The 53,346-nt window shown below is 37.2% G+C and carries 51 protein-coding genes and 1 tRNA gene (1 of these 52 running past the window's edge); 32 read left to right on the top strand and 20 right to left on the bottom strand.

The genetic code is table 11. The annotated features are described in order from the left end of the window. Together alsS and budA are read right to left on the bottom strand one after the other, a co-directional pair. Window positions 1–1,166 carry the 5' portion of an acetolactate synthase AlsS gene (gene alsS, locus HMPREF0693_RS00540; protein WP_004242636.1) on the bottom strand. Its footprint begins 514 nt before the window's first position, so the window shows 1,166 of its 1,680 coding nt (coding positions 1–1,166); its start codon is at window positions 1,164–1,166; the stop codon falls past the left edge of the window. A 64-nt stretch (window positions 1,167–1,230) separates the two neighbouring features. Further along, the gene (gene budA, locus HMPREF0693_RS00545) at window positions 1,231–2,067 is read right to left on the bottom strand and encodes an acetolactate decarboxylase (RefSeq protein ID WP_004247954.1); all 837 of its coding nucleotides are present in this window, start codon (window positions 2,065–2,067) and stop codon (window positions 1,231–1,233) included. A 769-nt stretch (window positions 2,068–2,836) separates the two neighbouring features. On the opposite strand from budA, the gene HMPREF0693_RS00550 reads away from it, so the two are divergent. The 9 genes from HMPREF0693_RS00550 (at window position 2,837) to HMPREF0693_RS00585 (ending at window position 9,589) form a co-directional block, all read left to right on the top strand. Further along, window positions 2,837–3,100, top strand: a complete 264-nt coding sequence (locus tag HMPREF0693_RS00550) for a helix-turn-helix domain-containing protein (RefSeq protein ID WP_004247955.1) — start codon at window positions 2,837–2,839, stop codon at window positions 3,098–3,100. A gap of 49 nt (window positions 3,101–3,149) precedes the next feature. After that, window positions 3,150–3,449, top strand: coding sequence for a fimbrial protein (locus tag HMPREF0693_RS19345; RefSeq protein ID WP_004242640.1), 300 nt, complete (start codon window positions 3,150–3,152; stop codon window positions 3,447–3,449). Next, entirely contained in the window at window positions 3,446–3,667 is a 222-nt protein-coding gene (locus HMPREF0693_RS19350) for a hypothetical protein (RefSeq protein WP_004242642.1), read from the top strand. The genes HMPREF0693_RS19345 and HMPREF0693_RS19350 overlap by 4 nt, the downstream gene beginning before the upstream one ends. Window positions 3,668–3,876: 209 nt before the next feature. Continuing rightward, window positions 3,877–6,252, top strand: a complete 2,376-nt coding sequence (gene pefC, locus HMPREF0693_RS00560) for a PefC/AfrB family outer membrane usher protein (protein WP_017827234.1) — start codon at window positions 3,877–3,879, stop codon at window positions 6,250–6,252. After that, window positions 6,245–6,913, top strand: a complete 669-nt coding sequence (locus tag HMPREF0693_RS00565) for a fimbrial chaperone (protein WP_004247958.1) — start codon at window positions 6,245–6,247, stop codon at window positions 6,911–6,913. The genes pefC and HMPREF0693_RS00565 overlap by 8 nt, the downstream gene beginning before the upstream one ends. Window positions 6,914–6,923: 10 nt before the next feature. Beyond that, window positions 6,924–7,934, top strand: a complete 1,011-nt coding sequence (locus HMPREF0693_RS00570) for a fimbrial protein (protein ID WP_004251413.1) — start codon at window positions 6,924–6,926, stop codon at window positions 7,932–7,934. 12 nt (window positions 7,935–7,946) lie between these two features. Next, a complete protein-coding gene (locus HMPREF0693_RS00575) occupies window positions 7,947–8,480 on the top strand; it encodes a spore coat protein U domain-containing protein (protein WP_004251411.1) in 534 nt (177 codons plus the stop codon). A gap of 10 nt (window positions 8,481–8,490) precedes the next feature. Beyond that, the gene (locus HMPREF0693_RS00580) at window positions 8,491–9,039 is read left to right on the top strand and encodes a hypothetical protein (RefSeq protein ID WP_004242653.1); all 549 of its coding nucleotides are present in this window, start codon (window positions 8,491–8,493) and stop codon (window positions 9,037–9,039) included. Between the two features lie 13 nt (window positions 9,040–9,052). After that, complete coding sequence (locus HMPREF0693_RS00585) at window positions 9,053–9,589, top strand: fimbrial protein (RefSeq protein ID WP_004242654.1); 537 nt, start codon at window positions 9,053–9,055, stop codon at window positions 9,587–9,589. Window positions 9,590–9,683: 94 nt separating this feature from the next. Here the strand turns inward: HMPREF0693_RS00585 and HMPREF0693_RS00590 are convergent, their stop codons facing one another. The 5 genes from HMPREF0693_RS00590 to pth all read right to left on the bottom strand — a co-directional run bounded on the left by HMPREF0693_RS00590 (window position 9,684) and on the right by pth (window position 13,201). Next, a complete protein-coding gene (locus tag HMPREF0693_RS00590) occupies window positions 9,684–9,887 on the bottom strand; it encodes a hypothetical protein (protein WP_004242655.1) in 204 nt (67 codons plus the stop codon). Next, the gene (locus tag HMPREF0693_RS18850) at window positions 9,860–10,300 is read right to left on the bottom strand and encodes a hypothetical protein (protein WP_004242656.1); all 441 of its coding nucleotides are present in this window, start codon (window positions 10,298–10,300) and stop codon (window positions 9,860–9,862) included. Before HMPREF0693_RS18850 ends, HMPREF0693_RS00590 begins: the two co-directional genes overlap by 28 nt. After that, window positions 10,233–10,937 (bottom strand): RHS repeat protein, encoded by a 705-nt coding sequence (locus tag HMPREF0693_RS00595; protein ID WP_004242657.1) that lies wholly within the window; start codon window positions 10,935–10,937, stop codon window positions 10,233–10,235. Before HMPREF0693_RS00595 ends, HMPREF0693_RS18850 begins: the two co-directional genes overlap by 68 nt. Window positions 10,938–11,333: 396 nt before the next feature. Further along, window positions 11,334–12,425 carry a redox-regulated ATPase YchF gene (gene ychF, locus HMPREF0693_RS00600; protein ID WP_004242658.1) on the bottom strand — a complete coding sequence of 364 codons (1,092 nt, stop codon included), beginning with the start codon at window positions 12,423–12,425 and terminating at the stop codon, window positions 11,334–11,336. A 191-nt stretch (window positions 12,426–12,616) separates the two neighbouring features. Then, complete coding sequence (pth, locus tag HMPREF0693_RS00605; RefSeq protein ID WP_004242660.1) at window positions 12,617–13,201, bottom strand: aminoacyl-tRNA hydrolase; 585 nt, start codon at window positions 13,199–13,201, stop codon at window positions 12,617–12,619. 344 nt (window positions 13,202–13,545) lie between these two features. Between pth and ychH the strand changes: the two genes are divergently transcribed. Continuing rightward, on the top strand, window positions 13,546–13,824 hold the full coding sequence (ychH, locus tag HMPREF0693_RS00610) for a stress-induced protein YchH (protein WP_004242663.1): 279 nt from the start codon (window positions 13,546–13,548) through the stop codon (window positions 13,822–13,824). 237 nt (window positions 13,825–14,061) lie between these two features. Here the strand turns inward: ychH and prs are convergent, their stop codons facing one another. The 3 genes from prs to lolB all read right to left on the bottom strand — a co-directional run bounded on the left by prs (window position 14,062) and on the right by lolB (window position 16,608). Next, window positions 14,062–15,009 (bottom strand): ribose-phosphate diphosphokinase, encoded by a 948-nt coding sequence (prs, locus tag HMPREF0693_RS00615; protein ID WP_004242665.1) that lies wholly within the window; start codon window positions 15,007–15,009, stop codon window positions 14,062–14,064. An 88-nt stretch (window positions 15,010–15,097) separates the two neighbouring features. Continuing rightward, entirely contained in the window at window positions 15,098–15,973 is an 876-nt protein-coding gene (ispE, locus tag HMPREF0693_RS00620; protein ID WP_004242667.1) for a 4-(cytidine 5'-diphospho)-2-C-methyl-D-erythritol kinase, read from the bottom strand. Further along, window positions 15,970–16,608 (bottom strand): lipoprotein insertase outer membrane protein LolB, encoded by a 639-nt coding sequence (lolB, locus tag HMPREF0693_RS00625; RefSeq protein ID WP_004242669.1) that lies wholly within the window; start codon window positions 16,606–16,608, stop codon window positions 15,970–15,972. Before lolB ends, ispE begins: the two co-directional genes overlap by 4 nt. Window positions 16,609–16,847: 239 nt before the next feature. Here lolB and hemA point away from each other — a divergent pair, with 239 nt between their 5' ends. The 7 genes from hemA (at window position 16,848) to HMPREF0693_RS00660 (ending at window position 23,068) form a co-directional block, all read left to right on the top strand. Then, complete coding sequence (gene hemA / locus HMPREF0693_RS00630) at window positions 16,848–18,110, top strand: glutamyl-tRNA reductase (protein ID WP_004242677.1); 1,263 nt, start codon at window positions 16,848–16,850, stop codon at window positions 18,108–18,110. A gap of 28 nt (window positions 18,111–18,138) precedes the next feature. Then, window positions 18,139–19,221 carry a peptide chain release factor 1 gene (gene prfA, locus HMPREF0693_RS00635; RefSeq protein ID WP_004242680.1) on the top strand — a complete coding sequence of 361 codons (1,083 nt, stop codon included), beginning with the start codon at window positions 18,139–18,141 and terminating at the stop codon, window positions 19,219–19,221. After that, the gene (gene prmC, locus HMPREF0693_RS00640) at window positions 19,221–20,069 is read left to right on the top strand and encodes a peptide chain release factor N(5)-glutamine methyltransferase (protein ID WP_004242684.1); all 849 of its coding nucleotides are present in this window, start codon (window positions 19,221–19,223) and stop codon (window positions 20,067–20,069) included. The genes prfA and prmC overlap by 1 nt, the downstream gene beginning before the upstream one ends. Further along, complete coding sequence (gene sirB1, locus HMPREF0693_RS00645; RefSeq protein WP_004242688.1) at window positions 20,047–20,862, top strand: invasion regulator SirB1; 816 nt, start codon at window positions 20,047–20,049, stop codon at window positions 20,860–20,862. Before prmC ends, sirB1 begins: the two co-directional genes overlap by 23 nt. 57 nt (window positions 20,863–20,919) lie before the next feature. Continuing rightward, complete coding sequence (gene kdsA, locus HMPREF0693_RS00650) at window positions 20,920–21,774, top strand: 3-deoxy-8-phosphooctulonate synthase (protein WP_004242689.1); 855 nt, start codon at window positions 20,920–20,922, stop codon at window positions 21,772–21,774. Between the two features lie 7 nt (window positions 21,775–21,781). After that, entirely contained in the window at window positions 21,782–22,711 is a 930-nt protein-coding gene (mnmL, locus tag HMPREF0693_RS00655) for a tRNA modification radical SAM protein MnmL/YtqA (protein ID WP_004242691.1), read from the top strand. A 78-nt stretch (window positions 22,712–22,789) separates the two neighbouring features. Beyond that, window positions 22,790–23,068 (top strand): type II toxin-antitoxin system TacA family antitoxin, encoded by a 279-nt coding sequence (locus HMPREF0693_RS00660; RefSeq protein WP_004242693.1) that lies wholly within the window; start codon window positions 22,790–22,792, stop codon window positions 23,066–23,068. A gap of 168 nt (window positions 23,069–23,236) precedes the next feature. Here the strand turns inward: HMPREF0693_RS00660 and dauA are convergent, their stop codons facing one another. Together dauA and HMPREF0693_RS00670 are read right to left on the bottom strand one after the other, a co-directional pair. Beyond that, window positions 23,237–24,937, bottom strand: a complete 1,701-nt coding sequence (dauA, locus tag HMPREF0693_RS00665; protein ID WP_004242694.1) for a C4-dicarboxylic acid transporter DauA — start codon at window positions 24,935–24,937, stop codon at window positions 23,237–23,239. A gap of 572 nt (window positions 24,938–25,509) precedes the next feature. Continuing rightward, window positions 25,510–25,597, bottom strand: a tRNA-Ser gene (locus HMPREF0693_RS00670). A 303-nt stretch (window positions 25,598–25,900) separates the two neighbouring features. On the opposite strand from HMPREF0693_RS00670, the gene ghrA reads away from it, so the two are divergent. The 4 genes from ghrA to HMPREF0693_RS00690 all read left to right on the top strand — a co-directional run bounded on the left by ghrA (window position 25,901) and on the right by HMPREF0693_RS00690 (window position 31,528). Next, window positions 25,901–26,842 carry a glyoxylate/hydroxypyruvate reductase GhrA gene (gene ghrA / locus HMPREF0693_RS00675; RefSeq protein WP_004242695.1) on the top strand — a complete coding sequence of 314 codons (942 nt, stop codon included), beginning with the start codon at window positions 25,901–25,903 and terminating at the stop codon, window positions 26,840–26,842. Between the two features lie 190 nt (window positions 26,843–27,032). Next, window positions 27,033–29,894, top strand: coding sequence for a hypothetical protein (locus HMPREF0693_RS00680; RefSeq protein WP_004242696.1), 2,862 nt, complete (start codon window positions 27,033–27,035; stop codon window positions 29,892–29,894). A 244-nt stretch (window positions 29,895–30,138) separates the two neighbouring features. Next, window positions 30,139–30,747 carry a 2OG-Fe(II) oxygenase gene (locus HMPREF0693_RS00685; RefSeq protein WP_004242697.1) on the top strand — a complete coding sequence of 203 codons (609 nt, stop codon included), beginning with the start codon at window positions 30,139–30,141 and terminating at the stop codon, window positions 30,745–30,747. Window positions 30,748–30,970: 223 nt separating this feature from the next. Next, window positions 30,971–31,528, top strand: coding sequence for a TorD/DmsD family molecular chaperone (locus HMPREF0693_RS00690; protein ID WP_004242698.1), 558 nt, complete (start codon window positions 30,971–30,973; stop codon window positions 31,526–31,528). A 237-nt stretch (window positions 31,529–31,765) separates the two neighbouring features. Here the strand turns inward: HMPREF0693_RS00690 and HMPREF0693_RS00695 are convergent, their stop codons facing one another. Together HMPREF0693_RS00695 and mdtH are read right to left on the bottom strand one after the other, a co-directional pair. After that, the gene (locus tag HMPREF0693_RS00695; RefSeq protein WP_004242699.1) at window positions 31,766–32,320 is read right to left on the bottom strand and encodes a lipoprotein; all 555 of its coding nucleotides are present in this window, start codon (window positions 32,318–32,320) and stop codon (window positions 31,766–31,768) included. Between the two features lie 41 nt (window positions 32,321–32,361). Further along, the gene (mdtH, locus tag HMPREF0693_RS00700) at window positions 32,362–33,564 is read right to left on the bottom strand and encodes a multidrug efflux MFS transporter MdtH (protein ID WP_004242700.1); all 1,203 of its coding nucleotides are present in this window, start codon (window positions 33,562–33,564) and stop codon (window positions 32,362–32,364) included. Between the two features lie 194 nt (window positions 33,565–33,758). On the opposite strand from mdtH, the gene rimJ reads away from it, so the two are divergent. The 3 genes from rimJ (at window position 33,759) to HMPREF0693_RS00715 (ending at window position 37,358) form a co-directional block, all read left to right on the top strand. After that, window positions 33,759–34,340, top strand: a complete 582-nt coding sequence (gene rimJ / locus HMPREF0693_RS00705) for a ribosomal protein S5-alanine N-acetyltransferase (protein ID WP_004247975.1) — start codon at window positions 33,759–33,761, stop codon at window positions 34,338–34,340. A gap of 170 nt (window positions 34,341–34,510) precedes the next feature. Continuing rightward, the gene (gene murJ / locus HMPREF0693_RS00710) at window positions 34,511–36,046 is read left to right on the top strand and encodes a murein biosynthesis integral membrane protein MurJ (RefSeq protein ID WP_004242702.1); all 1,536 of its coding nucleotides are present in this window, start codon (window positions 34,511–34,513) and stop codon (window positions 36,044–36,046) included. 1,039 nt (window positions 36,047–37,085) lie between these two features. Next, window positions 37,086–37,358: a hypothetical protein gene (locus tag HMPREF0693_RS00715; protein WP_004242703.1), complete on the top strand. Its 273-nt coding sequence runs from the start codon at window positions 37,086–37,088 to the stop codon at window positions 37,356–37,358. Window positions 37,359–37,506: 148 nt separating this feature from the next. Here HMPREF0693_RS00715 and argS read toward each other — a convergent pair whose 3' ends face one another. After that, entirely contained in the window at window positions 37,507–39,237 is a 1,731-nt protein-coding gene (gene argS, locus HMPREF0693_RS00720) for an arginine--tRNA ligase (protein WP_004242704.1), read from the bottom strand. 172 nt (window positions 39,238–39,409) lie between these two features. Here argS and HMPREF0693_RS00725 point away from each other — a divergent pair, with 172 nt between their 5' ends. Together HMPREF0693_RS00725 and cutC are read left to right on the top strand one after the other, a co-directional pair. Further along, a complete protein-coding gene (locus tag HMPREF0693_RS00725; protein ID WP_004242708.1) occupies window positions 39,410–39,964 on the top strand; it encodes a VOC family protein in 555 nt (184 codons plus the stop codon). A gap of 166 nt (window positions 39,965–40,130) precedes the next feature. After that, complete coding sequence (gene cutC, locus HMPREF0693_RS00730) at window positions 40,131–40,883, top strand: copper homeostasis protein CutC (protein ID WP_004242710.1); 753 nt, start codon at window positions 40,131–40,133, stop codon at window positions 40,881–40,883. Window positions 40,884–40,938: 55 nt separating this feature from the next. Here cutC and HMPREF0693_RS00735 read toward each other — a convergent pair whose 3' ends face one another. The 5 genes from HMPREF0693_RS00735 to HMPREF0693_RS00755 all read right to left on the bottom strand — a co-directional run bounded on the left by HMPREF0693_RS00735 (window position 40,939) and on the right by HMPREF0693_RS00755 (window position 47,091). Next, a complete protein-coding gene (locus HMPREF0693_RS00735; RefSeq protein WP_004242712.1) occupies window positions 40,939–42,528 on the bottom strand; it encodes a phosphodiester glycosidase family protein in 1,590 nt (529 codons plus the stop codon). 353 nt (window positions 42,529–42,881) lie between these two features. Beyond that, the gene (locus HMPREF0693_RS00740) at window positions 42,882–44,444 is read right to left on the bottom strand and encodes an ATP-binding cassette domain-containing protein (RefSeq protein ID WP_004242715.1); all 1,563 of its coding nucleotides are present in this window, start codon (window positions 44,442–44,444) and stop codon (window positions 42,882–42,884) included. A 337-nt stretch (window positions 44,445–44,781) separates the two neighbouring features. Continuing rightward, complete coding sequence (gene cmoB, locus HMPREF0693_RS00745) at window positions 44,782–45,756, bottom strand: tRNA 5-methoxyuridine(34)/uridine 5-oxyacetic acid(34) synthase CmoB (protein WP_004242717.1); 975 nt, start codon at window positions 45,754–45,756, stop codon at window positions 44,782–44,784. Between the two features lie 2 nt (window positions 45,757–45,758). After that, window positions 45,759–46,508 carry a carboxy-S-adenosyl-L-methionine synthase CmoA gene (gene cmoA / locus HMPREF0693_RS00750; RefSeq protein ID WP_004242718.1) on the bottom strand — a complete coding sequence of 250 codons (750 nt, stop codon included), beginning with the start codon at window positions 46,506–46,508 and terminating at the stop codon, window positions 45,759–45,761. Between the two features lie 184 nt (window positions 46,509–46,692). Continuing rightward, complete coding sequence (locus HMPREF0693_RS00755) at window positions 46,693–47,091, bottom strand: MAPEG family protein (RefSeq protein WP_004242719.1); 399 nt, start codon at window positions 47,089–47,091, stop codon at window positions 46,693–46,695. Window positions 47,092–47,359: 268 nt separating this feature from the next. Here HMPREF0693_RS00755 and aspS point away from each other — a divergent pair, with 268 nt between their 5' ends. The 6 genes from aspS to ruvB all read left to right on the top strand — a co-directional run bounded on the left by aspS (window position 47,360) and on the right by ruvB (window position 52,761). Next, window positions 47,360–49,144 (top strand): aspartate--tRNA ligase, encoded by a 1,785-nt coding sequence (gene aspS, locus HMPREF0693_RS00760; RefSeq protein WP_004251370.1) that lies wholly within the window; start codon window positions 47,360–47,362, stop codon window positions 49,142–49,144. Between the two features lie 3 nt (window positions 49,145–49,147). Further along, window positions 49,148–49,582, top strand: coding sequence for a dihydroneopterin triphosphate diphosphatase (gene nudB / locus HMPREF0693_RS00765; RefSeq protein WP_004247981.1), 435 nt, complete (start codon window positions 49,148–49,150; stop codon window positions 49,580–49,582). A gap of 28 nt (window positions 49,583–49,610) precedes the next feature. Then, complete coding sequence (locus HMPREF0693_RS00770) at window positions 49,611–50,366, top strand: YebC/PmpR family DNA-binding transcriptional regulator (RefSeq protein WP_004242729.1); 756 nt, start codon at window positions 49,611–49,613, stop codon at window positions 50,364–50,366. Between the two features lie 124 nt (window positions 50,367–50,490). After that, complete coding sequence (gene ruvC, locus HMPREF0693_RS00775; RefSeq protein ID WP_004242730.1) at window positions 50,491–51,012, top strand: crossover junction endodeoxyribonuclease RuvC; 522 nt, start codon at window positions 50,491–50,493, stop codon at window positions 51,010–51,012. Between the two features lie 102 nt (window positions 51,013–51,114). Further along, window positions 51,115–51,738 carry a Holliday junction branch migration protein RuvA gene (gene ruvA / locus HMPREF0693_RS00780; protein WP_004242731.1) on the top strand — a complete coding sequence of 208 codons (624 nt, stop codon included), beginning with the start codon at window positions 51,115–51,117 and terminating at the stop codon, window positions 51,736–51,738. 12 nt (window positions 51,739–51,750) lie between these two features. Continuing rightward, a complete protein-coding gene (gene ruvB, locus HMPREF0693_RS00785; RefSeq protein ID WP_004242732.1) occupies window positions 51,751–52,761 on the top strand; it encodes a Holliday junction branch migration DNA helicase RuvB in 1,011 nt (336 codons plus the stop codon). Window positions 52,762–53,346 lie beyond the last annotated feature (585 nt).

Below are 53,346 nucleotides of genomic sequence, written 5' to 3' on the forward strand. Positions count from 1 at the left end.
GTGACATCGTTATCAATGATATCTTGCATTTCATGTATGATAGTTAAAGGATGAATAGGTGTGCCTTGTCTAAAATAACTATTTTGTTGCAAAATTTCCCTTTGCTGACGTATTTTCTCTAGTATTCCTTGGCTCTGATTAGATAATTGTAATTTTGAATTAGGCTGGTGAGTTAATTGTTGCGTTAACTTATCCAGTGTTAATTTAATATTGCCTGTTAATTCTAAGGCAGGGCAGTAAGCTAAATCGATTTCAGCTTGGATCTCATCAATATGGATAATATTGGCATTATGACTGTTCCATAAGGAAGGTTCATACTCAATCGGGCTATAACCTAAAGTGATAACTAAATCAGCGTGTGCCAGTAATTCATCCCCTGGCTGATTATTAAATAAGCCAATTCGTCCGGCAAAGAGTGGAAAATGGCGATGAGCAATAGCCCCGGCAGATTGATAAGTACCTACAATAGGAACAGGAAAAATATCAAGAAAATTCTGTAAGGCAAGAGCATTTTCTGGATCGTTGGCTTGAAGCCCTATTAATATCACAGGGTTTTTCGCTTGTAATAATAAGCTGATCGCTTCTTGAATTGCACTATCACTCGCGGCACCTAAATTAGGTTTGGATTTAGGTGTTAATAACGGGCTATCTACCTCATTATTGAGTATATCCATTGGAAAGGTTAAAAAAGCCGAGCCGGGACGACCTGACTCCGCATGACGAAAAGCATTGGCTAACGTCTCTGAAATTGATTGTGAAGAATCAACTTCAGCGCAAAACTTAGTGATTGGGTTAAACATTGTTACTGTGTCCATACTTTGATGAACCAGTTTAAGTCTATCCGTAGATTTAACTGAGCCTCCTAAGGCAACTAGAGGATCACCTTCTGATGTAGCTGTCGCAATGCCCGTTGCTAGATTAGAACAACCGGGACCAGAAGTGGCTATCGCCACACCCGCTTTACCGGTTAAACGTCCTACCGCACCCGCCATAAAAGCTGCATTGGCTTCGTGACGCACAACAATAGTTTTAATTGTTGAATCAACCAAAGAATCAAAAACACGGTCAATTTTGGCTCCGGGGATCCCAAAAACTTGTTTAACACCATGTTGTTCTAATTGCTTAACCACCAAGTCAGCACCGCAATTCCAATGATGAGAGTTCATAAAACCTTCTTTAAGTTTGCAAGTGAATGAATAAAAACAGAATGACCTTTAGGAATGATTACTTTCAGTTTTCGGCTTGTTCTATTGCCTGATGAAGGTCATCGGGCATTAAATTAGCTTCTAAGAATGTTGATTGATGAGGTAAGTCAATAGTAAAACGAGAGATAACACCGATTTGTAGGGTGCCTTTTTTTAATTGATAATCAAGTACATGGCCACCACCTTCACGTTGGTGATTAATATAATGCTCATGAAATCCAGCAACATTAAGGCCTTGAGTAAATTGCGGGGAACGAAAGCCGGCAATAATACCCATTTCATCGTGAAAGGTAAAAATAGGCTGATTTTCAATGGCTTCTAGCATGGGCACATAAGGAGGCTCTTGACGTGGCACTGTACGTGTTTTAACTAATTCAAATTCGCCTTCAATTTTGATGGCACAAAATAGATTATCGGAAGGGACATATTGGTTAATAATATTGTGAACCTGTTGTTGGGAGACAGGAGCCGAAAACTGATGTGTAATATCAGGTTTAAAGAATGTCATTACAGCAAAAGGCGAGCCTTGATCTGGACGGGCTTCTCGCGCACTGCCATCTGAACGTAATTGAAAAACGTTACTATCAAAGGCGACCAATTCGCCATCAAGATGATTAAAAGTACCTAAACCAAAATCACCATGCTTTAATAAATCAGCAATAGTAACATCACTATCATAAACACCAGCAATAAGACTACTCATTAAAGAATTTTGGTAGATAGTACATTCTGGATGTTTATTAATATAATGATTTAAAGAAGTTATTATTTCTTGGGTGCAGTTGCAGGAACTATGAGTATTTTTATGGTTATGGGTGATATCACTATTATCTCGCTCGATATGGTTAAAGCTAGTTTTCATAATGAAGCAGATCCTTATTTATTTAGATAGACATTCATCAACTATCAATTTCATTATTAGCCCTATAGGTAAGATTTTCAAATGTTTTAATTGATATCAAAAAAGATGTGATAATCATAGAGAGTGAGATTAAAGCTATTTTATTGTTTTTTATAAATTTAATTTTACGTGTAACTTTATTAAAAAAAAATTAAAAAAATATCAATGTTATTGATGAGGTTGCTTTGTTTGTTTCTATGGGAAACTATAAATTAATGTAATTATTTTGAGCGATTATGAGTAATCACAAGGAAATTAAAGAAGAATTTAAAGAAAATGGATATTAATAGTTTTTTATTTTCATTGTGATTTATTAGAAATATATTTTTAGTTATAAATAATAAAATTAATTTTCTTAAAATTTAAAAAAAGATTAATTTTAATAATTATTATTTAGGAGGAAGTTAGAGTTATCAAGAAGGATAAAAGTGTTACAAAATGTAACTTTTAATTCCAGGTAAACAGAAATGTATCTATATATGTAAGATTGCTGTTGTTATTATGTAAGTTGTTAATTTTCATTTGTCATTATATATCAACAGATTATGTTGATTTTTTTACATTTATGATCGGTATCTCCGATCGATGATTTGATTATGATAGGTTTTATCTATCACATTTCACTTAATTGATCGATTAAAACGTTTTTACTAAGTCTAATTATGACAATATAGTAATAAAAATTTTAGTTAAGTAGAGGGTAAAGTAAGAAAAAGGAATGCTTTCACAAATGAAAAAAGATGATAATAATAGCGTTAGTATGTCGGATTTTTTTAATAAAAAAACAGGGTTGTTTATAAAGTATAAAAGGAAAGAGTTAGGTTTAACAGGACAGGATTTAGCGATCATATTGAATGTTAGTCAGCAACAAATTTCTCGATATGAAAATGGAACTACAAATATTACTGTTACCTTACTTAATAAAATACTGATGATATTGGACTCATCATGGAGTGAGTTTTTAACATTTAATGAATTAACTGATAGGTATTAATTCTGATTTAATTGTTGTTAATTAATATTTAATATATGGGGAAGTTTAAATGAAAAAATTATTATTACCTCTAGTCATGAGCAGTGCATTATTTAGTGGATATACATTAGCTAATACCGGTGAAGTTCAATTTATTGGTGCGGTTACGTCGGAAACGTGTGATATTGATACAGAAATTGGTGGTTTAGTTAAATCAACAATCGATTTGGGTAAAATGACCACTGCAGATACCAATGGTAAATATGTTGAATTTGAATTAGTCCCTCGTACGGATGAATGCCTGAAAAAACCAGTGGCCAAGTTGGTTGGCAAAGTGCAGGTTTTACTAATTCAGGTCTTGCTAATATGAAAGGTACTACCGGTGGTGTATCTATTCAATTAACAGCGATTAATTCAACCACACCTAATCAGGATGTAACTTATAATAACCAAAGTGTTGATTTTGGTAATGGTAATGATCCAATTGGTAATATGAAATTTAAAGCAAGAATGACAGCAACGGCAGGTCAAACTGTTACAGAGGGTACTGTAATTTCAAGCGCAACTTATGCAGTAGCTTATAAATAATGTTTCATTATTTAATTTTATAATGTCTATTATCAATGTAGTTACTTTTATTTAATTATTCTAATAATAGTTATTATTATGCTCTATTTAGGGTGCTTTTAATCTATTCTATTTTTGTGAATATAAATAAAGTTTAATATAAGCATTATGACTGGAATAAAGGGTCATTGATCCTTTATTTCATTTGAAAATATTAATGGATAATATCAATGCGTTTAAAATCAATTAATGCTTTTGTGTTATCCTTGTTAGTAAGTCCATTTTATGTTTGCGCAGATTTAAATATGGACTTCTTACATGGAGGAGTTCAACTGCAAGCTGCTGGTGTATTTGATGAAAATACCAATTATCCTGCTGGGCATTATATTGTTGAGGTTATTTTCAATCGAAAATTAATTAGTAAAAAAGAATTAATTATCTCACCAGAAGATAATGAAAATTTATGTTTAAAAAAAGATTGGATTAATGAGTTATCGCTTCCAATAAAATTAAATTTATTTGAATTATATTATCATCCTGAGCGCGATTGTTATGATATTAGCCGTTATCCTGGGGCTCAGGTTATTTTTGATAATTCGAAGCAAACTTTAACATTTAGTATTCCTCAAATTGCATTAGATGAATCTCTGCGCCGGCAGGAATGGGATTATGGGATAACAGGTATTAAATTAAACTATTCGGGCTATATTTCTAAAACCAGTTCTTCACAAGCACAAATTTATGGTGATTTTGATTTATATGCTAATTTAGGTCGTTGGGTCGCTTATGTTCGTAGTAGTTACCAAAGGAACTCGGGTACAGAAACATCGGAGGCAACAGTTTCCACAGCAATTAAATCAATACAAGGAAGTTTTACCGTAGGTAAAACAATAACCTCTTTATCAATATTACCTAACTTTGCTTTTTATGGAATGTCACTGCGCTCGGAAAGGGATATGCGCCCATGGGAAAAACGAGGTTATGCACCGGTTATTTCTGGTGTTGCAAACTCTAATGCTAAAATTACTATATCTCAAAATGGATATGTATTAAGTTCACAAGTTGTTCCCGCAGGGGCTTATCAATTAAAAAATATAGCACCAGTAAGTAATGGAAATATAACAGTGACAGTAGAAGAAAGTGATGGGACAAAAACAGTTCGCTATTATCCTGTTGCCACACTTTCTTCCTTATTACGCACAGATGAAATAAATTACAACATTGCTATCGGAGAAAAAGAAACAGTAGGTAAAAGAGAAAATAGTTTATTTTTTCTAGGTGCATTTGACTACGGATTAACTAATGTTACGGTTCATGCTGCGGGAATTTTGCATAATAATTATAAAAGTGCAGCATTAGGAATGAGTAAAGATTTTGGACGATTTGGTGCAATGTCATTTACTGCTAATACTGCTGTAAGTGTATTTCAAAAACAGACACCAACAGCACCCGAAGTTAGGCAGTCTGGTATCAGCTATTCGTTACAATATGCAAATTCATTGACTGATAATACTAATTTACAGCTACTCGCATATCGCTATACTGGTAAAGATTATGTTGATTTTAATGAGTTTAATTCAAATGCTTTATATCATCGCAGTAATCGTAAAGAGCGTTATGAAACGATATTGTCCCAAAGTTTTGATGGTAGCTTTGTTAGCTTATCTGCTTGGATGCAAACATATAGAAATAGTATTAGTAATGAAGTTGGCGCAAATATTACTTACAATACAACAATTAAATCTGTCGATTTCTCATTATCAGCGGATTATCAAAAATTAAACGATTATGAGCATGATAATTATATTATTTCTGTTGGAATAAATATTCCCTTTAGCTTATATGATAAAAATCATTTTTGGGCAAATTCTGTTAGCTACGATAGGAAAAATAAAGCTAGTTTTAATTCTGGTGTTTCTGGAAGTATTAATGAAAAAATAAACTATAGTATCAATACAAGTAAAGATCGTGATAACTGGTCTAATTCTGCTTATTTTGGTATTGATCATAGTATTATTAATACGGGATATGCGATTTCTCAGAATGGCCATCAAACTACCAGTTCTATTAATGCTTCAGGAAGTTTATTAGCCACCCCAGATACAGGATTATTATTCAGTAATGTCAGAAGAGATACTGTCGCAATTGCAAAAATTAAAAATATAGAGGGTATAACATTCAATGACTCACCGCCAACTGACAAAGAAGGAAACACTATTGTTGGGGTATCACCATACATTGAAAATAATTTAAAAATAAATACAGAAGAAATTCCGAATAATGTTGAATTACTTGATTCTGTTCAAAATTTTACTCCAGTAGATAAAGCTATTATTTATCGCGAGTTTAAATATTCAACAATTCAAAGGTATATATTAAGAATAAAAAATAAAAATGGTGATTTTATTTCTGCTGGAAGTGCTGTTAGAAATAAAAATGATGAATATATAGGATTTGTTTCAAATTCTGGGGTTCTTTTATTAAATTTATTAGATAAGCCTAATAAGCTATTCGTTATATCACCTAATGGTGAAAAATGTACTTTAAATTTGGAGAAAGTAGAATCTAATGATCATAAAATTATGGAAATTGAATGTAATGAATAGAATAGTATTTGTTTTTGCTTTAATCATATCGTCATTAACCTGTTTTAAAGCATATTCAGCGTTTACGCTTAATGGTACTCGCTTTATTTATGATGAAGGTCGCAAGAATATCGCGATAGAAGTTAAGAATAATAGTGATAAAACCTATGGTGGCCAAGTTTGGATTGATAATCTTAATGGGAATGAAGTGTTCTTTATTCCTGCACCTAATTTATTCAAAATAACTGGAGGAGAAAAACAATTAATCCGCTTGCTATATGTAAATGATATTTTACCTAAAGATAGGGAATCATTGTTTTGGCTCAATATTCAGGAAATCCCGCCAATTTCTTCTGCCGATGACAGTAATGTGCTTGCTGTTGCATTAAACACACAAGTTAAACTGATTTATCGCCCTAAGATTTTAGCTGAAAAACGCGAGGATGCAGAAAAAAGTCTGACATATAGTGGTTCAGTTTTAAAGAATCCTACACCTTACTATTTTGCATTAACTCAAGTGTCAGTCAATAATAATCCTTTGGTCTTGTCAAAAGACATTGAGCAATCTATTAGTTTATTTCCACCTTTCAGTGAGGTAAATGTGCAGCGCCCATTGTTAGGTAAAGTAACCGTTGAAGCTATTGATGATTATGGTGCTAGACGTGTTATTGAGCTTAATTAAGGAAGTAAAAATGAAAAATAAATCATTTTATTTCACGCTATTATTATTTTTTATTGCTATGGATACTTCTGCTGCTCGATGTCGGAATGTGTCAATCAAATATAATTTTCCAGCCCAAATAGATATTACAAATAAAAAAGTGGGAGATAAGCTTTATTCTTTTGGTGCGCCAGACGCCCCTATAAACGTTGCTGGTCAATGTCTACGTGCTAATAGTGGGGCGGGAAATACAAATGGAAATTATATTTATATTGTTGATCAATATGGATCATCACCAACATTATGCCCGACTACTGGTACAGTTGATAAAAATTCACCAGATGGATACTTGCGTTTTCGTTCAACGGGAAGTTGTGCTAATTCTTCTTGGCTGCTAGTTCTTGATTATAAAATATCTGGGGTTGGCTGGACCAATTTAACAGGTCCCGGTGGTGGTACTGATTCAGGCGTTGTTTATTTACAAAAAAAGCCACCTGTAGGAAAAACGGTTATTAATCCTGTCTATATGTTGAAACGTAATTATTATTCTCGAATTGGTCAAATGGGCAATACGTTACAAAAGGAAAGCGTTGCTCTTAGTGCACCAACATCGATGACGTTGATAAATAATGCTTCTTGTGCAGTGTCTGTTAATGACGTCGCATTTGGTGAACAAACCGCTAGTGACGTAAAAATGAATACTATTGCAGGAAAAAATATAAATATTTCTTTTACGTGTAATGCTGTATTACCTGCATACACACTCAGTTTTTCTGGTAAAGATGGTGTGAATAATGCCACAACAGGGATCATTAAGGTTAAAGATAATAGTTCTGTGGGGTATCAACTTTCTTGGGCAGATAGCACGGTTAAACCCATTAATAGTGCTGTAGTTATTAATAATGTGGCAATAGCTCCGAATACAAAGCCAAAAACCAATAATTTTACTATTCCGATAAGGGTAAAACCTGTTGCGTTATCCACTCAGCCAATCCCTGGGCCGGCTAATACTGCATTAACGATTAATATAAAGTTAAATTAAATGGAGTTAACGATGGTAAAAAAATCTTGTTTTATGTTTAGCGTTATTTTATTTCCTATTTATGTTGGAGCAACAAGTTTCACCTCTAATGTTACTGGTGGAACAGTCACTTCAAATTTAAGTATGACAGTGAAAGCCTCTTGCAGTACAACGGTTGGTGATGTGACATTTGGTGACCAAAGCGCGGGTGATATTAAAAAAGGAGCTGTCGCAGAGAAGGTAATATCATTGGCTATTGTATGCGATACAAAAATGACTAATTACACATTAGCATTTACGGCGGCTGATGGTGTTAAAGATGTAGCAAATGGCATTATTAATACTAAATTAAATTCAACGGTGGGTTATCAACTTAAGTGGGGAGATTCGACCGTTAAACCTGTGGATACAGCAATTACTATTAATGGCAGTACAATTACCCCAACAAACAAGCCAACGCAAGAAAGTTTTACTATTCCAATCAAAGTTAAACCTGTTGCTCTTGGGGAGACTGTTTCTCCTGGTGCAGCAAATACGGCGTTAAACATTAAACTAACTTTCAATTAGTTGAGGGACTATGTGCAAATCTATATTGCTTACCAGCCTGTTAATCTTTATCACAAGAAGTTGTTATGGCTCTGAGTTAAATGCAACCTCAATCATTGGCGGTGCTGTTCAATCGCAATTTAGTATGAATGTAAAAATAGCTACATGCTTACCCGCTACTGTTGACAATGTTACTTTTGGAGCAGTTGATACAGCGACTATTTTATCGGGTGAAGTTGAAGGGCACTCAACACTCTTTTTGGATTGTACGGGCACAATTAAGCCACAAAGAGTTACAATACTTTTTGAACCTGCTAATCCTCATTTAACCATGGGTAGTGTGGGTTATATTGGTTCAAAAAATACCACACTTGGCTATTTTGTGTCGTGGGAAGATGAACAAATAGGTGCTATTGGTGAAGGGGTACCAATGGGGAAGGCACTTTTTTTTAAAAAAACGGATGCTTCATTGATGAAAGTTAAACTTAAAATAAAACCAGTTGTACTTCCATTAGGAGGAAAGTCCGTTCATTTGGGTAATGGAAATACCCATATAACTATCAAAATAAAATATATCTGATATGAGTTTTTGTATGAATAAAAAAATATATATGTATTTTATTATTACTTGTTTAAGTAATTTTCCTCAACCAAGTTTATCAGATGAAATCTTACCTGATGCTCAATTAACAATTTCTTTGGATGTAGTTAGAATCACTTGTGATATTAATAATGGAAAAGGATTTAATAAAATAGTAGATTTTGATGTTATCAACGAAAGTAATTTATTAGCTGGTAATCAACCAGCCGTAAAAACACAGTTTATTGTTGATTGCCAAAAAAGTGGTTTTAAACCTGAGCATATTGATATCAAAGTTAAGCCTGGTAGCCAAGGTGCATTAAATAATGGTATTGGTGGTGAACTTAAAACCAATTTATCTGGTGTAGGAATTTATTTATCATGGGCAGACTCAAGCCCAATAAATCTATCTGGAGTGAATAAAAGTTTTAGTGCAGATCTTAATAATCAATTTGATATTAGTTTTTTTGCAAAACCATATGCTCAATCTCAAATTGTTGAAAAAGGTTCACTAAAAAGTAGCATAATTATTAATGCATTATATAAGTAATTTATTTTAATCTTATTCAAAAAGGGAACGCCATATTATGTTTCCTTTATATATTACAGAGCAATTGCTGTAATATTATCATTGGGGCTAAGATCTATAATTTTGTCCCCATGAATAGAAAACTGTCTTTAGTGCTAGGGGAGTGTTCAGCATCAATTTCTGATTGCGGACGCTCAAGTAGATTATCCGCGCGATCGTAAAACAGCATGGTATCAAGGTTTTCACTACTGGCGACTTTTTTTAAACGTTGCTCTGAGTCATACAGGTATTCTACCCAACCTCGATAGGTGTCTTCCATGGCGCAAGATTATCTTGGGGATCATAAAACCACTTACACCATAAGGTAATGCCATTTAACGGGTGTTGTTTATCACGAGAGCTGAAAGTGCTAATGGTTCGCCCCAGTTTATCGTATTGCCGATATTGGGTGAGAGCTCCTTGAGTTCGACTGATTTCACGATGTAGGTCGTCACGTTCAAATTCAGTAATTAACTGTGAGCGACCGTCAATAAGGTGGTTGATGGCAGTGGCATGTCCGGAGCCGTAATAGAGCCAATTTAGGCTGTCACCTTGAGGTAACGTCAGACGGCTTAGGTTATTGAGTTCATCATAATTAAATTCGACGATATCGTCGCCCGTTTGTTCACGAGTAATGCGGCCAAGTGCATCGTAGGTAAAATGGACTTTGATTCGCTTGCAAACCCATTTCAAGACCACGTTGATTGGGCTGTTTGCTGGCGACCAATAGGCGGTTCATACTATCCCATTGATATTGGTAGCGATCAGTTAAGGTCTCACGTTTGACAAGGTTACCCGCCGCATCATAGTCGAGTAATATTGTGCGTGGTGCGGATGTGAAGACTCGGTCGCCTAAGTGAGCTTCTTCAACCAGTCGCCCCAAACTGTCATACGCTAAACGCGACTCTGTGTTATCCGGCCAAAATACAGTGATAAGGCGCTCGCGTTCATTCTGATATTGCCAGTGCGTTTGGTTACCATTACCATCCGTTATGCTGAGTAGTCGGCCCAATGCGTCCCATTCACTGAGATGTGTATGACCCAACGCATTGCGACAACCGCAAGGTAATCCAAACTCATCCCAAATTAGCGCCGTTTTAATGCCTGTACGGTCGGTATAATGAATAATTTGGTGATCATGATTAAGTTGCCAAAATGAGGTTGAACCATCGTGCCAATAAGCGATTCGTGTGAGGTTGATATCATCATATTCAAGACGATAGCTTTCGCCTTCGCTGGTTTTGTTTTCAATCACTCGCCAAAGATTATCTTCTGAAAGTGCCCAGCGGTATTCACTGCGTAAGCCATATTTATCGCTATGCCACGCCATAACACCGGCATCAGTCCACCCAAATTGGCGATAAGGGTGATTTGTCTGTTGCTCAACACGTATTAATTAGGCACTTTCGTTGTAAAAAATTGCAATGAAACTATTTAATGGGAAATTATAAGGATTAAAATGTAATAAATTGTTTTTATTGAAATATACGCATTTTATTATTTTTTGATTATCAATATATAATCTATTTTATTTTTAAGTAAAAACCCATTAAATGAGTGGGATGCAAATTTAATGCATAAATTAGATATTAAATTATATTAAAGTTATTTTTTATAAAATAAAACAGCATAAACTTTCGATAAGTCTCGTAGAGTTTATGCTGCTTTTGTTAGTATTTAAACGTGAAGAAAACCGAATAATACTAAATAATAATAAAGCTATTTATTACACATTAAACAAGAAGTTCATCACATCGCCATCTTGCACGATATAATCTTTACCTTCCGCACGCATTTTACCTGCTTCTTTCGCACCTTGTTCACCACCATAAGTGATAAAGTCATTATATGAGATGGTTTGGGCGCGGATAAAACCTTTTTCAAAGTCAGTATGGATCTTACCTGCAGCTTGTGGGGCAGTTGCACCTACAGGGATTGTCCAAGCACGGACTTCTTTTACACCAGCGGTAAAGTAAGTTTGTAAATCGAGTAATGCATAACCTGCACGGATAACACGGTTTAAGCCCGGCTCTTCGATGCCTAAATCTTGCATAAACTCTTCGCGCTCTTCATCGTCTAGCTCTGCAATATCTGCTTCGATAGCAGCACAAACAGGAACAACAACAGAGCCTTCGGCTTCAGCGATTTTACGTACCGTATCAAGATAAGGATTATTTTCGAAACCATCTTCATTGACGTTAGCAATATACATGGTTGGTTTCAGGGTTAAAAAGCTTAAATAACGGATAATCGCTTTTTCTTCATCACTTAAATCTAATGCACGCAACATACCGGCTTTTTCTAAGTGCGGTAAACATTTCTCTAAAACTTCCATCTCTGCTTTAGCAACTTTATCACCACCTTTGGCTTTTTTCTGATTACGATGCATTGCTCGTTCACAGGTATCTAAATCAGAAAGCGCTAATTCGGTATTAATAGTTTCAATATCTTCTGCAGGATCGACTTTACCCGCCACATGCACAATATTGTCATTTTCAAAACAACGCACGACATGGCCGATAGCTTCAGTTTCGCGGATATTGGTAAGGAATTGGTTACCTAAGCCTTCACCTTTAGATGCGCCTTTAACCAAACCTGCAATATCAACAAACTCCATTGTTGTAGGTAACACTCGTTGTGGTTTTACAATTTCTGCTAACTTATCTAAGCGAGGATCAGGCATGGGTACAACACCTGTATTTGGCTCAATAGTACAGAATGGGAAGTTGGCTGCCTCAATACCTGCCTTAGTTAAGGCATTAAACAGTGTAGATTTCCCTACGTTAGGCAGACCGACGATACCACATTTAAATCCCATAAACGTTCACCTTGTCACATAAAAAACAACAGGAAAGGGGGAACTCCTGTTGTGTGCTGTTAAAAAAATTGGCGCTATTATAGAACAAATCCCTGTTTGATTAAATCATCAGGGATTAATTGCGCAAAAGAAAAGGGCATGGCATTGCCCAGTTAACTTATTTGATACACTAATAGCTTTATTGATAGGGGTTAAGCTTTAAAGCTATGTAAACGATTAATGGCTTTTTCGTAACCATCACGCATCAGAATATCTGTACAAGCAAGGGCTTCATCAATTGCATCATCAATAAGTTTTTGCTCACTTGTTGGTGGTTTACCTAACACAAAACCGACCACTTTGTTTTTATCACCGGGATGACCAATCCCAATACGTAATCGATAAAAATTGGGGTTATTGCTAAATTTACTCTGAATATCTTTTAGTCCGTTATGGCCACCATTACCGCCACCCAATTTCATTTTTACCACACCCGGTGGTAAATCCAGTTCATCATGTGCAACCAATATTTCATCGGGTTGAATACGATAAAAATTTGCCATCGCTAATACCGCTTTACCACTTAAATTCATAAAAGTGGTAGGGACTAATAAACGAACATCATTACCATTTAAATTAATACGAGCGGTATAGCCGAAGAATTTGCTCTCTTCTTTTAGAGATTGTTGATGACGTTGAGCCAATAAATCAACATACCAAGCACCCGCATTATGGCGAGTCTGGGCATAATCAGCACCGGGGTTGGCTAACCCGACGATAAGTTTAATTTTACTCACAATTGCCTTTCACTGTTATCGTCTTAAAAGAAAGCATCTAGTTTACCTTTCTCTGTCAAGAAGCACAAAATAGATTGTCATGATTATTTTGTTGAAATCTTTCTAGGAGAAAATACTTATTATTTATAGGGCAAAAAGAGCGAAACAGGCGTATTAGCACCGATAAATGATTTACAAAAGCAATAAAACACATTTTTTGCAAAGAATTGTCAATAATTTTCAGAGCATGTGATCACTGCGACAATACCTTTTTAGTCTTTATGGCTATAATAACTACAATGAATAAAAGGTTATTCGATGTATTTTGGTGTTGAATCGTCTGACGACGCGCTTGGAGGTGCAACATGAAATATAAACATGCTTTTGCCGTTGGCAATTTATTGATGGCTATCGGTATGGTGCTTATGCTCGGTAGTCTTGGTTATAATCTTCTTAGCCATATTTTTCCATTAGGGCTACCTGATATTTTATCTGATGCTTCGCTAATGGGGATCTTTATTGGTGCACTTGTTTGGTTAGCAGGGGCTCGTATTGGTGGTAGAGAAACCGTTGCAGAAAGATATTGGTGGTTGCGTAATCATGACGAACGTTATCGTCGCCATGATAATCATCGTTATCCATAACAGTGTGGGCATCAATAAAATATAGATAAAATCATAATTTATAATAGAGTAAGAATAGATAATAAGTAACTCATTGTCGTTAATATGCAGATAATACATATCTAAAGACCCGCTGATAAAGTGATCGCGGGTTTTTTATTGTCTAAATATTTTATCTTAAAAAGATAACAAAAAACCCGCTATAACATAGGCTATAGCGGGTTTAATTATCTCAAAGTACGATATTAAATCGACAAATTAATGTTCGAACATCGCAGAAATTGACTCTTCATTACTGATACGACGAATGGCTTCAGCCAACATACCAGACAAGGTCAATGAGCGGACTTTATTTAATGCTTTGATTTCTGCTGACAATGGAATTGTATCGCAGACAACCACTTCATCAATAACAGAGCTTCTGATGTTCTCAACAGCATTACCAGAGAAAATAGGGTGAGTCGCGTAAGCAAATACACGTTTAGCACCACGTTCTTTCAGCGCTTCTGCTGCTTTACATAATGTACCACCTGTATCGATCATATCATCAACAAGGATACAGTCGCGATTAGCAACGTCACCGATAATATGCATAACTTGAGAAACGTTAGCACGAGGGCGACGTTTATCAATAATTGCCATATCAGTATCATTCAGAAGTTTAGCGATAGCACGAGCGCGAACAACACCGCCAATATCTGGAGAAACAACAATAGGGTTGTCCAATTCTTTTTGAAGCATATCTTCTAAAAGGATCGGGCTGCCGAAGACATTGTCAACCGGTACATCAAAGAACCCTTGGATTTGTTCTGCATGTAAGTCGCAGGTTAAAACACGGTCTACGCCTACACTAGATAAGAAATCCGCAACAACTTTAGCCGTGATAGGAACACGGGCTGAACGAACACGGCGATCCTGACGGGCATAGCCGAAGTAAGGAATAACAGCAGTGATACGACCAGCGGAAGCTCGACGTAATGCATCAACCATGACCACTAATTCCATTAAGTTATCATTAGTTGGTGCGCAGGTTGATTGAATGATAAAAACATCACCACCACGTACGTTTTCGTTGATTTGCACACTGACTTCACCGTCGCTAAAACGACCTACAGCAGCGTCTCCTAAGCTAGTATAGAGTCGATTGGCAACACGTTGAGCCAGTTCCGGGGTTGCGTTACCAGCAAAAAGCTTCATATCGGGCACGAGAAAAACCTCAGGCTTGCGTCCAGAGAGAGATATTGTTGACCTGTAAAGAACGTGTTTATCAACATAGGGTTTGTAAACATCATAGTTACGGGTGCAATAACACAGGTATCCTTGAGCGGAATAAATGCACAGGGGAAATGTTAACGCCTTGCGCCACAAATCCGTGCACCCACTCAGGGGCGTTAATTAACACTTCACTAGCGGCCTCTTGCGATTCAAACTCACCGAATACACAAGCACCTGTCCCAGTTAAGCGTGACGGTCCATATTCTAACAGCCACGAAAGCAGATATTCAACCTCACGAAAACGTTTTCTTGCGATCATTTCACAGTCATTTGCAAACGGAGCCTGTAATAATGCGCCCAGAGAGCGAATAGGCGAATTACGTTTTAATTCTGGATCTGTGAAGATTGTCGGGGTTGGGATAGAAATTCCGGGGTGAGCAACTAAATACCAACACTCTTTGGGTGATGCCGGGGTTAATATTTCACCAACACCTTCAGCAAAAGCGGCATGCCCTTTAACAAATACCGGCACATCTGCGCCTAACGTCACGCCGAGTGTGGCTAATGTTTCATCGCTTAGACCTGCTTGCCAATGGTAATTAAGGGCTATCAGTGTTGTCGCAGCATTGGAAGAGCCTCCCCCTAAACCTCCTCCCATGGGCAGTTTTTTATCAATGCTAATATCTGCTCCTTGATAGCGTAGGGGAATATGGTGCTGATAGCAGTATTGACGTAATAATTTGGCTGCTTTAATAATCAGATTATCTTCATCTGCAACCCCTTCAACGGGGGTTAAGATGGTTAACTGCGTATCATTACGGGGCGTAAAAGTCAGCGTATCGCCATAATCTAAAAATTGAAATAAGGTTTGTAGATTATGGTAACCATCGGGGCGTTTCCCGGTAATGTAGAGAAAAAGATTTAATTTGGCAGGAGAGGGCCAACTTAGTGTCATTGCTGTATATCCCAGTTATCCATTTTTAATTTTATCGTGCGTTCACCTTGTTTTAATTCAAGGCGCTGTGGCAAGTTCGGTGTTATTGCGGTGTCATAGGATTGGTAGGTTACCACCCAATCACCTTCTGGGGTTGGCCATGTAACCGATTTTAAAAGATGATTTGCATCGAGTTCAAAATCCGTGGCATCACCCGGTAAACCAATTAACCAAGCGCGTAAATTTTTTAAAGGGATCACCATACCGGTGAGCTGATAAATCATTTCAGTTGGATTGTCACTATAATACTTTTTACCACCATTATCAGTCACTTCAATCACACCAGGCATCACATTTAAGTCTAGCTCTGTCGTCCCCAATGGATTGGTTAAAAGTAAGCGATAGCGATCGGTATCTTTATCTTGCCAATAGAAACGTGCGTAAGTTTTATAGGTGCCTTCAATGTAAGCGAAGGCGCCACGTGTCTCATATTGTGAAATCTTATTTAATGCTTGTTGACGCGATTGCCATTGAACATCGTTATCTGACGCTGAACCTTGTGTTTGTATATTATTTAAATTACATGCACTTAGTAGCAGCGCAGCTAGCGGAAGGAGACGCAAAAGTGATTTGGTTGGAAAAATGCGTGAGCGCATAGCTGAGATATTCCTTACATTCGTTCTTTGTTGCAAAAAAGCGTATCATAAACGCGAAGATATAACGATATTTCGTTAAATAGTCGATTGAATTTGCCTATCATACAAGTAAGCACTTTTATTGAAAGAGTTCATCAAGTAGAATGGCGGCAATGAAGAGTCCATACTAAATGCGCTGTTTTAGGTTTATACTAAGTCAAGTCGCGAGTCGGTATTTATTCATAACTCAATTATAAGATATGACGTTATTAGCATTAGGTATTAATCACAAAACAGCCCCCGTAGCGTTACGTGAGAAAGTCTCTTTTTCTCCTGATACCATGGGTGACGCCTTAAATAACTTGTTACAGCAACCTGCTGTAAGAGGTGGTGTAGTGCTGTCTACTTGTAACCGTACTGAGCTTTATCTGAGTCTAGAAGATAAAGAAAATAGCCATGAACAACTGATCAGTTGGTTATGTCAGTATCACCAAATTGAGCCTCATGAGCTTAAAAATAGTGTTTATTGGCATCAAGATAATCAAGCAGTGAGCCACCTGATGCGCGTTGCTAGTGGTTTAGATTCCTTGGTATTAGGTGAACCGCAAATTTTAGGGCAAGTCAAAAAAGCGTTTGCCGATTCTCAAAACTATCACTCGCTCTCTTCAGAGCTGGAACGCCTGTTTCAGAAATCCTTTTCAGTTGCGAAAAGAGTGAGAACAGAGACCCAAATTGGTGCTAATGCTGTTTCTGTCGCTTTTGCTGCCTGTACTTTAGCGCGCCAAATCTTTGAGTCATTATCATCATTGACTATCTTATTGGTCGGTGCGGGTGAAACGATTGAATTAGTGGCGCGTCACTTACGTGAACATCAAGTCAAAAAAATCATTATTGCTAATCGCACCAAAGAGCGAGCGCAACGTTTAGCGAATGAAGTTGACGCTGAGGTTATCACTTTATCTGATATTGATGAGTCACTTTCTCAAGCGGATATTGTGATCAGTTCAACAGCAAGTCCGTTGCCTATTATTGGCAAAGGCATGGTAGAAAGGGCGTTAAAGAAACGTCGTAATCAACCAATGCTACTCGTTGATATTGCTGTGCCTCGTGATATTGAACAAGATATTGAAAAACTGAGTAACGTTTATCTTTATAGTGTTGATGATTTAGAAGCTATCATTCAGCATAACCGTGAACAGCGCCAAGCCGCAGCCATTGAAGCTGAACATATCGTGCAACAAGAGAGTGGCCAATTTATGGATTGGTTACGTGCTCAAGGTGCTGTCGGGGCGATTAGAGAATATCGCGATAGTGCAGAAATGTTACGTGCAGAAATGGCAGAAAAAGCGATTGCATTGATACAAAATGGCGCTGATGCAGAAAAAGTGATCCAACAGCTTTCTCATCAGTTGATGAATCGCCTTATTCATACACCAACCAAATCTCTTCAACAGGCTGCCAGTGATGGTGATATTGAACGCCTGAATCTCTTACGTGAAAGTTTGGGTATTACCCATAATTAACTTTATCTAACAGGATCTTAATCTACGAATGAAGCCTTCTATTGTCGCTAAGTTGGAAGCTCTACAAGAGCGTTATGAAGAAATTCAAGCACTTCTAGCAGAAGCTGATGTTATTGCCTCTCAGGAGCGTTTTCGTGCGCTTTCAAAAGAGTATGCTCAATTAACGGATGTCACATCTTGTTATCGTCAATGGCGAAAAGTGCAAGATGATATGGAAGCGGCAGAAATGATGCTTGATGATCCTGAAATGAAAGAGATGGCTCAAGAAGAGCTAAAAGAAGCACAAAGCGTCAATGAGGAGCTAGAACAGCAACTTCAAGTGCTGTTATTACCTAAAGATCCTGACGATGAGTTCAACTGTTTCCTTGAAATTCGTGCCGGAACGGGTGGTGATGAAGCCGCACTTTTCGCCGGTGACCTATTCCGTATGTATAGCCGTTATGCCGAAGCACGTCGTTGGCGTATTGAAGTGATGAATGCAAACGAAGGCGAACATGGCGGTTATAAAGAGATCATTGCCAAAGTCATTGGTGATGGTGCTTATGGGGTACTGAAATTTGAATCAGGCGGGCATCGTGTACAACGCGTGCCGGAAACAGAATCTCAAGGACGCATTCATACTTCTGCTTGTACAGTTGCGGTATTGCCTGAAGTGCCAGAAGCTGAATTACCCGAAATTAGCCCAAGTGATTTACGTATTGATACTTTTCGCTCATCAGGGGCGGGTGGTCAGCACGTAAATACCACGGATTCGGCCATCCGTATTACGCATATCCCGACGGGCATTGTGGTAGAGTGTCAGGATGAGCGTTCTCAACATAAAAACAAAGCGAAAGCGATGTCAGTATTAGGTGCGCGTATTCGTGCTGCCGAAGTACAAAAACGTCAAGAAGCCGAAGCATCTGAACGCCGTAACTTATTAGGTTCAGGAGATCGTTCTGATCGTATTAGAACTTATAATTTCCCACAAGGTCGCGTGACGGATCATCGCATAAACCTTACGCTTTACCGGTTAGATGAGGTGATGGAAGGTAAACTAGATGCACTTATTCAACCTATTGTCACTGAATATCAAGCCGATCAGCTATCCGCTTTATCTGAGCAAGATTAATGAATTATAAACAATGGCTGCATCAAGCAGCCTTGCAATTAATTGATAGTGACAGCCCAAAGCGGGACGCAGAAATTCTATTAGGGCACGTAACAAAACGTGCTCGTACTTATTTGATTGCTTTTAGTGAAACTGTACTTTTAGAAGATGAACTAGTGCAATTGTCATCCCTCCTTGCTCGACGTATAAAGGGCGAGCCTATCGCTTATTTAGTAGGAGAGAGAGAATTTTGGTCACTACCTTTAAAAGTCTCTCCTGCAACACTTATCCCTCGGCCTGATACCGAATGTCTAGTTGAAAAAGCATTAGAGAAACTCTCTGCACAAGCAAGCCGAATTTTAGATTTAGGTACGGGGACAGGGGCTATTGCTTTAGCGATAGCTTCGGAACGTTCTGACTGCCGTGTCCTTGGTGTTGATTTTCAACCAGAAGCGGTAGCATTAGCGATAGAAAATGCACAACATTTGGCACTTAGCAACGTAGAATTTACGGAAAGTTGCTGGTTTAGTTCACTCTCTGGTTATCAATTTGATATGATAATCAGCAATCCTCCTTATATTGATGAAGAAGATGAGCATCTTTATCAAGGAGACGTTCGCTTTGAGCCATTAACCGCATTGGTCGCGGCAGATCATGGTTTTGCTGATATTGAGCTTATTATTACAAATGCCCGTCAGTTTTTAGCTAATAACGGTTGGGTATTAATAGAGCATGGTTGGCAACAAGGTGAAAGAGTACGTAATATTTTTATTGATAAGGGTTACTGCTGCGTGGAAACTTTCCGTGATTACGGCGGTAATGAGCGAGTGACAGTAGGTCGTTGGAATGATGATAGAAACCATAGCTGATTACGAATTTAACAAAGCCCCTTTGGTTAAGGGTATGATCCTTATCTCTCAGGCAATTCGCCCAGATTTTCCAGTCACTTCAGTTGGCTATCAATTGGCACAGCTGGTGGAGCAAGCAGAAGCGGAAATTCCCCACCAAGCCAGTATACAAGAGAGAATTGATGCACTGCTGAAGCTATTTTATAAACAATGGCATTTCAGTGGTGCAAGTGGCAAATATTGTCTTTCTGATACGTTATGGTTAGATAAAGTATTGGCCACTCATATTGGTTCACCTGTGTCATTAGGTTCCATTTTAATTTATATCGCACAGGCAATAAATTTACCGTTAGCGCCAGTTATTTTTCCTACACAGTTAATTATCAGAATAGATATTCCGGATGAAAAACCACTTTTCTTAAATCCCATTAATGGTGAATATCTTTCTCGTCATACTTTAGACGTTTGGCTAAAAGGTAATGTAGGCAGTACATCTGAGCTATCAGCATCCGATCTAGAAGAGTCAGAACACAGTTCTATTATTCGCAAGTTATTAGATACACTCAAAGTCTCTTTAATGGAAGAAAAGAAGATGGAGCAGGCACTTAAGACCAGTGAAACGGTGTTATTGTTTGATCCAGAAGATCCCTATGAAATACGTGATCGTGGGCTGATTTATGCTCAATTAGAGTGTAATCATGTGGCATTGTCTGACCTTAACTACTTTGTTGAACAGTGTCCGGAAGATCCCATTTCAGAGATGATTAAAATTCAAATTCATTCAATAGAACAGCATCCTGTTGTTTTACATTAAAATTTAATCCCGTACTGGGTATATAACGGTACATGGCAAAATAAGATAGGAATAGATATGCAACATAAAGTGGTGAGTATTGGTGATATCAAAGTAGCAAATAATTTACCCTTTGTGCTCTTTGGTGGCATGAATGTATTGGAATCGCGCGATTTAGCCATGCGTATTTGTGAGCATTACGTCACAGTTACTCAAAAATTAGATATTCCTTATGTATTTAAGGCCTCTTTTGATAAAGCAAACCGCTCATCTATCCACTCTTATCGTGGACCGGGTCTTGATGAAGGAATGAAAATTTTCCAAGAGCTAAAAGAGACTTTTGGGGTAAAAATTATCACTGATGTTCATGAACCTTCACAAGCTCAGCCTGTATCTGAAGTCGTTGATGTTATTCAGCTACCGGCATTCTTAGCGCGTCAAACCGATTTGGTTGAGGCAATGGCCAAAACCGGTGCGGTAATTAACGTGAAAAAGCCACAGTTTGTTAGCCCTGGTCAAATGGGAAATATCGTCGAGAAATTTAAAGAAGGCGGTAACGACCAAGTGATTTTATGTGACCGTGGTAGTAATTTTGGTTACGATAATTTAGTGGTCGATATGCTAGGTTTTCATGTCATGATGCAAGCCTCAGAAGGGGCTCCAGTGATTTTTGATGTTACCCACTCACTACAATGCCGTGATCCATTCGGTGCGGCTTCTGGTGGTCGTCGTGGACAAGTCGCTGAGTTAGCTCGTGCAGGTATGGCAGTGGGTCTGGCAGGGTTATTTCTTGAAGCTCATCCCGATCCTGATCATGCCCGCTGTGATGGCCCATCAGCTTTACCATTAGCTAAATTAGAACCTTTCTTAGCTCAAATTAAAGCGATTGACTCTCTGGTAAAAAGCTTCCCTGAGTTAGATACCAGTAAATAAACTTGTTATGCAACTACACACTGTAGTGAATATGTTCGGCGCTGATCTCCAGCGCCGTTATCATGAAAAAATCCACAAAATAACCCTTCATGGTGGTTTTAGTTGTCCTAATCGAGATGGCACATTAGGACGAGGAGGGTGTACATTTTGCAATGTCTCTTCTTTTGCTGATGAGCAAACGCAATATCACTCTATTGAAGAGCAAATCGCCTACCAAGCTAAGCATATTACCCGTGCTCGCCGTTATTTAGCTTATTTTCAAGCCTATACTAGTACCTATGCAGAAGTAGAACATCTACGAAAAATGTATGAAAGTGCATTATTACAAGCCAATATGGTTGGATTATGTGTTGGGACACGCCCTGATTGTGTGCCCGTCAGTGTGTTAGATCTACTGCAAGGCTATTGCGAACAAGGTTATGAAGTATGGTTAGAGTTAGGATTACAAACTGCACATAATAAGACATTAAAGCATATTAATCGTGGTCATGATTTTCAATGTTATCAAGCAACCACAAAAGAAGCGCGTCGCCGAGGTTTAAAGGTGTGTACGCATCTTATTATCGGTTTACCTCGTGAAGATCATCAGTTAAATATGCAAACCTTAGAGCAGGTAGTAGAAACCGGTGTTGATGGACTAAAATTACACCCTTTACACATAGTTGAGGGGAGTACGATAGCCAAAGCATGGAAAGCAGGGCGTATTAGTGCATTAACACAACAACAATATGTTTATACTGCTGGTGAAATAATCCGTCATACTCCTGCAGAAGTTATTTATCATCGTGTTTGTGCCAGTGCCAGAAAACCTACTTTATTAGCCCCTGAATGGTGTGAAAATCACTGGTTGGGTATGAATGCACTCTATCAATACTTATTAGAGAAAGGCGTACAAGGTAGTGGGATAAATAAGCCTTTTGTGGCTAATTGTAAATAATTATCCACTCAACATAAAATCACTTGTCACTTTTTTAATCATACTGTACAGCTTTGAAGCTGTACAAAGGAGGTTGCTATGGCTCAAGCACTAGTAGAAAACAGTGAACGAGTGTCAATTCGTATCACTACAGAAGATAAATCACTGCTGGTTCGTGCTGCTAGTTTGGAAAATACAAACTTAACAGAGTTTGTACTTCGTAATATTGTACCTGTAGCTCGGCAAGTTATTGAAAATAATGAGCGTTTAAAATTATCAGGAAAAGACACATTACGTGTTATGGAACTTTTAGATAATCCACCAAAGCCTAATGCTAAACTACTTGCAGCGGCTTTTGCTCTACCGGTCAATGCATGACAATACCAAATTGATTAAATCCCCTCTTTCTTTATTAATTTCCTTTAAAACCATTTATACTGCACTTTCAATGGCAAATAAAATATAAATCATAACTTAATAATTAAGCCCTTAATTAAATAGTGTAAATTAAGGGCTTAAAGATTTTTATAATTAATAATTAAAAAACTACTGAATTAATTCCATATCATCCAGCGCTTTTTGTAGCGAAGGATAAAAATTAAGTGTGCCATCAATTGGCGTTACTCGTGCTCTTGCTAATGTCTTTAATGGCTGGAAGGGAATATCACAAACAATAATATGAGTATCATGTTGCACATCCGCCACAAAGTGTTGAAAAGCATGTAATCCCCCAGCATCTAATACAGGTACTGCATCCCACTGCATAATAAGAGTTTTATATCCTTTACTACGTTCACGTAATTCATTAAAAATACGCTCGGCGGCAGCAAAGAATAGCGGACCATTAACACGCACAACTAATAATTGTTTATCATCATCAGTATAAGTTGATTCTGTTATTTTCGTCATATTAGCAATACGACGCATAAATAATAAAGAGGCTAATACAATGCCGATAGTGATCGCAATAACCATATCAAACAGCACGGTAAGTGATAAACATAATACTAAAACGATAATATCGTCTTTTGGTGCATGACGAATAAGATCGATAACTTTACGAGCTTCACTCATATTCCATGCAACAATTAATAACAATGCAGACATTGCTGCTAATGGTAAATAAGAGAGAAAAGGCGCTAAGACCAGTAAAGTTACTAAAACTAATAAAGAGTGCACAATCGCAGATACAGGGGACGTTGCACCGGCACGTACGTTTGCCGCTGAGCGGGCAATAGCCGCAGTTGCGGTGATCCCACCAAAGAAAGGCGCTACAATATTACCAATACCTTGACCGACTAACTCACCATTAGAGTGATGTTTTTTCCCCGTCATACCATCAAGCACTACAGCACAGAGGAGTGATTCAATCGCACCTAACATTGCCATTGAAAAAGCGGCGGGTAATAACGCACTGACCGTGCTCCAATTTAATGCAATAGACTCACCACTACTGGGTAAATTCCACGGTAGCACAAATTGTGGCAGGATCGGCGGAATACCTTGTCCTGTTGAACCATCAGGCAATAGATAGCTAAATTGTGAACCAATGGTGGCAACATCATGGCCAAATAAATTAACTATCCCCATAACAGCCGTACCGGCAATTAATGCTGGTAAATGGCCGGGAAGACGTAAATTCAATTTAGGCCAATAAATTAATACTAAGAGAGTGGTTGCACCTATTAATGTATCTCCAAGATGGATTGTCGGTAGAGCGGCACCAAGAGCAATCACTTTATCAATATAGGTTTCTGGGACATGCGACATTTCTAAGCCAAAGAAATCTTTGATCTGCATGGTGGCGATAGTGATGGCAATCCCCGAAGTAAATCCTAATGTGACAGAAACGGGAATATATTCAATGAGCTTACCAAAACGAGCTAACCCCATAACCACTAAAATAATCCCAGACATCAAAGTGGCAATTAATAGCCCACTTAAACCAAATTGTTGTGAAACAGGATAAAGTATCACCACAAAGGCGGCAGTAGGCCCTGAAACACTGTAGCGAGAGCCACCTGTTACAGCGATAATAATACCGGCAATAGCTGCGGTATAAAGACCGTATTGCGGGGGAACACCGCTACCAATAGCCAATGCCATTGCCAGTGGTATTGCGATAATGCCGACGGTGATCCCTGCAATAATATCTTTTAATAAACGGGCAAAAGAGTAAGGCTCTTTTACACATGCATCAATAAATGCACTAAAGGGGCGAACCCGGTTAACTTTATGCGTTTTCATTTAGGCTTAAACCAAAATAAGAAGTCAAATGCCGAATAAAGGCGATAAAAAAGAGCAGAAAGGATATCGCTTTTATTTGCTAATAATAATGTGATATATCAAATTATTAAACACTATCTTAATACTTAGCGAAAATTAAAGCAATTAATTGAAAAACTTAAGCAAAAGAGATAACGTTATGTAACGTATTGTATTTATTCTGTTACTTTCATGAAAAAGAAGTTTGACGTTATTCTATAAATTATATAAAGCGTTTTATTTTAGAATAATTGTCATTAAAAATAGTAATGCATAAAAATAGCTAAAAAGTATTTTATAAAATAAAGGAAAAAACAATTCTATAAATAAAGCTAATTAGTGTATATGAAAAAGAGCATTTTTATTAAATAGAATAATTAAGTATCTAGAATAGGTTAATAGCAACGTATATAAAAACAATCACAATAAATTTATTATTACAATTTTAGTACTGGTAGCAAGCAGAACGTTGTCGCTGTATAGTTGCTGTATAGATTAAAGGACAACAAGACAAAAAAACGCCTAGTTTTTTAACTAGGCGCTTTCTTAGAATATGGCGGTGAGAGAGGGATTCGAACCCTCGATACGTTGCCGTATACACACTTTCCAGGCGTGCTCCTTCAGCCTCTCGGACATCTCACCGTATTGTGGTTAAACATGGCATTCATGCTCAACGGGGCGCTACTATAGGGAAAAGAGTGATAAGCGTCAACAGCTAAATGCGTTTTTTCCTTAACTTTTGTGCCAACCAGTCAAATAAAAAACAATATGAACAAGGCTTAAGCAAATAATGTGATCTCTTTTGAGATGTAACATCCATTTTTTAGCTAAATTTCGTTAGCTGGTTAACATTATCAACATTTTTCTTAACAACTTTTTCAAACAGACTTGAAATAAAAGCATAACCCTCGCACCCTATGGTAAAAATGCTGGAGGAAGGCAAAAATGAATATTATTTTTTATCATCCTTTTTTTGATGCAAATACATGGATAAGTGGAATGAAAGCACGACTTCCTGACGCGCATATTCGTGTTTGGGAGCATGGTGATGATAAGCCTGCTGATTATGCAATGGTCTGGCTTCCTCCCTATGAAATGTTAGCAAGCCGTAACCAATTAAAAGGTATTTTTGCACTTGGTGCGGGTGTTGATGCCATTTTAAAGCAAGAGCAACAAAAACCAGGCACATTACCCGCTGGGGTTCCGGTAATGCGTTTAGAAGACACGGGTATGGGTTTGCAAATGCAAGAGTATGCCATTGCTAAAGTGATGTATTATTTTCGCCGTATGGATGATTATAAACGTCAACAATCACAACGCTTATGGAAACAACTCCCCGCACATACTTATGATAATTTTGTTATTGGTGTTTTGGGTGCAGGTGCATTAGGCGCAAGTGTAGCGACTAAGCTTGCTGAACTTGGTTTTAACGTGCGTTGCTGGAGTCGTAGTAAAAAGCAAATTAATCAGGTAGAGAGTTTTTATGGTAACGATCAACTGAGCGATTTTGTTAAAGAGTGTCAGTTGTTAATCAATCTATTACCTTATACACCACAAACTCATGGTATTTTAAATTTCTCGCTTTTTGAACAGCTTAAACCTTCTTCTTATTTAATTAATTTGGCAAGGGGAGCACATCTTGTTGATCAAGATCTGCTAGAAGCTATCGATCAAGGTTATATTGCTGATGCCTCTTTAGATGTATTTAGCCAAGAGCCATTACCGGGTATGCATCCGTTTTGGACTCATCCTCGTATCTCTATTACACCGCATATTGCTGCTTTTACTATTCCAGATATTGCAATGGATACAATTGTTGAAAATATTCAACGTATTGAAAAGGGCGAAACACCTTTTGGTGTTGTGGATATGAAAAGTGGCTATTAAATAATATAGATATAATATATATATAAATAGACAATAAATTTTATTTTATTGTCTATTTTTTTTCCTAAACTTTCAAAAAAAGAACTTTTTCTAAATTTTAGATAATATAATAAAAAATAGGCTATAAAAGATATCTCTTATAATATGTCTTATCGATGATACCTCATCTGCTTGAAATGTTGAGGTGTTTATGATTGATAAAATAATGACATATGTTAATAAGTTAACAGAGGTTGGTGTTTTTAATAATTATAAATCAACAAATTATATTTCCGATGTGTCTAATACCCCTGCTGTATATAATACAAATATTAAACAGTTTAGCTTAAATAATGTAAATAATTATGTTTATCTTGGATCAACAAATAGTCCACTACTTAATAATATGGGAATTACCCTTGATGATGATGGAACCTTAATGTTAATAAAAGGGAAAACATATGATTTATTTACCGGATTAATTCAAAAGTACTTTAATGGAGGTTTTAAATATAATGTATTTCATATCAACTCTCAACATGGTGATGATATAAAATTTAAAGAACTATATGTCGATTATAATGGGTTTTTAATTGGGAGTAAGAGAGATAGTTCAGGAAATAATAATGAACTTTATAAAATAAAATTTAAAAAGATTGAAGGTGAATATAATTTAAGCGATGACGCCACCGATAATACTAATATTAATTTTATTATTGAATATGAAAAATATGAAATAGAAGATAGTTTAAAACATGATTTATCTAATATTAATAATATTATAGAGAAAGAAGAAGGAAATGTATTAAAAATAAATAGAGAAGGGATGCCTATTACTATAACTTTACAAGATAATAAACTTTTTACATATGGCTTACCACCAACGCTAATGCCTAAAGAGGATGACGTAGATGGTAAGAGTAAAAAAAATGAAATAAAATTGCCATTAAAATCAAAAGATAAAATATTAGCGATAAAACCGGTGTTAAATAAAATCCAACTTGTGGTTGATAAAGGTAATAAAATAAAAATATATTACTTTGATCCTCTGCATATTTTTGCATTAAAAGATTATCATTATGAAATCACTCGTTTAACTCAAGAGCCACCGTTATCTTTTTATTCAATAGTTGGAGAAAATAACTATAAAAACTATCACTCAGGACAGCCATTTTCTACTCAAAAAATAGGTAATTTTAGTGCTAAAAATATTCCCTTTTTTTCGTCGGCTATTGATAATGCAAGGGTTCACTTTGATAGAGCAAAACAACAATATGCATTAAAAAAATATGGTGCAATGGTAAAAGATATCGCGAAAAGTCTTGATCCTGGTTTTAGAGGGATGTTTTCTACTATAAAAGCTATAGTTAATTCTGCTACATTACCGAGAACAATTAAAACAGATGCTTTAAATGGTGTAAAAAAGGTGATTAAACATGATTATAATCTGCTTAATAAATATATTACCGGAATTAACAATGGTAAATCTCAAGGTGAGGTTGTTTATTCTTTAGTAGAACAATTAAATGATAAAGAGAGCATTACAATTAGCCAGTATAATGATATCCGTGCATTCTTTGGTATTAGTGCATTTCATTTATCTCAAAATATTGGTGTGAGTGCGTTTCTTTTAGCTAATTTTGCGAAAACACATGCCCTAACAATTTCAAAAAATAAGCAAGATGAAGTTGTATTCTCATTTGTAAATAAAATGGATGCAGGGATTGCTACGGGCTTATCTGCTGGGATTATGAACAATGAACAAAAATGGAGAGAAGGGGCGTTTAATTATGGTTTTGTAACACCGTTAATGGCCACTGTGATACTCGATTATCATTATGAAAAAAAATCTAATTTTTCATTTAAAATTCAACCAAAAGATTTAGTCGAATTTATTAATCAAGGGGTATCTCTTACAGAAAGTGAACTTAAGGATAATGCAACGCTGGAATTTAATAGAACACAAAACGCGTCATTAGGTGTTGAACTTAGAAGTGAAGTCAGTTTTGATGTGGGAGTTTCTGCTAATGAAAATATAGAATTAAATTTACCGAGAAATGCGGTTGGTGCTAATCTCTCTTTAAAAATAATAAATGTCATTCACAATATAAATAAATTTATTGGTCATGGAGAGACCAAAGCAAAACAGTTGGAAAAAAATGTTGATGTTGAGTATTTTAGCGGAAGTTTTGAATTATACCGAGATTTAAAATTTACACCTTCAGCGACAAAAGCATCGCATAATATTCACTGGTATCCATTGACATCATTGAAAAATTTTGAAGTCATGTTAGAAAAAAGAGTTAATTCACTATTTAAACATAGAATTTATGATGGCAAAATAAAACAAGACAAAAAAGAATTTGAAGCACATAAAAATAATTTAAAAGGACTTTATAAAAGAGTACTTAAAATAAATAACCTATTTGATAAATACCCTGTTCAATACGATGTTAAAAGAAGTATAAATAAACTTGATCATGTTTATTTACAGTTGGATGCAAATAAGAAATTAAAAAACAAACTAAATCCACAATTGATGGAGAATGATCTTTCTCTCAAGAGTGATGTAATAGATAACTCAATAGATCTAGTACACAATAATAACAGAGTACAACAATTCTTAGCTGATTTAACAGAAAAGAAAAAAATACTTTCTTCACAGAAAAAAAATAATATGAATGAAAAATTTAAGCCATATTTTATTTCTAAATATCAGCTAAATAGTGAGGGGAGAGTGCGTTATTCAGTGCTTGAAACTCAACTGGAAGAGCTTATCAATGAAGTGAAAACAGATGAAAATCTAACAGTTAATGATATAAAAGATAAATTAGATAATTTCTATAATAATGCGAAACAAGAGTTAAATAATATTGAATACCAGCTTAATTCAATAGATGTGATGTCTATAAGTGAACTCGCCGATAAAGCAAAATCATTTCCTCTTGCTTTTTTACGATTAGAAAGCAAAAAGTCTATTATGCATCATCAAGTTAAAGGTGAAATTAATTTTTTATATGATAAATATGAAAAGCAATTGGAGAAAATAACCACTAATTATTATTTTCATTAAACCATTTGTTTTTCTTATCTTTATTTGGGGTGATGTGTAACGTATATATTATTATTCAATGTTTTTTTGGTTTTTTACAACAGATCTCTATGGAATAATATCTTATATTTCAATGTTATTTTCTTTTTTATAGAATTTAGTTCTAATAAATTCATGTAATCGAAAGGATAAGTTTATTAGATTGTCATTTAGCCTAATATGGTGCTATAAGATAGTTTCCCTTGTTAATCAGACAATATGACTAATGAATATAGCAAGTCTTCTTGAACAAATTGCAGATAAAGGTTGGTGTGTATGGGATGATTTCCTTACACCAGAGGCGGTTAAACAATTGCGTGCTTGTTTTGGTAATGATGCACAACAAGCACGTATAGGACGTCATGAAAACCTATTAGCAGAAACCACGATACGCAGTGATAAAATTCGTTGGCTAGAGCCGCAAATGGGAGAGCCAGTTCAACATTATCTTATGCAGATGGAAAGCATTCAACGAGCAGTTAATCGTGAGTTCTTTTTAGGGCTGTTTGAATATGAAGCGCATTTCGCTTGTTATGAAAAAGGTGCTTTCTATAAAAAACATCTTGATGCATTTAAAGAAAATGTCACAAGACGTTTAACGACAGTGTTATATCTTAATGATGAATGGACACCACAAGACGGTGGAGAGCTAGTTATCTATGATCTGGATGATAATCAATTAGCGACAGTCGCCCCTCAAGGTGGTCGTTTAGTGGTTTTTCTTTCAGAACAATTTCCACATGAAGTATTACCTACTCATAAAGAAAGGATCAGTATTGCAGGGTGGTTTCGAGTTAATGGTGTCAGAGATAATTTTCTCGATATCGCCAGCTAAATGATGCAATAAAGTGTTATTGTCGTAATAGAAATAGCATGGGATTAGGCGCGTTTCTTATATTAGGCTATATAGCTTAATGATAAGAGCGCGCTTTTTCTGTTATTAATGACTGAAAATAATGTGTAATTAATGGAATAGAGTGAAAAGAGAATAAAGAAAATTGTTGATTTTCTGGTGGTTAACAGGACAATAAAACCAAACTTTATGGGGTAAAAATAGAATGAATGAATTTTCGATTGTCTGCCGTCTATTAGGTACATTATTTCAACGAGCACCGAGTGATGCTATTTTAGCACCGATCATAACCATGATAGCCGAAGATAAACTAAGCCAATTATGGCCATTAGAGCAAGATGAACTATTCAAAACGTTAAAAAGTAGCGTAGCTGATTTAGCGGCAGTAGAAGCTGACTACCAATCGCTTTTTGCTGACCCAATACCCGCAGTATCTCTTTATGCACATGATTACGGTGATATAAAAGAGCAAGATATTCGTCAATTCTTAGTCACTCGAGGTATGCCTGTCACCGGATCAGCGACAGATAGCTTTGGTGCGTTGTTACTTGCCGCTTCTTGGCTTGAAGATAATGCCGCACAAGATGAAGTATTAGCACAAACACAGTTATTTGATAACTATCTATTACCTTGGGCGGGAACCTTTTTAGGTAAGGTTGAAGCGCATGCTAAAACAAATTTTTATCGTACTTTAGCAGCAATTACGCGTGGTGCACTTTCTGCATTACGAGAAGAATTATCAGATGAAGAAAACGAAAAATAAATAATTAAATCCTATAATAAAAACGTTGTTTTTTTGAACGGCACCCTAGAATAGCTATCTTATTTGGGTGCCGTTCCGCTTATTGCGCATGTTATGGCTAGAAAATAATTAATTTATATCAGCATTAATCCTATGACTCATCATCATGATTAATATTCAATATATATTATAATTATTTATATTTATAAAAACCAATGCCCTTATTACGATAAAAATATTTAATTAACCATTTTGTGATTAAAGTTGGATCACAAACTTACCCGGTTTAACTTCAATCCCTTTTGCTAATTTAAAGGCAGCCGCTTCTGCACTATTTTTTTCAGGGTTGAGCACATAAACAGGCTGATTATCAAAATAAGTCGCAATAGTCGTATCTAAGTAAGGTTTTAATGCCATTACAACCGGCTCCATTTTTTCAGGAGACACTTTATAGCTATCAATTTTCATTGACTTGATATATATCGCCCCAAGCTCTGCTTGATAAAAGGGTTGGCCTGATAAAGTTAAATTCACATTCGCGCCAGTTTTGCCAAACAAAGAATCAATTTTAAGAGAAGCACTACCAGAAAAGCTCACTTTTCCAGGCTCAGTACGACCAATTTGGATCGCTAAACCACTTAATGTGATATCGGCAGAAACAACACCGTCTTCCCCAATGTGTTTTTGTAATCCCGATTTTTGACTCAGATAGTCATTAATTACTTTTTCACTGACATCAAATTGTCTGATTTGATCACAGCCAGTCACTAAACTAGTTAATACAAATAAAGCAGTCAAAAAAATAGCTTTCATACACACTCCTTGATGGTAAACACGCTAAGTGTACCTGATCTCTATGGGGTAAGCATGGCTGTTTCAATTTTTTTACGATTAAATTGTCGATGTAGTGCGTAAAGGGTGATAAATCCTATTGAGCCTAATAAAAACCAAGGTAGTTCAGGCAGTTCAAGTTGTTTGCCAATATCATACATCCATCCCCCTCCGGTATAGCCAATCGCGCCACCAAAAGCTAACCCTAATCGACTAAAACCCATATAACTGCCTCGAGCACGAGGATCTGCTAAAGAGGCACTTAATGTTTCTCGAGCAGGCTCTGCGGTAATAGTGCCTAGGTAAAATAGGGTGATAATAAGAAATATGGCATGTAATGAGTGGGTGATCCCCACAGGAAACATACTGATACTCATCAGAAATAATCCTGCCATTAAGCGCTGTTCTAGGCGAAAATGTTTTTCACTCCAACGGGCAATAGGGTAAAGCAGTGTTAATGATAATAAAGCTTCAATCGCATACATCCATTTTACTGCGCTAGGGGTGCCGGCAATTTCATTAACAACAATCGGAAACATCAGCATAACTTGTACCGACAGTACAAAGTATCCCGTAAGAGTAAGAACATACTGAACAAAACGTTTATCAAGAATAACGCGTTTTAGCCCTTCTTTTATCGGTGTTCTCGTGGTTGATATACGATAGGCAGGTAGTAACCAAGCATTAAAAATAGCCGCAAGAACGAATACGCCAGCGCCAACCCAACAAACTAAATGGAAATCATAAAGGAGTAACCAACTGCCAATTAAAGCCCCAATAACGGCACCCGCACTATCTTGCATTAATAATAAAGAATAAAACCGACCCCGTTCATAAGGGCGAGTTAATTTTATCACGAGGGCAGTTCTTGGCGGATCAAATAAAGTGCCACCGAGTGCAGATAAAATACAAGATAACCAAAGGATCCAAGGTTCATCCGCTAAAGCCATTAATGCAAAGCCAAGAGCACGTAATAGCATACCGGTAATAATCATCGGCTTAGCACCAAATCGGTCGGCGATGGCACCGCCAAAAATGCCTAAGCCTTGCTGAACAAGTTGTCTTAACCCAAGGGCAAAGCCGACAATCACACCCGCCCAGCCTAATTGCTCAACAAACCGAATTGATATTAAAGGGAATACGACAAAAAATCCTAAAACAACCAGCATATTGTCAAGGAGGAGAAAGTATTTCCCCAAGGTGCGAGCTTGTGTTACCAGTGCCATTATTCACCATAAGTTAAACAAATGATTTAAAATAAATAAAAGGGAGGGCAAAGACAGAGCTTTGTTTATCTATTCTGTCTGTTAATTTTATTAATTGATAGCTTATTATAGATGATATTTTTTTATTGATGATAATGCTAGAAATAGTAGGATTACTTCAGAATAAGATTAATCAAAAATACAACAGGACTGATATGTTTGGTTATCGTAGTGGGATCCCTAAAGTTCGTTTTGAAACGAAAAGAATGATCGTTCGCTTAGCTTATGAAAGAGATGCAGAGAAGTTAGCTAATTACTATACACTAAACCGCCATTTCTTGATCCCTTGGGAGCCAGTAAGAGATAAATCGCACTATTTACCTTCAGGGTGGGAGCACCGCTTACTTTATATAAATGAATTGCACCGCCAAGAGAGTGCTTTTCATTTTCTATTATTGACGCCAAAAGAAGATGAAGTCATTGGGGTCGCTAATTACAGCAATGTCATGCGTGGTGCTTTTAATGCCTGCTTTTTAGGTTATTCAGTCGGTGAGAAGTGGCAAGGGCAAGGCTATATGTCAGAAGCATTGCATGAAACATTACGCTTTATGCAACGTCAACAAGGAATGCATCGTATTATGGCAAATTATATGCCTCATAATTTACGCAGTGGAAATTTATTGGCTAAACATGGCTTTGAACGAGAAGGTTACGCTAAAAATTATCTGCAGATAAATCAAGAATGGCGTGATCATGTGCTGACCGCATTAACAACTCGTCCTTCTCCCAAAGGATAATGGCGAATATACATTAAAATAGTGAGTTTTTTGACTAAGGTGAACTATTTTTTGATCAAAAAAACAGTTAAGTGTATTCCTAGCAAGTTGATGATTGATTTTTCAGTGTGAGAGACGGAGTATAGTCTCTTTCTTTTTATTCCTTACCACAACAAACACTAGAATGAACTATGAATTTACTTAAATCACTGGCTGCAGTGAGTTCGATGACGATGTTTTCACGAGTACTGGGCTTTATTCGTGATGCGATTATTGCGCGTATTTTTGGCGCAGGTATGGCAACCGATGCTTTTTTTGTTGCTTTTAAACTACCTAATCTATTGCGACGCATTTTTGCCGAAGGCGCATTTTCACAGGCATTTGTTCCTATTTTAGCTGAGTATAAAAGTCAACAGGGAGAAGAGGCAACTCGTACCTTTATTGCTTATGTATCGGGAATGCTGACGTTGATCTTAGCGATTGTCACAGTAATAGGGATAGTTGCCGCACCGTGGGTTATTTATATTACGGCACCCGGTTTTGCTGATTCAGCGGATAAATTCCAACTCACAACGGATCTATTGAAAATCACCTTTCCCTATATTTTATTAATTTCATTAGCATCATTAACAGGGTCTATTTTAAATACTTGGAATCGCTTTTCTGTTCCAGCTTTTGCACCTACGTTGTTAAACGTGAGTATGATCTTTTTTGCTCTCGTTGTTGCTCCTTATTGTGATCCACCTATTATGGCGCTTGCTTGGGCTGTTTTAGCAGGAGGAATTTTACAGTTGGGGTATCAACTTCCGCATCTGAAAAAAATAGGGATGTTGGTATTACCGCGGATCTCGTTTAAAAATAGCGGAGTGTGGCGTGTTATTAAATTGATGGGACCCGCTATTTTAGGGGTTTCTGTCAGCCAAATTTCGCTGATCATCAATACTATTTTTGCCTCATTCTTGGTGTCTGGCTCAGTCTCTTGGATGTATTACGCCGATCGCCTAATGGAACTTCCTACTGGTGTGTTAGGGGTGGCATTAGGAACAATTCTATTACCTTCATTATCTAAAAGTTTTGCCAGCGGCAACACACAAGAATATCAGAAATTAATGGATTGGGGATTAAGGCTTTGTTTTTTATTGGCTTTACCTTGTACCTTGGGTTTGGCTTTATTATCAGGCCCTTTAACCATTTCGTTATTTCAATATGGTAATTTTAATGGGCATGATGCTCTAATGACTCAACAAGCATTAGTGGCGTATTGCATTGGGTTAATGGGGTTAATTATTATAAAAATATTAGCACCGGGCTTTTATTCTCGCCAAGATATTAAAACCCCGGTTAAAATTGCCATTGCAACGCTTATTTTGACTCAATTAATGAACCTTGCTTTTGTTGGGAGTTTAAAGCATGTGGGACTGGCTCTTTCGATTGGATTAGCCGCTTGTTTTAATGCAGGAATGCTATTTTGGCAAATCCGTAAACAAGATATTTATCAACCATTAGCGGGTTGGCCTATCTTTTTATTAAAACTTGCTATTGCGTTAGCTGTGATGAGTGCTGTATTAGTCGGCATGCTATGGGTGATGCCTGATTGGCAACAAGGGAATATGCTAATGCGTATTTTACGTTTATTACTTGTTGTTGTTGCTGGTGCCGCAAGTTATTTTGTCACTTTATATGCTGTTGGATTTAGACCGAAGCATTTTTCTCTACGCGCATTATAATTTTATTGTCAAACTGGCGCCTCACTGAGTGTAACAAAGTGGGGCGTTGTCTATTTATTACCACTATTTAACATCACCTATAGTTAGTGTTTTTCTCTTATTTTAGACAAAAAATATTGTTATCTAGATCACATTTATACCATGTAATTTACGCAATAAAATACATGATTAAATTTTCTAGCGAATAGTCGTGAAGGAAAACAAGAGATAAATATTTATTTTTTTATTAATTTTTTTTCTGTCAAATAAATAAATTCTCCATTTTTTGCCTATATTAGCCCATATTTAACCGTTAATTAATAAGAAAAACTTAACATATTTTAAAGGTGATGGGTTTAGACAAATTGTGTACTTTAAGTAATATTTTACATAAAGTAAAAAAATAGACGCTATTTTCTAGCAACTTACGCTTTGACAAATTATCTTTTTTTAGATAAACTCTCTTGTGTTGTTTAGGTTTAAAAATTGACACATCTGTTAAATATTTCTTACTAAATGATGAGATATTACGAATATTTCAAAATGTTGAGCTATATTTTAAAACATTTGAATTCTTTGATTTGAGACATATTATTATTTTTTCATTCAGGTAGATTAACAGTGACTGTAAAGTTATTTGCTTGTTATCGTTCAGTACTACTGAAAGCAATCATATCTATTTTGTCTGCGCTTCGGATAGATAATGCGATTGCTAGGGATAAGCAGTGAACAGTAGATTGTGTTAATAATGAAATTTATTTTGGATCTGTGATTGGTAAGTAGTTATAACTACTCATTTTAGGTCTAAAACCTGATAGTGGTTTTTTCATTTCTCTCGTCTTTGTTTTCTGTTTTTCCCTCTCTTTTCTTATTCTTGAATACCTTTCTTTATTTTTTCTATTAATAGCTCTATAACGCAAATTATTTTCTATCTAATTTATTATAATTAACTAAGCTATCAAGCGTTATAACCGTTGAATATGTAGAATAAAAACTACTAAATAATCATTTAACGAGTATTTTATCACACTAAAAAATAAAGTGTGTTTTAGGAGCGATTATGAAAAAGGCCATTATCTTTTCGGTATCATTAGCCACATTATTTCTTGCTGGTTGCACTGCAGATGGAAAAATCAAAACCTCTCAACTGACACCCGTTAACTGTGTCGGCGTATTTAATAAAACTAATGAACAAGTCAGCTTTACGGCAAAAGATGTTGATCAGCGCTTATACAGCCCAGATAAGCCAATAGACAGTGTTGATGGTTGGATTGATGTTAAAGATGTTTCTGGTCTTCTCTGTGAGGATGTGATCACGGCTAATGAAGACTAGTGATATTAGCATCAAGGCATGGTTTATTGTTAGTTAAGATAGTAACGGTTAATCAACTCGCTATTAAGTTTCTATCTATTAAGTTTCTATAATGAAAAACCGATGGTGATTTCACCATCGGTTTTTTTAGATAAATATAATGGCTTAATTACATTCTATCGACAGTTTCAATACCTAAAGTCTCTAAGCCTTGCTTTAAGGTTCTTGCTGTTAAACGTGCTAGCTTAAGACGGCTTTGGCGTACATTGTCATCTTCGGCCGATAGAATAGGGCAGTTCTCGTAAAAACCTGAGAAGGACTGCGCTAAATCATATAAGTATGCACACATTACATGAGGTGTACCTTCACGTGCAACCTGCGTGATAGTCTCGTCAAACTGTACTAAACGTAGTGCCAGTTGTTTTTCATGAGGCTGTGTTAATGAGATAGGCTGGGTTAATGCGCTTTCATCTATTTCTGCACGTTTAAAGATAGAGGCAACACGAGTATAGGCATATTGCATATAAGGTGCAGTATTACCTTCAAAACTTAACATCAGATCCCAATCGAAAATATAATCGGTGGTTCTGTTCTTTGATAAATCTGCGTATTTAACAGCACCAATGCCCACTACACGAGCAATATTATTTAATTCCTCTTCATCCATATCAGGATTTTTTTCGCGAATTAATGTTAATGCTCTTTCATGAGCCTCATCGAGTAAGTCAGTTAAACGTACTGTGCCACCCGAGCGCGTTTTAAATGGACGCCCATCTTTACCTAACATCATGCCAAACATATGGTGTTCGAGTGACATACTATCAGGAATATAGCCTGCTTTACGGACGATAGTCCAAGCCTGCATTAAATGCTGATGTTGACGTGAGTCGATGTAATATAATACGCGGTTTGCATGTAATTGTTCATGGCGATATTTAGCACAGGCAATATCCGTTGTTGTATAAAGGTAACCACCATCTTTTTTCTGGATAATGACTCCCATTGGTTCGCCTTCCTTGTTTTTATATTCATCAAGGAAAACAACAGTAGCGCCTTCACTTTCAACAGCAAGACCTTTTGCTTTAAGATCAGCAACAATACCCGGCAGCATTGGGTTATAAAGACTTTCACCCATAATATCATCTTCGGTTAAAGTGACATTAAGGCGTTGATAAGTTAGCTGATTTTGTTGCATTGTGATATCGACAAGCTTGCGCCACATAGTACGGCAGTATTCATCACCACCTTGTAGTCTAACGACATAATTACGGGCACGTTCAGCGAATACTTCATCTTCGTCATAACATTTTTTAGCTTCACGATAGAACTCTTCGAGATCCGCTAATGCCATATCTGCGGCATTTTCATTTTGCTTTTTCTCTAAATAAGCAATCAGCATACCGAATTGCGTACCCCAATCACCAAGGTGATTAGCGCGAATAACATTATGACCTAAAAAAGAGAGAGTACGTGCGCTGGCATCACCAATAATGGTTGAACGCAAGTGACCCACATGCATTTGCTTTGCAACGTTAGGTGATGAGTAGTCAATCACAATCGTTTCAGGGGTTACCTTGGTAATATTAAGGTGCTCATCCGCTAATGCGAATTCGGCTTGTTGTGCAACCCAAACGGGTGATAAGAAGATATTGATAAAACCAGGGCCTGCTATTTCAACTTTATCTGCAATATCTGTGATATCAAGGTGTTCCAGAATTTTTTCTGCGAGTTGTCGGGGTGGGATACCCATTTTTTTTGCCGCTCCCATGACACCATTCGCCTGATAGTCACCAAATTGCACTTTAGCTGACTGACGGACAAGTGGTTCGCTATCAGCAGGGGCGCCAGCAGCGCTCATCGCCATACTGATTTTTTCTGAAAGAAAAGCCTGAATATTCACCGGGTTACCTTAAATTATTGAGAAAATAAAACCTGACGACATTAGCCAGACAGGTTTTTATAAAGAATATGAATTTAACCTTGAATTTATAACATATTCTAGCTAGAACATGCTACTATCTGCGCCTTATCTTTAAGGGTTTTTCTCTGTTTTTTCTCTTAGGTTACTTATCATGGTGCTTTTTTCCGCAATTCCTTTCTTAAATAACTTAACGCAAGAGCTTCCTCTATTTGCAAAAAATTTAACTCTACTGGCGAATAAACTATCCCTCGACCTTGATGCTTATCAAACCGATCATATATCGTTACGTTGTCACGATTTGGCGTTAGCAGAACAGTGGCGTAATGGCTTAAGTCAATGTGGCGAGTGTATTTCAGATAATATGATTAATGGGCGACCTATTTATCTCTTTAAGCTAGCCTCACCTTTAACACTGTTAGGCCAGCAAATATCTATTGTTGAGTTACCTTATCCAACAGATAAAAAATACCAATATCAAGGTTGGGAACATATTGAACAGGTAATAAATGTTGCTCCTGAAAAATTAGTTGAAAAGGTGATGACATTATTACCCCATCCTTTACCTGAAGGGATTAAAATTAAAATAAGTGAACCTAAAGCTGAAAAAGAACGTTTACCTAATCCAACCGTTGCCATAACCGATGGTATCGTTACCATAAAGTATCACCCATATTCCTTACTGAAAATTGTAGAAAGTGAGTGTTGAACAACATTTTTAGAAAATAAATTGCTTGTATCAGCACAAAATTCTGATATTGGAATTGAATGAGTAACGATATTCGACAACTATTATTAACAATTACTGATAGTAGTTGCTGAGAAATATCGTTATTTTCTAATTGCTTTCTGTATTAAGGATAGAGAGGGGTGGTATGGCAAAACTGGAGATTTGCTGCTTTGGTGCAGAATGCGCACTGATCGCAGAACGTTCGGGGGCTGATAGAATTGAGCTGTGTACAAGCCCGTCAGAAGGGGGTGTAACACCGAGTTATGGAATATTAAAACAAGTCATAGATCTCGTTCGTATCCCCGTTCATCCTATTATTCGTCCGCGTGGTGGTGATTTTTGTTATAGCCAAGCCGATTTTGCTGCGATGAAAAACGATATCAGTATGATCCGTGATATGGGTTTTTCCGGTGCTGTGGTTGGTATATTAAATGAAGAAGGTCACATTGATTTACCTAAAATGGCGATTTTGATGGAATTAGCAGGGCCTTTAGCCATTACGTTTCATCGCGCTTTTGATATGTGTATTAATCCATTGCTAGCGTTAGATCAGCTGACTCAATTAGGTGTTGCTCGTATTTTAACTTCAGGTCAGCAAGCTAATGCTGAATTAGGCTTACCTCTATTAAGAACACTGAATGAAAAAACCCAAGGGCCGATTATTATGGCGGGGGCGGGAGTTCGTTTAAGTAATATTCAGAAATTTTTAGATTCGGGATTACAAGAGATCCATAGCTCAGCGGGCAAACAAGCACCCTCGACAATGAATTATCGTAAAGCGGGGGTCACCATGAGTTCAGACAGCGAAGTGGATGAATTTACCCATTATTGTGTGGATGAAGATGTGGTGGGGGCAATGAAGGATATTATGAGTATTTATACAACATCTGTTAATTAATATAATCTTTTATAAATCGAAAGGGAGTGATAGTGTTTCACTCCCTTTATTAAATTTATTGACCAATAGCTAGATTATTAATAGCCAGACCAATCCAAGATGGAACGGGGCGATGTTTTCCGTCAGGTTGTGTTATCAAAGAGCACCACAAACCTGCTTCGTTACAAGATGAATCAGGCCTTGTATCACCTCTTACTGTGAATTCATCTGCCTTTAAAGCCAGCGCAGCTGAGCCACCGCCATCTAACTCCATAGATTGCGCAATGCTAAGGCCATAATATAAATGATGCAGATCATTGCGGCTTATTCCCTCTCTATAACTACCACCTTGGAAAATATAAATAAGGCTATTGTTATCATCAGCACCCATTGCGAGTCGGGTTGTCTCTGAATCGCCAGAATCAGGGGTAGGGAGTGGTGTTAATCCGCGAACAGGTAAACCGGAGCCTGATATAGCAATAAAGTGATATCCTGATAAAGAGAGTTCATTGGCATACAGTTCAATCGCAGGATCAGATACTTTTTTGCTATAGTAGATATCTATCCTAGATGTTTGATCTAACACCCAAAACAGTGCATCTAATGCGATTTGCTCATTATTGTTATTGATAAAGTAATTAGGCCCTGCAAAAAACTGATTGGGCTCGTTATGAGTACCATGAGTGGGTCCTTGTGCGATATTATCGTAATATATCCCTAATGGCACTGAGCAAAGATTACTCTGCCAAGTGGTGTTATTGAGTTGAGGACGAACATCAAAATAGTTTGCATTTAAAGCCACTAACGGTTTATCTAGTTTGTTCCATGCCTGTTCTGGGGTATAAAGCTCCGCTGTCTGTGAAGTGCCATCCTGTGTTTTAGCATTTGTATTACCTTCGCAGCGGGCTGCCTCGCCTTGATGAGTATCACCTAATAGATGAGGAATAAGGTATTTTTCTTTTTCATGAATTCTAGGAATAATCAATAGATTGCCGTTATTGGCTAATGTATAGGTTCCTGAGCCTGCATTCATTGGTATTTCATAATGACCACCAAAAACGATATGACTTGGTTTTCCTGTTGTTAATGTTTCTGATTTTGCGTTCTCAATGAGAGAAAGCATTGCATTATAGGTGATATGAGATTCGATATAAGCCTCGCCATTACGAGCATTATCCCCTGTTATCTGAAATGAACCTACTGCTTTACCATGCTCCCTAAAAATAAGCCATATCTGTTTTATATCTACGTTATAATCTCCCGAACGCACTGCGCTAAACTGCAATCTCTGCACATGTTCATCTATGTTATTAATATTTTCTGTTGATCTTATTTCTTGTGTTTTCCCTGTTAATTTATGAGTGGCATTGGCGATAATATCAATAGTTATCCCATCGTATTTCGCCCCTTTAAAGGATATCTTGTGTAGATAAACATCGATAAATAATGGTCTTAGATCTTTTCTATCACAAATATCAGTACTTAACTTTAAACTGACCGATTTATTATTGATATTTCGATTAGACATATTCACTTCTTTTCTTCCCCAGCAATTCCATTTTGCTGCTGGCGCGGGACTATTATCTTGCTTTGATGGCACAGTGGCAGAGAAGGCAGGAAATATACTGCACCCTATAATAATGGCTAATAAATAATGTTTTAACATAAAGTTTTCTCCATTTGGCTAACAATAATTTGATAAAAATTAAAATAGATCCTCATTAATAATGAATAAGTTAAAGATTAAAGTTAGCAAATGTTTTACTGCTTTTTATATTATAAAATTCCTCACAGTGGAAAATAATATTGAAATAGTGTTTATTGAGTTAAGTTTTATAATTAACAGACTGTTAAAAATAAATATCCAAAAAATTAAATAAAACAATAGAAACTGCTAATAATGTTTATGTTAAGATTAAAAATAAAAAGATTATTAGCAATAAAGACGCTAAAAATTTTTATTGCTTCTAGCGTCTATACTGTTTTAACGTGGGAGCTAATTAGTTTGGTATGTTGCTATTAGAGTAATAATGTATTTGTTATACCACATTGTTTAACAAAATCTTCATCGTGAGAGATTAATAATAATGTTCCTTGATATTGAGATAATAAATTTTCCAATAACTGTTTAGAGTCTAAATCTAAATAATTATCAGGTTCATCTAATAATAAAACGGCAGGGGGTTGAGGACTATAAATTAATGCTAATAGTGTTGCTTTTAATTGCTCACCGCCACTGAGTGTTTCTAAAGGAAATAAAGACTTGTTACCTCGAATACGTAACATACCCAGTTTTGTGCGCCACTGCTCAATGGTCATTAATGGCTGATATTGATATAACGCTTCAGCAACGGGTAATGATTTATCTAATAAAGTTAAATGTTGATCAAGATAGCAATAATTTGGGTTGAGACGATATTCGCCGGATAACGGGGATAGCTTGCCCATTAAACATTTTAATAAGGTTGACTTACCGCTGCCATTTTTACCTTGTATATGCCAATGTTCACCACCATAAGCGGAAAAGGAGTAGGGAGTTTGCTTGCCAAAAGGTAAAACAAGCTCTGTGGCAAATACATTTAACCGATGGCCATCGCCTTGATAGTTTAATATTAATTTTTGCTGATGAATATGAGTTAACTCTTGTTCTAACTGTTGTTTTTGTGACTGCATATCATCCATAACGCGCTGATGTCGTTTAGCTATTGATGACTGTTTTTTCTCAGCTCGATTGGTTTGCATATCAAGAAGTAACAGTGATTGAGAGCCGCTGTTTCTTATCTTTTCACCTTGTTTACGTCGCTTTAATGCTTTTTGTAATGTTACATGTTGTTGGCGTTTTTCCTGTTTTATTTGACTATTGATACGCTCATTTGCAGCTTCGATTGAGGCTATTTGCGCATTTTTTTGTGTTTCATAAAGCGAATAATTACCGCCATATTCTTGTAAGCCTTTTTCACTCAGTTCAAATATATTTTCAGCATAAGATAATAAATGTCGATTATGGCTAATAAATAATACACCTGATTTATGATGCATTAATTGTTCAACGAGCCATTGCTGACCTTGATGATCGAGATGGTTATCTGGTTCATCTAATAATAGAAAATGATCGTCATGTAAAAAAGCCTGACATAATGCTAAACGCGTTTGCTCACCACCACTTAAGTGGGGAATAGGTGTATCAAGTGAAACCGGCAGTTGTGCTGAATGAAGTAAATTTTGCCAAGTCATGGGCAAATGCCACTTATCTTCAAGTAACTCAAAATCTTCTAATGAAGCACTGCCGTTATCAACCCGTTTAAATGCTTGAAAAAAAGTATCTATACCTAAAGCATCAGCAATGGTGTTACCTGTTAGGCGAGTAAGCTGATCGACATGAATAAAAGGCATACGCCACATGATATGGCCTGATGAAGGCAATAGTTTTTGTGCTAACAATTTTAACAGCACCGATTTTCCTTTACCGTTCTGACCAATTAAAGCATTTCTTTGGCAAGCCAGTGAATGAGTCAGCGGTGGGAAAAGCGCTTCTTGATTGAATTCAATATTAAGCTGAGAAAATTGACAGGCGATCGTCATAATTAAGCCTCCTAAAAAATAGGTGGCAGACAGCAATGATCTTAATTGAGTTTATAGAGCAATAAACGAGTGTCTGCCAGTAACAGAAAATGGATACCAAAACGGTATTGAGAGAATTTTCTGGCAGAATTTAGTTCATTGTAGGGAAGTACCTCTTGGAGAGAAAAAAAGATAAAATCATGAAGAATTATAATGACAAAAAAACCTTAATCAATACTCAAATAAAATTTATTGTTTATAGACACGGGGATTTTATATAAACAGAAAATAAAACCAACAGGTTATAAAAAGGGTATTATTGATAAATACCCTTCTTATAGAAATGACTCGTGGTTAATTAAGGTTTAGTCGCAATTAAAATTGCCCGTTTAGGAGCTGGATAGCCTTCAACGGTTTTGGTGTGATCGAGAGGATCTAAGAATGCTTCTAATGAATCAGTCACCATCCAATCCGTTTTACGTTGCTCTTCGAGTGATGTGACATTTTCATCAACAATGCGTACATCTTTAAAACCGCATTTTTCTAACCATACTTTGAGCATTTTGGCTGACGGTATAAAGTACACATTACGCATCTGTGCATAACGCTCACCAGGAATTAAACATTGGAATTCATCACCATCAATCACAAGACTCTCTAATACTAATTCACCACCAGAAACGAGCTGATTTTTCAATTGCCAAAGATGATCAAGTGGTGAACGACGGTGGTAAAGAACCCCCATTGAAAATACCGTATCAAAAGCATTTAGTTCTGGCATTTGTTCAATGCCGACAGGAATTAAATGGGCACGCTGATCGTTACCTAATAATTTTCTGACTGCTTCAAATTGGCATAAAAAGAGCTGAGTGGGATCGATACCGACAACAAAATCAGCCCCTTCACCAAGCATCCGCCACATATGATAACCACTGCCACAACCAACATCTAAAACTAATCGGCCTTTAAGAGGCGAAAGATGGGGCAATACGCGATCCCATTTCCAGTCTGAACGCCATTCAGTATCAATATTGACACCATAAAGAGAAAAAGGGCCTTTGCGCCATGGCATTAATGCTTTTAGAATATTTGTTAAACCAAGTTGTTCACCGGTACTTAATGCTGGGGTTTTATTGGCGATAACACCTTGCTTTAAATTAAGTTCAGTGGGCGTAATCTCAGGTAAGTTTTCCAGCATTCTTTCCCATGAAGCAAAATGGCCATGTAAAGCATGGGCGCGCCATTCTGATAATTGTGCCGGCAGCGTATCAAGCCAATGAAATAACCGTTCATCTTGCGCAATATGTTGATAAAATGAGCTAAAATTTATCATGATTATTCGCCTTTAATGGCTAACAGAGAGCCAAAATTAAAACATTGGAACCAAACTTCAGCATGAGGAAAACCTGCTTGATGTAAGCGTGATTTATGTGTTTCAACAGGATCAGTGAGCATCACATTTTCTAACATACTACGTTTTTGACTAATCTCTAATTCACTGTAGCCATTAGCACGTTTAAAGTCGTGGTGCATATTAAACAGTAATTCACCAATTTGTTTATCTTGAAAACTGAATTTTTCTGATAACACTAAAACCCCACCAGGATTTAACCCTTGGTAAATTCGATTTAATAATCTTTGGCGATTATCAGGGGCTAAAAATTGTAAGGTGAAATTAAGGACAACCATTGAGGCATTATTAATGTCAATATCAAGGATATCGCCTTCAATAATTTCAACGGGTGTTGCTGCTTTATAAGCATCAATATGACGTTGACAACGCTCAACCATCGCAGGTGAATTATCAACACCAATAATTTTACATCCCGCTACATCGATATTACGACGCATAGAAAGGGTAGCAGCACCTAACGAACATCCTAAGTCATAAACTTGGCTGTGAGGGGTGACAAAACGACCCGCTAACATGCCTATCATAGAAATAATATTGGAGTAACCGGGCACTGAGCGTTTGATCATATCAGGGAACACTTCAGCGACTTTTTCATCAAAGCGCCAGTCACCAAGATTAGCAATAGGTGTCGCAAATAAGTTGTCTTGTGGTGCTGATTTTGAATTAGACATAACTAAAATAGACTTAAAGAATAAAAGAAGCGGGTATTCTACCAGAAGCGACGTTGCTCACAAAGTTGCATTATTTAGAAATAAATTAGAAAAACAGGTAAACCTTTTCGATACCTTGCCGTTATTAGACTCAACAGCAAGGATGTCTATTGTGATCATGGATGATCATATTTTCCTTGTGGTATTAATAGTAGAAGGAAAAAATTTGTATCCAAGGAAGGAAGTAAATATTAGCAAGGATCATTAAGACCATTGATAAATAGGTTGCGGCCATACCAGAGCGACGCCAGCGTATCTCGCGGTGTTTCAACCCGTAAGAGTGAAGAAGACGACCGGCTATTAAAATGGAGCCACAAATATGTACCATCCAAACAAAGGCGCCATTCATTTCCATGATAAGTAATAAAATCATAGAAATAGGGATGTATTCCACTGCATTACCATGGACGCGAATAGCGGTTTGTAACTCATAAAAACCACCATCACCGTATGCAACTCGATATTGTGTTCTAAGTTTTACAACATTTAGGGACAATTTAATCAATAATAGTGCGCCCAATACGATATAAAGCGAGCTAACCATCTTTTCTCCATTGCCAAAACTAAAAAAACGGCGAATTTAATGATAAACCTCAAAGCGATTTATGTCGCTATAAATAATTATTATTAATTAATTATTTGGGGATTAGCAAATCCTTGAAAAGATGTATCATATAATCTAGGTCTATACTCTTATCGTCGGGAAGAATTTTCGTTATAATGTCTGCCTTTTTTTTTGACACTACTCGAAAAAGACTATTGCCAAAATTTCCGCAGCAGAAAGCACAACAAGCTGAGTAAAAGGATATTGTATGCGTACTAATTATTGTGGGCAGTTGAATAGCGCCCATGTGGGCCAAAAAGTGACTCTTTGTGGTTGGGTTAACCGCCGCCGTGACTTAGGTGGACTTATCTTTATTGATATGCGAGATCGTGAAGGTATCGTTCAGGTCTTTTTTGACCCAGAGCAGAAAGAGGCATTTTCACAGGCTTCAGAACTGCGTAATGAATTTTGTATTCAAGTCACAGGAACAGTACGTGCTCGCCCTGATAGCCAAGTTAATAAAAATATGGCAACAGGTGAAATTGAACTAGCGGCAGAATCGCTGTCTATTTTTAACCGTTCTGAAGCGCTACCTTTAGATAGCAACCAAACGAATACAGAAGAGCGTCGTTTAACTTATCGTTATTTAGATTTACGTCGCCCTGAAATGTCACAACGCCTAAAAACTCGTGCGAAAATCACAAGTTTTGTTCGTCGCTTTATGGATGGTGAAGGGTTCCTTGATGTAGAAACGCCAATGCTAACTAAAGCAACGCCAGAAGGTGCGCGTGACTATTTAGTACCAAGTCGTGTTCATAAAGGTAAATTCTACGCATTACCTCAATCACCACAGCTTTTCAAACAGCTGTTAATGATGTCTGGTTTTGATCGCTATTATCAAATCGTAAAATGTTTCCGTGATGAAGATTTACGTGCTGATCGCCAACCTGAATTTACCCAAATCGATGTTGAAACCTCTTTCATGACCGCAGAACAAGTGCGTGAAGTGATGGAGCGCATGATCCACGCATTGTGGCTAGATATCCTGAATGTTGATTTAGGGGCATTCCCTGTCATGACCTTTGCAGAGGCTATGCGTCGTTACGGCTCTGATAAACCAGACCTACGTAACCCAATGGAACTCATCGATATCGCTGATTTAGTGAAAAATGTTGAGTTTAGCGTCTTTGCACAAGCTGCTAATGATGAAAAATGTCGTGTTATCGCGTTACGTGTACCGGGTGGTGCATCGTTAACTCGTAAAAATATCGACGAGTATACTCAATTTGTCAGTATTTATGGTGCCAAAGGCCTAGCGTGGATGAAAGTCAACGAAAAGGCAAAAGGTATCGAAGGGGTACAAAGCCCTATTGCTAAATTCCTGACTAATGATGTGGTTAACAGCATCTTAGCGACAACAAATGCAACAGATGGCGACTTAATTTTCTTTGGTGCGGGTCGTCAAGGTACCATGAGTGATGCTATGGGAGCGTTGCGCCTGAAAGTCGGTCGTGATCTGGAACTAACTGATCTTAACGCATGGAAACCACTGTGGGTTATTGATTTCCCAATGTTTGAAGAAGATGAAGATACCGGCAGCCTAAGTGCAATGCACCATCCATTTACTTCACCAAAAGATCTCACGCCGGCAGAGCTAACCGCACATCCTGTAGGCGCTGTAGCTAATGCCTATGATATGGTTATTAACGGTTATGAAGTTGGTGGTGGCTCAGTGCGTATCCATCGTAATGAAATGCAACAAGCGGTATTTAGCATTTTAGGTATTACTCCGGATGAGCAACGTGAGAAATTCGGTTTCTTATTAGATGCTCTGAAATTTGGTACACCACCGCATGCAGGGTTAGCATTTGGTTTAGACCGCTTAGTGATGTTATTAACAGGAACAGATAATATCCGTGATGTTATCGCGTTCCCGAAAACCACGGCAGCGGCTTGCTTAATGACCAATGCACCAAGTTTTGCAAATGAAGACGCGTTAAAAGAGCTGGCTATTCAAGTGACAGAAAAAGAAGTTAGCACAGATAACGAGTAAATGATGAAATATAAGCACCCAGTATGTGTTTTAGTTGTTATCTATGCCAAACAGACTAAGCGGGTGCTTATGCTGAAGCGTCGAGATGATCCTGATTTCTGGCAATCTGTGACAGGGAGCCTTGAAGAGGGCGAAACACCTTATCAGGCCGCATTACGAGAAGTGCAGGAAGAAGTAGGAATTGATATCATAAAAGAAAATCTTGAGCTGGTGGATTGCCATCGTTCAATTATTTTTGAGATATTCGCACACTTTCGCCATCGTTATGCGCCTAATGTGACACATTGTCAGGAACATTGGTTTATGTTAGCACTTCCCTCTGAACGGGAAATTGAACTGACTGAGCATACGCAATACCAATGGTTAGATGCGCCACTGGCGGCAAAATTAACTAAGTCAGCCAGCAATCAGCAAGCGATTGAAGAATTTGTTATTTAATTATTAGACCACGTTTGGAGATATTTTCATGGCAGGTCATAGTAAATGGGCCAATACTAAACACCGTAAAGCAGCGCAAGATGCGAAACGCGGTAAGATTTTCACTAAAATTATTCGTGAATTAGTTACAGCAGCACGTTTAGGTGGTGGTGATCCTGCAACTAACCCACGTTTACGTGCGGCAGTTGATAAAGCATTATCTAACAACATGACTCGTGACACACTAAACCGCGCAATTGCTCGCGGTGCGGGAAATGATGAAAACGATAATATGGAAACCATCATTTATGAAGGCTACGGCCCTGGTGGTACTGCTGTTATGGTTGAATGTTTAAGTGATAATCGTAACCGTACTGTTTCCGATGTTCGCCATGCCTTCACCAAAACAGGTGGTAACTTAGGAACGGACGGTTCGGTATCTTATCTCTTTACCAAAAAAGGTGTTATCTCTTATGCACCGGGTGTTGACGAAGATGCCGTCATGGAAGCCGCACTAGAAGCGGGTGCAGAAGACGTTGAAACTTATGATGATGGTGCTATTGACGTTTACACAACCCCTGAAGCTTTCGGTGAAGTAAAAGATGCCATGGATGCTGCGGGTTTTGTCGCTGAATCAGCGGAAGTTTCCATGATCCCATCAACAAAAGCAGAGCTTGATATTGATACCGCACCAAAATTAATGCGCCTTATCGATATGCTAGAAGATAGCGACGATGTGCAAGAAGTGTATCACAACGGTGATATCTCTGATGAAGTTGCAAAACAACTGGAAGATATTCTGTAATTGGTATCACGATAACGGCCAATAGTGGTGTTTTACACTGCGTTGAATAGTGCGAAGAGAAGAGCAGAGCAAGCGTATTTGCTCTTTTCTCTCGCCATCGACCTTATCCGCCATAGGAATTGTTATGGCTATTATTTTAGGTATTGACCCTGGCTCTCGTGTCACGGGATATGGCGTAATTCGCCAACAAGGGCGACAACTTATCTATTTAGGAAGCGGATGTATTCGTACACAGGTTCCTGATCTCCCAAGCCGACTGAAACGCATTTATGCGGGAGTCAGTGAAATCATCACTCAATTTTCACCCGATGTATTTTCTGTTGAACAAGTCTTTATGGCAAAAAATGCAGACTCGGCATTAAAATTAGGCCAAGCAAGAGGTGTGGCGATTTTAGCGGCAGTCAATAATGATCTTCCCGTATTTGAATATGCGGCACGTCAAGTAAAACAGAGTGTGGTAGGAACAGGGGGAGCCGATAAAAGCCAAGTACAACATATGGTACGCTCAATCTTAAAACTATCTGCAGCGCCACAGGCAGATGCTGCCGATGCGCTAGCGATTGCGATTACACACTGTCACTTTAATCAAAACTTATTGCGTGTAGGTGATCCGCGTCTTGTTTTAACGAGAGGCAGGTTAAGATAGGCTATCTGTTGGTAAAACAGATGAGTTTTTCGCAGGCTGGATATACGTCCAGCTTTTTTTATGTTATAAATTTGGCGTCAATATTTTTGCGGAGGCGTTAGGGTGATAGGACGTATTAGGGGCGTTATTCTTGAAAAACAGCCACCAGTGGTGCTGATCGAAGCGGGTAATGGGGTGGGTTATGAAATAAATATGCCTATGACCTGTTTTTATGAGTTACCTGATATTGGTCAAGAGGCGATTATCTACACACAATTTATTGTTCGTGAAGATGCGCAATTACTATATGGTTTTAATCAAAAACAAGAACGGGCATTGTTTCGTGAATTGATAAAAGTCAATGGTGTAGGGCCTAAGCTAGCACTGGCTATTTTATCAGGAATGTCTGCACGCCAATTTGTCACCGCAATTGAAAATGAATCCATCTCCTCATTAGTTAAATTACCGGGAGTCGGTAAAAAAACCGCAGAACGATTAGTGGTTGAAATGAAAGATCGCTTCAAAGGGCTTAATGGCGATCTATTTGAACAAAACGGCGATATTGAGCTACCAGCCAGTGCATCATCGAAAGCGCCATCTGCTGCAGATATTGAAGCAGAAGCTTCCGCTGCCTTAATTGCCTTAGGTTATAAACCACAAGAAGCTGCCAAGATGATTAGTCGGGTAGCAACGGCGGGTGCTGATAGTGAAACACTTATCAAAGAAGCATTACGCGCAGCGATTTAGGAGTAATTGATTGTGATTGAAGCAGATCGCCTGATTTCAGCAGATATACAACAACCTGAAGAAGAAATTATCGATAGGGCTATTCGTCCTAAGCTGCTTGCTGAATATGTGGGACAACCACAAGTTCGTGAACAGATGGAAATCTTTATTCAGGCGGCTAAACTACGTCATGATGCCTTAGATCACTTACTTATCTTTGGCCCGCCGGGGCTTGGTAAAACCACGCTGGCTAATATTATTGCCAATGAGATGGGCGTTAATTTACGTACAACCTCAGGGCCTGTATTAGAGAAAGCTGGCGATCTTGCTGCTATGCTAACCAATCTTGAGCCTCATGATGTACTGTTTATTGATGAAATTCATCGACTCTCGCCCGTTGTTGAAGAAATACTCTATCCGGCAATGGAAGATTATCAACTTGATATTATGATTGGTGAAGGGCCGGCAGCACGCTCCATTAAAATCGACTTACCGCCATTTACTTTAGTTGGGGCGACGACCCGAGCGGGATCGTTAACCTCTCCATTACGTGATCGTTTTGGTATTGTACAACGCCTTGAATTCTATAATGTCGATGACTTACAGCATATTGTTGCACGTAGTGCCAGCTTTATGGGGTTAGAAATAACCGCAGAAGGGGCGCGACAAATTGCTATGCGTTCACGAGGCACACCGCGTATTACTAACCGCTTATTACGCCGAGTAAGAGACTTTGCTCAAGTCAAAGGTAATGGCGAAATTGATGAAGATATCGCGTCTAAAGCACTCGATATGCTTAATGTTGATGCTGCCGGTTTTGACTATCTTGACCGAAAACTACTCTTTGCCATTATTGATAAATTTATGGGTGGCCCCGTAGGGCTTGATAATCTTGCGGCAGCTATTGGTGAAGAGCGTGAAACTATCGAAGATGTATTAGAGCCTTATTTAATTCAGCAAGGTTTTATTCAACGCACCCCCCGTGGTCGTGTAGCCACAAATCATGCTTATCGTCACTTTAATCGCATTATGGAAGCACCGTGATCTGATAAAGTGCTTTGGATATCATTGGGCGATGGTGTTTAATTTCGCCCAATCATTCAATTATTTTGCCTTCCTCTATTCTCATTCTCAATATATCTCATCTCTATATTTACACCTTATTATATAAAAATAATTTTTTAATTTATAACTATCGTTAACATACTAACAATAGAAACTCAGACGATTAAATTAAAACTTCGCTATCTATCAATCGTTATTTTTCCTACTCGTTCATTGAATTTATTTATTATTAACGCCCATAAAATGAGTATTGGTACGTAAAAATAAGACCGAAATATACGCATATTGAGTGTGTTAAATAAAAATAGTGGCTTAATTAGCATGATATTTTAATTAAATTGAGCTTAACAGCTAAATATATTGACCAATTTGGACTGCTCATGGAAAAAGGACAGTATAATTCAATGTAATTGATTTTTAATACTTTAAAATCAATGGATTATATGCGCTATTTTTGATTTAACATTTCTGTTACAAAATATATTTTTATGTACATAGTGTTTCTTGGGTTGCGAGCAATTTGTCTATTTATTCATCATATTTTATGCTGATAAACACTTTTTG

Origin of the sequence: Proteus mirabilis ATCC 29906 (assembly GCF_000160755.1) — a bacterium.
Lineage (GTDB): Bacteria > Pseudomonadota > Gammaproteobacteria > Enterobacterales > Enterobacteriaceae > Proteus > Proteus mirabilis.

Excerpts from the sequence above, each read along its gene's own strand:
- budA (WP_004247954.1), bottom strand. The coding sequence starts at position 2,067 with ATGAAAACTAGCTTTAACCATATCGAGCGAGATAATAGTGATATCACC.
- HMPREF0693_RS00550 (WP_004247955.1), top strand. The coding sequence starts at position 2,837 with ATGAAAAAAGATGATAATAATAGCGTTAGTATGTCGGATTTTTTTAAT.
- HMPREF0693_RS19345 (WP_004242640.1), top strand. The coding sequence starts at position 3,150 with ATGAAAAAATTATTATTACCTCTAGTCATGAGCAGTGCATTATTTAGT.
- HMPREF0693_RS19350 (WP_004242642.1), top strand. The coding sequence starts at position 3,446 with ATGAAAGGTACTACCGGTGGTGTATCTATTCAATTAACAGCGATTAAT.
- pefC (WP_017827234.1), top strand. The coding sequence starts at position 3,877 with ATGCGTTTAAAATCAATTAATGCTTTTGTGTTATCCTTGTTAGTAAGT.
- HMPREF0693_RS00565 (WP_004247958.1), top strand. The coding sequence starts at position 6,245 with ATGAATAGAATAGTATTTGTTTTTGCTTTAATCATATCGTCATTAACC.
- HMPREF0693_RS00570 (WP_004251413.1), top strand. The coding sequence starts at position 6,924 with ATGAAAAATAAATCATTTTATTTCACGCTATTATTATTTTTTATTGCT.
- HMPREF0693_RS00575 (WP_004251411.1), top strand. The coding sequence starts at position 7,947 with ATGGTAAAAAAATCTTGTTTTATGTTTAGCGTTATTTTATTTCCTATT.
- HMPREF0693_RS00580 (WP_004242653.1), top strand. The coding sequence starts at position 8,491 with ATGTGCAAATCTATATTGCTTACCAGCCTGTTAATCTTTATCACAAGA.
- HMPREF0693_RS00585 (WP_004242654.1), top strand. The coding sequence starts at position 9,053 with ATGAATAAAAAAATATATATGTATTTTATTATTACTTGTTTAAGTAAT.
- HMPREF0693_RS00590 (WP_004242655.1), bottom strand. The coding sequence starts at position 9,887 with ATGGAAGACACCTATCGAGGTTGGGTAGAATACCTGTATGACTCAGAG.
- HMPREF0693_RS00595 (WP_004242657.1), bottom strand. The coding sequence starts at position 10,937 with ATGGCGTGGCATAGCGATAAATATGGCTTACGCAGTGAATACCGCTGG.
- ychF (WP_004242658.1), bottom strand. The coding sequence starts at position 12,425 with ATGGGATTTAAATGTGGTATCGTCGGTCTGCCTAACGTAGGGAAATCT.
- ychH (WP_004242663.1), top strand. The coding sequence starts at position 13,546 with ATGAAATATAAACATGCTTTTGCCGTTGGCAATTTATTGATGGCTATC.
- ispE (WP_004242667.1), bottom strand. The coding sequence starts at position 15,973 with ATGACACTAAGTTGGCCCTCTCCTGCCAAATTAAATCTTTTTCTCTAC.
- lolB (WP_004242669.1), bottom strand. The coding sequence starts at position 16,608 with ATGCGCTCACGCATTTTTCCAACCAAATCACTTTTGCGTCTCCTTCCG.
- hemA (WP_004242677.1), top strand. The coding sequence starts at position 16,848 with ATGACGTTATTAGCATTAGGTATTAATCACAAAACAGCCCCCGTAGCG.
- prfA (WP_004242680.1), top strand. The coding sequence starts at position 18,139 with ATGAAGCCTTCTATTGTCGCTAAGTTGGAAGCTCTACAAGAGCGTTAT.
- prmC (WP_004242684.1), top strand. The coding sequence starts at position 19,221 with ATGAATTATAAACAATGGCTGCATCAAGCAGCCTTGCAATTAATTGAT.
- sirB1 (WP_004242688.1), top strand. The coding sequence starts at position 20,047 with ATGATGATAGAAACCATAGCTGATTACGAATTTAACAAAGCCCCTTTG.
- kdsA (WP_004242689.1), top strand. The coding sequence starts at position 20,920 with ATGCAACATAAAGTGGTGAGTATTGGTGATATCAAAGTAGCAAATAAT.
- mnmL (WP_004242691.1), top strand. The coding sequence starts at position 21,782 with ATGCAACTACACACTGTAGTGAATATGTTCGGCGCTGATCTCCAGCGC.
- HMPREF0693_RS00660 (WP_004242693.1), top strand. The coding sequence starts at position 22,790 with ATGGCTCAAGCACTAGTAGAAAACAGTGAACGAGTGTCAATTCGTATC.
- dauA (WP_004242694.1), bottom strand. The coding sequence starts at position 24,937 with ATGAAAACGCATAAAGTTAACCGGGTTCGCCCCTTTAGTGCATTTATT.
- ghrA (WP_004242695.1), top strand. The coding sequence starts at position 25,901 with ATGAATATTATTTTTTATCATCCTTTTTTTGATGCAAATACATGGATA.
- HMPREF0693_RS00680 (WP_004242696.1), top strand. The coding sequence starts at position 27,033 with ATGATTGATAAAATAATGACATATGTTAATAAGTTAACAGAGGTTGGT.
- HMPREF0693_RS00685 (WP_004242697.1), top strand. The coding sequence starts at position 30,139 with ATGAATATAGCAAGTCTTCTTGAACAAATTGCAGATAAAGGTTGGTGT.
- HMPREF0693_RS00690 (WP_004242698.1), top strand. The coding sequence starts at position 30,971 with ATGAATGAATTTTCGATTGTCTGCCGTCTATTAGGTACATTATTTCAA.
- HMPREF0693_RS00695 (WP_004242699.1), bottom strand. The coding sequence starts at position 32,320 with ATGAAAGCTATTTTTTTGACTGCTTTATTTGTATTAACTAGTTTAGTG.
- mdtH (WP_004242700.1), bottom strand. The coding sequence starts at position 33,564 with ATGGCACTGGTAACACAAGCTCGCACCTTGGGGAAATACTTTCTCCTC.
- rimJ (WP_004247975.1), top strand. The coding sequence starts at position 33,759 with ATGTTTGGTTATCGTAGTGGGATCCCTAAAGTTCGTTTTGAAACGAAA.
- murJ (WP_004242702.1), top strand. The coding sequence starts at position 34,511 with ATGAATTTACTTAAATCACTGGCTGCAGTGAGTTCGATGACGATGTTT.
- HMPREF0693_RS00715 (WP_004242703.1), top strand. The coding sequence starts at position 37,086 with ATGAAAAAGGCCATTATCTTTTCGGTATCATTAGCCACATTATTTCTT.
- HMPREF0693_RS00725 (WP_004242708.1), top strand. The coding sequence starts at position 39,410 with ATGGTGCTTTTTTCCGCAATTCCTTTCTTAAATAACTTAACGCAAGAG.
- cutC (WP_004242710.1), top strand. The coding sequence starts at position 40,131 with ATGGCAAAACTGGAGATTTGCTGCTTTGGTGCAGAATGCGCACTGATC.
- HMPREF0693_RS00735 (WP_004242712.1), bottom strand. The coding sequence starts at position 42,528 with ATGTTAAAACATTATTTATTAGCCATTATTATAGGGTGCAGTATATTT.
- HMPREF0693_RS00740 (WP_004242715.1), bottom strand. The coding sequence starts at position 44,444 with ATGACGATCGCCTGTCAATTTTCTCAGCTTAATATTGAATTCAATCAA.
- cmoB (WP_004242717.1), bottom strand. The coding sequence starts at position 45,756 with ATGATAAATTTTAGCTCATTTTATCAACATATTGCGCAAGATGAACGG.
- cmoA (WP_004242718.1), bottom strand. The coding sequence starts at position 46,508 with ATGTCTAATTCAAAATCAGCACCACAAGACAACTTATTTGCGACACCT.
- HMPREF0693_RS00755 (WP_004242719.1), bottom strand. The coding sequence starts at position 47,091 with ATGGTTAGCTCGCTTTATATCGTATTGGGCGCACTATTATTGATTAAA.
- aspS (WP_004251370.1), top strand. The coding sequence starts at position 47,360 with ATGCGTACTAATTATTGTGGGCAGTTGAATAGCGCCCATGTGGGCCAA.
- nudB (WP_004247981.1), top strand. The coding sequence starts at position 49,148 with ATGAAATATAAGCACCCAGTATGTGTTTTAGTTGTTATCTATGCCAAA.
- HMPREF0693_RS00770 (WP_004242729.1), top strand. The coding sequence starts at position 49,611 with ATGGCAGGTCATAGTAAATGGGCCAATACTAAACACCGTAAAGCAGCG.
- ruvC (WP_004242730.1), top strand. The coding sequence starts at position 50,491 with ATGGCTATTATTTTAGGTATTGACCCTGGCTCTCGTGTCACGGGATAT.